Origin of the sequence: Streptomyces pinistramenti (genome assembly GCF_020564935.1) — a bacterium.
In the GTDB taxonomy this organism is placed as follows: domain Bacteria; phylum Actinomycetota; class Actinomycetes; order Streptomycetales; family Streptomycetaceae; genus Streptomyces; species Streptomyces pinistramenti.
Genome location: NZ_JAJCXB010000055.1, coordinates 1 through 47,296 on the forward strand (window position 1 = coordinate 1; position 47,296 = coordinate 47,296).

The following is a 47,296-nucleotide window of genomic DNA, read 5'->3' on the forward strand; positions in this document are numbered from 1 at the left end:
GGCCCGGCGGGACGGCAGACGGCCCCGGGCGGTTCAGAGCCGGGACAGGGACGCGGTCGCGAAGAGCACGTCCCGGATGGCCTCGCGCTCGCCGTGCTGGCCCGCCGCGGCCTCCTCCGGAGAGATGTGCCCCGCCGCCAGTTGGCAGAACTCGGCGCCGTCCAGTGCGATATGGGCGACGGTGCGGTCCGGCGTGCCCAGCGCTGCGGGGGAGTCCAGCGCTATGTACCAGTGCCCGCCGCCGTCACCCTCGACCTCCAGATGGAGCGTGCGGCCCGGGGCGCCCGCCTCGACCAGCCGCTGCGGCGGCGCCGCGAGACCGGCGCGCCGGCGGTCGGCCAGCGCGCTGGGCAGCAGCCGGGCCGCGAGATCGACGAGGTCGTGCAGGTGCCCGGCGGCCGGGACGCGGTACGGATAGTCCACCGCCTCCGCGATGTCGCCCGCGTGCACCCAGCACTCGAAGGCCCGGTCCAGGAACGCGTCCCGCAGCGGGAGCCCGAACTCGCCGTAGGAGACGGCCAGTTCGCTCGTCCTGCGGCCGGCGAAGGACGCCGTTCTGATCAGGGCGTGGCTCTGCTCGCGCCAGGGTTCGCGGGTGTCCTGCGGGGCGGGGTGCCCGTCCACCGTCCGCCAGAAGGCGTGGGTGCGGTCGGTGGGCCCCACCCGGCCCGGAGAGACGGCGGCGCCGAGCGGGTCGGCGAGACCGAGCGCCGTGGCGACCAGGCCGTCGACCGCCATCAGATGCCCGATCACCCCGGCGACCGTGGTCTTACGGTTCACCGGCCGTTCGCCGTCGAACCAGCGCAGCCGCACCGGCGCCCGCCACTCGGCCTCGCCCATGTCCCGCAGCAGCGCGTCGAGTTTGGCGGTCTCCGCGTCGTACGGAGCCGCCCACTCGGGGACGGGTATACGGGCCGGGCGGCGGCCCAGGCAGCCTTCCAGGACCCGCGAGCGCAGCAGCGGATCGAGGTCGAGGTTGTCGGCGGGATGCAGCAGGCCGACGGCGTTGCGCAGCCGCAGTGCCTCGTCGGCGCAGGAGGCGCAGTCCGTGAGGTGCGCCTCGACCGCCGTGGTCTCCTCGGTCGAGCATGCGGCCAGCGCCCAGGCCCCGAGCAGTGATTTCAGTACCCGGTGCGGCAATTCGGACTCCACGGGCGCAGTGTCGGCCTCTCGCGGGTGCCCGGCCCCGGCCGCATCGGTCTGCGGGCGGGCGGCATCACCGGGCGGCCGGGGGGTGTCGCCCTGCGGTCCGGCGGTCCCGGGCTGCGCCGCCGCTTCGGGGGCCCCGGGAGCGGGGCCGGACGGGGGCGGCAGGTCGGGCAGCGGGCCGTGGTCCTCGGCGGCCGTGCGGGGTGCCGGTATCCGCGGCCGGGCGGCAGGACCCGGTGCGCCGCGGCCACCGGACGGGTACGGGCCGTCGCCGGGGCGGCCCGGTGTGCCGGGCCACTGCGGGGCGTGCGTCTCGCGGCCGCCGTGCGTCTCGTGGTCATCGCCGGTGTCCCGGGCGTCCTCGCGCGCCTCGCCTGGATGCGTACGGTCCGATTCCTCCTGGCCGTAGCCGTCGCACTCCTCCGGGCCGTTCACAGTGACCGTCCAGGGCCTGAGCCGGGCGGCGGGGTGCTGCCGGGACCGGGGTGCGGTGCCGTGCGGGGCGGGCACGGGGTGGCGTGGGGGTGCGGCGGCCGGGACGGGCGGGACGACGGTGCGGGCAGGGCGGCGCGCGGCGGTCCCGGCGGGAGTGCCTGGTGGTTGTGGGCCGTCGACAGCAGCTGCAGGCCGAGCCGGAGCCTGCGCCGCGCCTCGTCCTCCGTGACGCCGAGATCGGCCGCGGTCTGGCGGTAGTTACGGCGCTGGAAGTAGGCCAGCTCCAGGGCGTCGCGCAGCGGCGCGGGCATGGACGTGACGATGTAGTCGGCGCGGGCGGCCGTGGAGGCTTCGCGGATCTTCTGCTCTATCTCTGCTGGTTCGGGGGCGTCGGCGCCGCCGCCACGGGCCGTCTCGGCCTCGGCCTGGCGCAGCCGGAGTACGGCCTGGTGCTGGGTGAGCGTGGCGACCCAGGAGCGCAGCGAGCCCTGCTTGGGGTCGTAGGAGTCGGGGTTCTCCCAGATGTAGCCGAAGACCTCGCGGGTGATGCGGTCGGCGGCGTCCTCGTCGGCCAGGACGCGGTGGGCGAGGCTGTGCACCAGAGAGGCGAAGCGGTCGTACAGCTCGCCCAGCGCGGCCGCCTCACCGCGAGCGAGCCGCTGTTGCATCCGCTTGTCCCAGCGCGGCGGTGCGTCCTTTCCCATCGGACCCCCTCCCTGTCGGTCACCGCTGTTGCCGCCGTCACACGGCCGACTCCGCACCCGCGGGGTCAGCCGTGCCCCGGCCGTGCCATCGAATGTAGTCCGAGGGTCCGACAACGCATGCTCCTTTACGGCAAACCCCTCCGGTGGGCGGGCGCTGATGGTAAGGGAGTCGTCACTTTGCGGTGGTAATGCCCGTTCCTGGGAGATCGATGCGGATCGTTCCTGTCGCAATTGAGCAATGCGTTATCCGGGTGTGACCGAATTCTGGCAAAGGGCGACCTGGCCCTGGGCATAGCCTTATGGGAGATCGGCCCAGTGCGCCCAGCATCCGCGGTGTTTCAGGGGAGAGAGGCCGGGCAGTCGAGCCGGGGAAGGGTGAGTTCCGGGTATCTCCGGGGGCATCCGGTCCGAAAGCGAGCGAAAGGCTTCGAGCGCGTGTCGTTGAAGGTCGCAGAAGACGAACAGGGCCGGTGGGCCGTACTCCAGGTGTCCGGCGAAATGGACCTGGTCACCTCGCCCGCGGTGCGCCAGCACGTGCACGACGCGGTGGCCGACGGCCGGCGCAGTCTCGTGCTCGACCTCTCCGACGTGCGGTTCTGCGACTCCAGCGGGGTCGGCGTACTGATCGCCGCGCGCCGCCTGATGCGGTCGTGCCAGGGCCGGCTGCGGCTGATCCTCCCCGCCCAGGGTGCCGTCGACGGCTCCCACGTCAACCGCGTGCTCGCGGCGCTCGGCGTCCGCCGGCTCTTCGAGGTCTACCCCGACCTGCACACCGCCGTGGACGAGGCCGCCGCGCCGCTCTCCGCCTGACCCGCCCGGACACCCCGCCGCCGGATTCACCCCGTCCCGTACGGGAATTCCGCCCGTACGACGAAGCCGCCATCGGACGTGTGCCGCGTCTCCAGCGTCCCGCCGAGGCTCTGGGCCCGTTCGCGCAGCCCCACCAGGCCGTGCCCGCCCCCGGGCAGCGCGGGCGCCGTCGCCTTCTCGTCCGGCGGCCCGTTACGGATCTCCACCCGCAGACCGCCCGGCCCCGGATCGCCCGCCGTATCCGCCTCCACCGGGCCCGCGTCCTCCACCGGGTCCACCCGCACCCGCACCCGCGCCCCCGGCGCGTGCTTGCGGACGTTCGTCAGCGCCTCCTGGACCGTACGGAACGCCGCCCGCTCCACGGTCTTCGCGCCGCGCGCACCACCCGAACCCGCCACCACACCGCCCTCGTACGTCACCTCAAGCCCGCTCATCTCGATCAGCCGCGGCAGTTCGGCCAGATCGGGCTGCGGCGCCGGCCCGCCGGACTCCTCCGTACCGCCGGCCGCCCGCAGCACCCCTACCATGTGCCGCAGCTCCTCCAGGGTGCGCACGGACAGTTCCCGTATCGTCCTGGCGCCCGCGCGGGCCGCCTCGTCGCCGGTGCTGACCTGCACGGCGCCCGCCTGGAGGCTGATCAGGCTGACCTGGTGGGCCACCACGTCGTGCATCTCACGGGCCAGTCTGGCGCGTTCGGTGGCCTGTACCCGGTCGGCCAGCAGCCGGTCCTCGCGGCGCAGGCTGCGGGTCAGGTCTTCGACGCGTACGGCCAGCTCACGGCGGGTGCGGACCAGCAGCCCCAGCGCGATCGGCGCCGCGCAGGTGACACAGGCGTCGATCAGCACCAGCGTGTTCTCGCGGTACGCGGTCGGTTCGAGGTCCGACATCGGATACGGGAAGAAGTGCGCCGCGATCAGCAGCGCCGCGCACACGCCGAGCCGCGCCCGGCCCGGCCGTCGCGCGGCGAGCGTGTAGAGCGCGATCATCGGCGCGAACCAGATGTAGCCGATGTAGAGCCCGGGGAGCGTGAAGAGGAAAACCAGCAGCGGGAAGCGGCGGCGCAGCAGCAGCGCGGTGGCGGCGACCAGCGACACGGCCAGTTCCAGGAGGAGTTCGAGACCGTTGACGAGCAGCGCATCGACGACGGCGAGCAGCACCGGGACCGCCACCGGGCCGGCCCGCCGCAGCCACCGCCCCGCGCGGCCGGTGCCGAGTATCCGCGGCCAGGGCGCGGCCTCCGGAGCCCCCGGGCCGGCCATCGTCAGCACGTCCCTCGGGGTATCCCGGAGACCAGCCCGGCACGGTCGGCGACGATCGCGGCCTGGATGCGGTTGATCCCGCCCAACTTCGCCAGCAGTGCACGGACATGGTCCTTGACGGTGCTGGACGCCAGCCCGATCCGGTCCGCGATCTGGGCGTTGCCGAGCCCCTCGCCGAGCAGCGCGAGCACCTCCGACTCCCGTGGCGTCAGGCCGCGTACGGCCTGCGCGGCGGCCGCCTGGTCCTCGGCCGTCAGATAGCCGCCGATCACCGCCCGGGTGACACCGGGGTCCAGCACGCTGCCGCCCGCCGCCAGAGTGCGCACGGCGCGTACGAGCTGCTCCGGGTCGGAGTCCTTGAGCAGGAAACCGGCCGCACCCTCGCGCAGCGCCGCGGTCAGGTACTCCTGGGCGTCGAAGGTGGTCAGCATCGCGACGGCCGGCGGTGCATCGGCCGCGCGCAGCCGGCGCAGCACGGTCAGGCCGTCCACGTCCGGCATCCGGATGTCGAGCAGGACGACATCGGCCCCGCTGCTGCGCACCGTCCCGACGGCGTCGGCGCCGCTGCAGTCCGCGACCATCTCGATGTCCGGGGCGGTCCCCAGAATCATCCGCAGCCCGGACCTGACGAGCCGCTCATCGTCCACCACAGCGACACGGATCACCGGCCGCCCCCTTCTCATCGCACCGTTCCGGGGCGAGCGGAGCCACCCTGCCCCGCCCGCCTCCGCCCGCCTCCCGGGGCCGGCCCGCCCTCCGGCGGCCCCGCACCCCCGCCGACCGGCGGGGGTGCGCCCGCGACCTGCGGACGATGCCCCCCGGTGACACTCACGGGCAGAGTGCCTCTCATGCTGCACCACTGACGAGGCCACAAGCCCCCTACGCGTTGCAGTTCACAGTGACGGCCGCCGCGACCCCCACACGCGACGGCCGTCACTGGCGTGTGCGCACGGGGCCGGCGGGCCGCTCACCGGCTGCCGAAGCGCCCCGTGGCCGCGGCCCGGAGCGCCTCGCCCCGGGCGCCGCCGTACGGCCCGCACCGCCCGGTGGACAGCACCACCACCGACGTCATCGCCGCCAGGCCGTACGCCGTCGTCGCCAGCGACAGCGCGCCCGTCGTCGTCTCCAGCGACCGGTTGAAGAAATCCGTCACCGCCAGCCCCACCACGTCCCGCACCGTCAGATAGAGCTGCACCGCGGCGAACAGCAGCAGGGCGCCCCGCACATCCCGGCGTCCCCGGTAGGCGAGCGCCCCGAGCACCAGCAGGGCGAGCACCGTGCCCGGGGTGGTGAACTCGATGGTGGCGGCGATGTGCAGGGCGCCGAAGGCCGAGGCGTCGACCGTTCCGCGCAGATACCGGCCCGGTTCCGTGGTGGGCGGCAGCAGGCCCTGCACCAGCCACGCCAGCTGGGCGAGCCCCAGCACCAGGAACAGCACGCCGCAGATCCGCGAAGGCCGACGCCGCCACATGCCGGGGCCCTCGTCCGTGACCGGCCCGAGGCCGTCGTCCGATCCGGGGCCCCCGTCCACGTAGTCGCAGACGGGCGGCGGGGCGTCGGCGGGGCGTCCGCGGCGCCCGCCTGCCGGGAGCAGCGCGCCCAGGACGACCAGCGCCGTCAGCAGGCCGATACCGCGGGTCGCCAGCAGCCAGCCGCCGAGCGGATCGGAGCCGCACTGGTGGCGGTAGTCGGCGTCGAACAGGCCCACACCCTCACGCAACGCGATTGCCAGCAGCACGAACGCGAGCAGCATCGCGGCGGACCTGGCCATCCGCCGCTGGGCCAGCATGAGCCCGGCGACGGCCAGGAACGCGACGGCGAGCGCCCATTCGTACGGGCCGAGCATCGGCACCTGGCCGGCCCCGCGCGGGTTGAACAGCTCCTCGACGAAATCCCAGACGCTGCCGTCCCCTTGGACGAAGTCGCTCAGTGTCCAGGCCGTCAGCGTGAGGCCGTACAGGGCCAGGCTCAGGCCGGCCGCGAGATAGCCGCCGCGGTGTTCGGGGGCCGCGCGTCCCGCGTCGGGCCCCGGGCGGACGTCCACCGCACCACCGTCCTGCATCACCATGACCGCGACCCCCGCTCTGCCCGCACCGGCCGGGTACCGGACCGTCCCGTACCGCAGCATCACTGTGTCAAGGACGGTAGGAGTGGCGGTGGAGGTTCCCTCCCGTGTGTCGTCCGCGACCGGAACGGGACACAAGCGGGACGGCGGTGGGACGCGAGCGGGGCGCGGCGGGACGTGAACGGGACGCCGCAGGGCGGGAAGTGGGAGGCAGCGGCGCGGAAACGGAACGGAAGGGGACGGGCTCGGAACGGTGGCGGGAGGGCGCGGAACGGCGCTGGGACGGGAGTGGAACGGTGGTGGGGCGCGAGCGGGACGGGGAACGGGTGCGGGGTGCGGGTGCGGGGTGCGGCCAACCCGGGTCACGGCAGGAGCTGGTGGGGCAAGATGGCTGTATGGGGAGCTTCGGGGGTGAGGGCCGGCTGATCGCGGGCCGCTACCGCCTGGCCCAGCGGCTGGGGCGCGGCGGCATGGGCACGGTGTGGCGCGCGGCCGATGAACTGCTCGGCCGTCAAGTGGCCGTGAAAGAGCTGCACTTGGACGACGGGGTGAGCGATCCGGAGGCGCAGGTGCAGCGGGACCGGGCGATGCGCGAGGCCCGTACGGTCGCCGGGATCAAGCACCCCAACGTGGTGGTCGTGCACGACGTCGTCGAGCAGGACGGCCGGCCGTGGATCGTCATGGAGCTGGTGGAAGGCCCCTCGCTGGCCGACCGGCTGTCCGCAGGCGGGCCCGTGGCGCCGCGCGAGGCGGCCAGGATCGGCGTCGCCCTGCTGGGCGCGCTGCGCACCGCCCACTCCCGCGGCGTGCTGCACCGCGACGTCAAACCCGCCAACGTCCTGGTGGAGTCCGGCACCGGACGGATCGTGCTCACCGACTTCGGCATCGCCCAGGTGCCCGGGGTGACGACGCTGACCGAGGCGGGCGGCTTCGTCGGCTCGCCGGAATACACCGCACCCGAGCGGATGGCGGGCCACGGCACGGGCCCCGAAGCGGACCTGTGGTCGCTCGGCGTCCTGCTGTGCGCCGCCCTCAGCGGCGAATCCCCGTTCCGCCGCGACTCGTTGGGCGGCGTCCTGCACGCCGTCGTCCACGACGAGATCGACATCCCCGAGGCGGCCCGCCCGCTGCTCGCCGTCGTCCGCGGCCTGCTGGAACGCGACCCCGCACAGCGCCTCGACGCAGCCGAGACCGACCGCCTGCTCCGCGGCTACCTGCACTCGGGCCGGGCCCCGGAACGCGGACATGGCCACGGCCACGGCCACGGCCTCGGGGTTTTATGGGGGCACGGCCCCGGCACCCCAGGCCCGGGAGCGGCCGCCGCGGCGAGCGCGAGCCCACCGGGCGGACCCGGAAATCCCGGCGGCCCCCATGGCGGGGCCACCTCCGGCCGAAGCTCCGATGACGACGACGCCCCGGCCCCGGCCACCTCCCCCGGCCCGGCCGGCACGCACCCCGACGCCCCGGCCGCAGGCCCCGGCTCGCACAGCCCGTTGCACGACGGCCCGTACGACAGCCTGCCGAGCGGCCATCCGCCCAGCGAGGAAACGCCGAGCGGCCGCACCCCGGCGAGTGCCCGCCCCCTGGTGGGCGGCCCGCCCTTCACCCCGCCCCCGCCCGGCCACGCACCCCCGGGCAGCACCCCGCCGGACGGCGAGTACGCCACCCGCCGCCGCGCCCTCTCCAGGCGCTCCGGAGGCCGAACAGGGCGCCGCGCACCAGGAGTTCCGCTCCCCGGCACCCTCGCCGACCGCGCGCTGGCCGCCGCGGCCCGCCCGCACACCGGCCGTACCCGCACCGTCCTGCTCGTGGCGCTCGCGGCGGTCGTGCTCTTCGGTTCGGTGACCGGCATCGTCGCCCTCCTCGTGAACATCGACGACGCCGGGCACTCCCCGTCGGCGCCCGGCACCCGCCCGGCATCGACCCCCGGCGGCCCGCCCCGCCCCACCGTCAGGGCGCCCGATGGCTACAGCATCGTCAGCGACCCGCAGGGTTTCGCCCTCGCCGTACCCGAAGGCTTCACCCGCTCCTACGAGAAGCCGCGGGTCTCCTACTGCTCCGCCGGACGACGCTTCCGGCTCGGCATCCAGGCCCGGAAGCAGAAGGCGGACGGCCCGCTCGGACAGCTGCGGACCGCCGACGCGCACGGCCCCGCCCACTACCCCGGCTACCGCGCGGGCGAGGTCACCGAGACCACGCACAACGGATTCCCCGCCGCACTCTGGGAGTTCGTCTGGGACGGCGGCCCGAAGGACGGCGGTCCGCGGCACACCTACGACCTCAGCTGGGACGAGGACGGCAAAATGTACGACGTCTCGATCTCCGCCCCGGTCGGCCAACGCGCCGCGGCCAAACGTCACTTCGACACCGCGATCGACACCTTCCAACGCCTCGCCCCGGGCGGCGGCAGCGGGCGGCGCTGAGCCGTCATCCGGGGCTGGCATGATGCGGCCATGACGCATTCGGGGGAGGGGAGCAGGCCGGGCCGCCACGGCCGCCGCACCCGCCTGACCCGCCGTGGACGCCTCGTCGTGGCGGCCCTGGGCGGCATGGTGGCGGCGGCCGCGGCGGGGGCGCTGCTCGGGCTCGCGGGCCCGTTCGCGGCGCAGCCACGGCAGGCCGCCCCCGGGACCTCGCACCGGCCGGCGCCGCCCACCGGTACCGAAACCGGCCCCGGCACGCCGACTCCGGACGCCCCGATGGTCCTCGACTGGAAGGTCCGCCACGAGCGGAAGCTGAAGGCGCGGCTGGCCGTCCCGACCGCGTACCGCACCGTCGTGCACGACGACCAGGACGCCGTCTACCGCCGCCGCGGCAGCCGGATCGTCGAGTACGTCGTGCCGGGCGAGGACACCAACCGGCTGCGCCTGACCTCGTACGCGGCGCGCCCGCGGCGGCTCTCCGCGTGGGCGGCACGGCATACCGCGAAGCTGAAGGGCTACTGGCCGGACGCAGAGGTGCACGCCGCCAGGACCCGGTTCCACGGCCATGGAGCGGTGCTGCTGGACACCACGTACACCTCCGATTCGCAGAGCCGCACCAAGACCCGGCGGCGGCAACTGCTCATCGCCACCCGGGGTGGCTCCTACGACCTGTACGTGGAGATGCCGAAGAGGGCGGTGGCCGAACGCGACGGCCTCGCGGTGTTCCGTGGCGCGCGCGAGAGCCTGCGCCTCGACGGGGTGCGCACGGCCCGCTGATCCGCCGTCGGCGTGCGCCTCCCGCCGCTTCCTGACCGCCGCCGATCCGGCCGGTATCGTCGCTGACGAGGGGCGATGTGGCCAGCAAACGCTGGCGCGAACTGCCCCGTGGGCCAAAACCTGTTACCGCCGGGTACACAAAGTGCCCGGGGAGGAATACCCTCGCCGACATGACGGACTCGCAGGACACCGGAACAGCCGCATCCCCCGCCGCCGAAACGCCCGCCGACGCCCCCGGAGCCTCCATAGCCACGGCGCCCGCCGAGCCCCCGGTGGCGCCTGCCGACGGCAACCCGGTCATGCCCGCCGCGCCCGGCACCCGTACCGCGGCCGACGTGGTCACCCCCGAGGTGGCGGCCCGCCTCACCCGTGGTGTGGTCGGCAGCGGCCGCACCGCCAACCACGCGCCGTTCACCGGCGAGAAGCTGGCGGACCTGCCCGAGTCCACGCCCGAGGACGTCGCCACCGCCTTCGAGCGGGCCCGCGCCGCGCAGGAGCGCTGGGCGAAGGTCCCGGTCAAGCAGCGGGCCGCGGTCCTGCTCCGCTTCCACGACCTGGTGCTGCGCCGCCAGGCCGAGGTCCTCGACCTCATCCAGCTGGAGACCGGCAAGGCCAGGCTGCACGCCCACGAAGAGGTGCAGGCCGTCGCCGTCGCCGCCCGTCACTACGGACGCAAGGGCCCCGCCTACCTCAGGCCCAAGGGCCACACCGGCGTCGTGCCGACCCTGACCAAGGTCACCGAACTCCGCCAGCCCCGCGGAGTGGTGGGCCAGATCGCCCCGTGGAACTACCCGTTCGAACTGTCCGTCGGCGATGCCCTGCCGGCCTTCGTCGCGGGCAACGCGCTGGTCATGAAGCCCGACACGGAGACCGCGCTGACCGCGCTGTGGGCCCGTGAGCAGCTGATCGAGGCCGGGCTTCCGGAGGACGTCTGGCAGGTCGTGATCGGCGAGGGCCCGGTCGTCGGCCCCGCCGTCGTCCAGCACGCCGACTACGTCTCCTTCACCGGCTCGACCCGCACCGGACGCGAGGTCGCCCAGGGCGCGGCGGCCCGGCTCGTCGGCGTCTCGCTCGAACTCGGCGGCAAGAACGCCATGGTGGTGCTGCACGACGCCGACGTGGAGAAGGCCGCGTCCGGAGCCGTCCGCGGCTGCTACTCCTCCGCGGGCCAGCTGTGCATCGCCATCGAGCGGCTCTACGTCCACGAGTCCGTCGCCGATGACTTCGTCCAGCGCTTCGCCGCCCGCACCAAGGCCATGCGGCTCGGCAACTCCCTTGCCTACGGCGCCGACATGGGCTCGCTGGCCGGCGCCCGCCAGCTGGCGGCCGTCAGCCGGCACGTCGACGATGCCGTCGCCAAGGGCGCCGAAGTGGTCGCGGGCGGGCGCGCGCGCCCCGACATCGGCCCCTACTTCTACGAGCCGACCATCCTCGACGGCGTCCAGGCCCCGATGTCGGTCTGCGCCGAGGAGACCTTCGGCCCCGTCGTCTCCCTCTACCGCTTCAGCGACGAGGACGAAGCGGTCGCCCTCGCCAACGCCACGCCCTACGGCCTGAACGCGAGCGTCTGGACCAAGGACGGCCGCCGCGGCCGCGCCCTCGCCGCCCGGCTGCGCACCGGCACGGTCAACGTCAACGAGTCCTACGCCGCCGGGTACGGCAGCGCCCAGTCGCCGATGGGCGGCATGGGCGAATCGGGCCTCGGCCGCCGCCACGGTTCGGAGGGCATCCTCAAGTACACCGAGGCGCAGACCGTCGCCCACCAGCGGCTGATGCCGCTCGCCCCGTCCTTCGGCATGACCGACGAGAAGTACGCCCGGTTCATGAACCGCAGCCTGCGCGCGATGAAGGCTTTCCGGCTGCGCTGACCGGCGGCGCCGAGAGGCCGGGGACCGAGCCCACCGAGAACTCAGGAGAGCCAGTGCCGCAGGAGAACTCTGCCCGAAACCAGGCCCCGGAGCAGCGAAGGGACCACGACGAGAACCGCGCCTACGACTACGACGTCCTGATCGTCGGCTCCGGCTTCGGCGGTGCGGTCTCCGCCCTGCGGCTGTCCGAAAAGGGCTACCGCGTCGGCGTGCTCGAAGCCGGCCGCCGCTTCACCCGGCAGACGCTGCCGAAGAACTCCTGGGACCTCCGCAACTACCTGTGGGCGCCGGCCCTCGGCTGCTACGGCATCCAGCGCGTCCATCTGCTCGGCAACGTCATGGTCCTCGCGGGCGCCGGCGTCGGCGGCGGCTCCCTCAACTACGCCAACACCCTCTACGTGCCCCCGCAAGCCTTCTTCGACGACCCGCAGTGGGGCCACATCACCGACTGGCACGCGGAGTTGACGCCCTACTACGACCAGGCCAGGCGCATGCTGGGAGTCCGGCTCAACCCGACGATGACGCCGTCCGACATCCACCTCAAGGCCGCCGCCGAGAAGATGGGCGTCGGCGACTCCTTCCACCGCGCGCCGGTCGGCGTCTTCTTCGGCGACGGACGGGACGCCGTCGCCGGGGACGAGCAGAACGGGAGCGCGAAGGCGGCGCCGGGCGGCGAGGTCCCCGACCCGTACTTCGGCGGCAGGGGCCCGGCCCGTACGGCGTGCACGGAGTGCGGCGAGTGCATGACCGGCTGCCGGCACGGCGCCAAGAACACCCTCAACGAGAACTACCTCCACCTCGCCGAGCAGGCCGGCGCCGTCATCCACCCGATGACCTCGGTCGTCACCGTCACCGATGACTCCCGTGGCGGCTTCGCCCTCGCCACCCTCCCCACCGACAACAAGCGCAAGGGCAGGGCCCGCACCTTCACCGCCCGCAAGGTCGTCATCGCCGCCGGTACCTACGGCACCCAGACGCTGCTGCACAGGATGAAGGACAGCGGACTGCTGTCCGGCATCTCGGCGAAGCTCGGCGAGCTGACCCGCACCAACTCCGAGGCGCTGGTGGGCGCGCAGACCAGCGACCGGCGCTACCGCAAGAAGTACGGCACCAAGGCCGACTTCACCCGCGGCGTCGCCATCACCTCGTCGATCCACCCCAACGCCAACACCCATATCGAACCGGTGCGTTACGGCAAGGGCTCCAACGCGATGGGGTCCATGTCGATCCTCCAGGTACCGCTCGCCGCCCGCCGCGGCAGGCGCGCCCTGGCCTGGGCGAGGCGGTGCGCGCGGCACCCGGTCCAGCTGGCCCGCTCGGTCTCCAACCACCGCTGGTCCGAGAAGACCATCATCGGCCTCGTCATGCAGTCGCTCGACAACTCCCTGACGACGTACCGGAAACCGGGCGGCGTGGGCAAGGGCCTGCTCACCGCCCGGCAGGGCCACGGCGCACCCAACCCCGAGCAGATCCCGGAGGCGTACGAAGCGGCCACGGTCATCGCCGGCGAGATCAACGGTTTCCCCGGCAGCAACGTCGGCGAGCTGATGGGCACCCCGCTGACCGCGCACTTCCTGGGCGGCTGCCCGATCGGCGAGGACGCGGCACACGGCGTCATCGACCCTTACCACCGCCTCTACGGGTACCCGGGCATCTCGGTCGTCGACGGCGCCGCGGTCTCCGCCAACCTGGGCGTCAACCCGTCCCTGACGATCACGGCGCAGGCCGAGCGCGCGATGTCGTTCTGGCCGAACAAGGGCGAGACGGACCCACGGCCGCCCCAGGGAGCGGCATACCAGCGGCTCACCCCGGTCCGGCCGGTCAGCCCCGCCGTCCCCCAGGAGGCATTCGGCGCGCTGAACCTGCCGTTCCTGCCCGTACCTGCGGTCCCGCCCAAGGACGAGCCGACGAGCGGATCCTGACCCGGCCCTCGTCGTGCCCCGGACAGAGCGAAGGGCCCCGGTACGCCGTCCGCGAGGGGGGGGTGCGGACGGCCACGGGGCCCTTGGCTTTCGGTGCCGGCGTCAGGGCAGCGCCGGCACCGAGGGGCGGCGCTGGGGGGGGGGTAGCGCCGCTGGCTTGGGGTGCGCGTCGCACTCGTACGAAGCGCGCGGGTCGAGCAGGGTGTGCGGGACGAGTCGACGGGGCCAGTGGTGGAGCCCATGGCAGTGGCGATGCCCACACCGGACGGGCTGGATGCTTCGTCAAGCATCGTGCTGGATGCGCCTCGTGCGGCGCAACCGTTTCGACGGATGCGGTCGGTCCCGGGCGTCCCCAGGACCGACCACCCCATCGGATGCGACCGGGCTGCTGTCCCCTGCTGACCGGTCACAGCACCGGGGCGAGGTCCCACGACGCGTGCCGCGGCAAGCGGCCGGCGTCTCATCGCTCCGGCAGTCCGCCCGTGGGGCGGCGTCTACGCGTAGTCCTGCAGGCCGCGCCTGGCTGGCGTGGCACCGGGAACAACGAAGCCGTTCAGCGGCCGGTCACGCGCCGTACGGGTGAGAGGCCACCCGAACTCAGATCCGGCCGCTGCGCCCGGCGCGTGCGGCCGCTGCGCGCCCCGCCGCCGCGCTGTTCCGCCGCCCCCGCGAGGACCGTCCCAGGGGCGGTGCGAGGACGGTCAGATCTGTCCGCGGGACAGCTCCAGGAGCGTCATCGCCAGCGCGGTGCCGGGCTTGCCCAGCTGGCCGCGGTAGTGGTCGAGGATCTCCATCTCGCGGGAGAGGCTCACCCGGCGCCCGCCGGACTCGATGCGCTCGCGCTGGATGACGGCCGATACGGCCATCCGTTCCTGCACGAGGCCGATGATCCGGCCGTCGAGGTCGTCGATCCGGCCGCGGGCGTCGGTGATCACGCCGACCGCCTCGGGGGTGCGGGCGCCGGTCTCGGCCGCCGGGACGACGGTGCCGGGGGTGGTGGTGACGGTGCCGATGTCCGTGCTCATTGCGTATCTCCTGGGGTGTGCGGACCCCGGAGCCGATCGCCGGCCCGGACAACGCAGGCGCCCCGGGCCTGGTCGGCCCGGGGCGCCTGGGAAGTCGCTTGTCAGTGGTGGATCAAGCAGCACGTCCATGGCAGCCGGCCGGGCCGGTGCCATAGGTAAAGACGAAGGTCAGCTGCTTGGACATGGCGCTCAGTATGAGCCCGTTAGAATCGAAAGTCCAACCCCTGCTCCACACCGCCGGAAGGCCGCCGAAGTGCCATCAGCACCCCCTGCCGCCGCCCCGGACGTCGTCCTCGTAGTCGACTTCGGCGCGCAGTACGCCCAGCTCATCGCCCGCCGCGTCCGCGAGGCCCGGGTCTACAGCGAGGTCGTCCCGTCCACCATGCCGGTGGCCGAGATGCTCGCGAAGAACCCCGCGGCGATCATCCTCTCCGGCGGCCCCTCGTCGGTCTACGCCGAAGGCGCCCCCAGCGTCGACCGTGCCCTGTTCGAGGCCGGTGTCCCGGTCTTCGGCATGTGCTATGGCTTCCAGCTGATGGCCACCACCCTCGGCGGCACCGTCGACAACACCGGCGCACGCGAGTACGGCGGCACCCCGCTGACCGTCTCCCGCCCCGCCTCCACCCTCTTCGAGGGCACCCCCGCCGAGCAGTCGGTGTGGATGTCGCACGGCGACGCCTGCTCCGCCGCCCCCGAGGGCTTCTCCGTCACCGCGTCCACGGACGTCGTGCCGGTCGCCGCCTTCGAGAACGACGAGAAGAAGCTCTACGGCGTCCAGTACCACCCCGAGGTCATGCACTCCACGCACGGCCAGCAGGTCCTGGAGCACTTCCTCTACCGCGGCGCCGGCATCGAGCCGAACTGGACCACCCGCAGCGTCGTCGAGGAGCAGGTCGCCGCGATCCGTGCGCAGGTCGGCACCAAGCGGGCGATCTGCGGGCTGTCCGGCGGCGTGGACTCCGCGGTCGCCGCCGCCCTCGTGCAGAAGGCCATCGGCGACCAGCTGACCTGCGTCTACGTCGACCACGGGCTGATGCGCAAGGGGGAGTCCGAGCAGGTCGAGAAGGACTTCGTGGCCGCGACCGGCGTGCAGCTGAAGGTCGTCGACGCCGAGGCCCGCTTCCTGTCCGCGCTCGCCGGGGTCAGCGAACCCGAGGAGAAGCGGAAGATCATCGGGCGCGAGTTCATCCGCGTCTTCGAGCAGGCCCAGGCCGAGCTGGTCGCCGAGGCCGGTGCCGAGGGCGAGGAAGTCGCGTTCCTGGTCCAGGGCACGCTCTACCCGGACATCGTCGAGTCCGGCGGCGGCACGGGCACCGCGAACATCAAGTCGCACCACAACGTCGGCGGCCTGCCGGACGACATCGAGTTCGAGCTGGTCGAGCCGCTGCGGCAGCTCTTCAAGGACGAGGTGCGGATGGTCGGCTCCGAGCTGGGGCTGCCCGACGCCATCGTCCAGCGCCAGCCGTTCCCCGGCCCCGGCCTGGGCATCCGGATCGTCGGCGAGGTCACCAAGGAGCGGCTCGACCTGCTGCGCGAGGCCGACGCCATCGCCCGCGATGAGCTGACCGCGGCCGGTCTCGACCGCGAGATCTGGCAGTGCCCCGTCGTGCTGCTCGCCGACGTCCGCTCGGTCGGCGTCCAGGGCGACGGCCGCACCTACGGCCACCCGATCGTGCTGCGCCCGGTCTCGTCCGAGGACGCGATGACCGCGGACTGGACGCGGATGCCGTACGACGTGCTGGCGCGGATCTCCACCCGCATCACCAACGAGGTCGCCGACGTCAACCGCGTCGTCCTCGACGTCACGAGCAAGCCGCCGGGCACCATCGAGTGGGAGTGACCCGCTGAACCGGCCCGCCGATCCGCCGGTCCTCCCCACAGCCTGACGCCGACGCCGTCGCTCTTCCCGGAGCGGCGGCGTCGGTGCGTTCGGAGGGAAGAGCGACGGTGCGTTCCCGTGGGTGGCGGGCGGCGATTGACGGGAGGGGTGTCGCGTCGCATGATGACCCTGGATGGCGGATTCCGCATGATGGCATTATGAATCCACTATTCGGAAGGAATGGTGAAGATTCTTCGCGGCGAGTGAGGAGTGGCGCGGCATGAGCACGATCGGATTCATCGGCCTCGGCATCATGGGCGGCCCGATGGCGGTGAACCTCGCCAGGGCCGGGCATGACGTGCGCGGCTGGAACCGCAGCCCAGGGCGGGCGGACGCGCTGGTCGCGGCGGGCGGCCGGGCAGCGGACTCGATCGCCGACGCGGTGCGCGGAGCGGACGTCGTGATCACCATGGTTCCGGCATCCCCGCAGGTCGAGGCCGTGGCGTACGGACCGGACGGCATCCTGGAGAACGCCGGCGCGGGCGCGCTGCTGATCGACCACTCCTCGATCACGCCGCAGACCTCCGTCGAGCTGGCGAAGGCCGCGGCGGGCAGGGGCGTACGGGTGCTGGACGCGCCGGTGTCGGGCGGTGAGGCGGGTGCCGTCGAAGGGGTGCTGTCGATCATGGTCGGCGGCGAGCGGGCCGATTTCGATGCCGCGCGGCCGCTCTTCGACGCGGTCGGTACGACGGTGGTGCACTGCGGTCCGCACGGCGCGGGCCAGACCGTCAAGGCCGCCAACCAGCTGATCGTCGCGGTCAACCTCCAGGCCGTCGCCGAAGCCGTGGTCTTCCTGGAGAAGTCCGGCGTCGACCTGGAGGCGGCACTGGACGTCCTGGGCGGCGGGCTGGCCGGCTCCGCGGTGCTGGCCCGCAAGAAGGACAACTTCCGCCACCGGGAGTTCACCCCCGGCTTCAAGCTGGAGCTGCACCACAAGGACATGGGCATCGTCACCGACGCCGCCCGCGCGGCCGGCGTCCCGCTGCCCGCCGGTGCGCTCGCGGCCCAGCTGATCGCCTCGGCGGTGGCCCGCGGAGACGGCGCCCTGGACCACTCGGCGCTGCTGCGCGGCGTGGAACTGCTCAGCGGCGGGAGCGAGCGGGGGTAGGCGGGGCGGGTACGGCCTCGGGCCAGTCATCTGATGGCGGGGCCGATCACCGGTCTGGCTGCGGGTCTGGCTGCGGGTCTGGTTGCTGTCGATGCAGGGCTAATTGCGGGCGAGGAACGCGCGGGCGGCGGTCACGAAGTCGGCGCGCGCGGCCGTATAGGCGCTCCAGGCGGCGTCCGGCACCTCGTTCAGCCGGTGGAACGCGCGCAGGTGCTCCATCAGCGCCCTGGCCTGTTCGACGGGGCCCACGCCCTCGACGTCGACCACGTTGAACGCGGCCTGGGTCGCGGCGTACGAGTCCCGCGTCGCGGCCAGTGCCGCCTCCTTGTCGTCGTAACGGCCTTCCAGGCGGCGCCAGATCACCGCGCCTTCGGCGTCGCTCGCGGTGAGGAAGGCTGCGTACGCGTCGCGGCGCGCGAGGTACATCAGCGGATCTTTCGTCAACTCGGCCACCTCCACCGTGCAGGGGTCAGGAGTCAGCGGTCACCGGTTGGCGGCCAGGGGGACGAAGTATCGGGTGTGGCGGGCGAGTGTTGAAGCCCTTGGGGCGTGGAGGTTCGGACGCGGTGGGGGAGTTGGGGTGAGCCGGGGGCGCGTCGGCGCGGGGGCGGGGCTCTGACCTGGGGCGGAGTCGGGGCGTCAAGGCCCCGGTGTGCGCCGTCGCCGCCCACCAGCTGGACGTTCGACGGTGCGCCCCGGTTTCTGCGGCACAATTCCCCTTCGGAGAAAAGAAGTTGACGACGGTGCCACTGCCGAGGCCCGGTGCCGGGGAGCGCCGCCGCGGACGCGGATGCGATGCCCCGGTGGGGCCGGTGAGGGCGTCGGCGCGAGTGTCGTGGCGAGTGTGGCGGGCGGTAGTGAAGTGGCGGTTGATGCGGCGGGCGGGGTGGCGGGTGCGCTCGGTGGTGAGCCGCCGGGCGGGCCGGAGGACGAGGGGGCCGGGTGCCGGTGCGGGCGGTGCCCGCAGGGGGCCCGCGCCGGGCACCGCCATGCGGTCGCCGCGTTCGTGGCGCTGCGCGAGGAGTTCGCCGCCGGCCGCGGGGTGCCGGCCGGGCTCGCCCGCTCGGCGGGAGCCGCCCGGCAGTGGGTGTCCGACGAACTGTCCCTGTCCGCACAGGCGCTGGCCGAACGGAGCGCCGGGACGGAGACCGGCTGGCTGGTGTCGGTGCGTCGCGGCACCCTGGCCGTGGTGTGGGGCGGCGTCGCCGCACTGCTGCTGGGGCAGGCGCTGACGGCCATCGGGACGGGCTGGACCGTGCACCGTACGGCGGGGCTGATCGCCGCCGTCGTGGCGGCACTCGGCCTGACGGCGACGGCCTGGCGGCACCGCGCGCACGGCGGCGTGCTGGCGCCGCTCGTGGGGGAGGACCGGCGGCTGTCCACGTCACGGACGGTGGCGGCGGGGTGGCTGGGGATCGTGGTCTATGCGGTGCTGGTGGCGGGGGTGCGGGTGTTGCTGGAGGGGGCGGGGGGTGGTGCCGGTGCGCGGGTAGGCGCCGGTGCTGGGTTCGGGGGCGGTGGGTGGTCGGTGGGCCGGGGCGCGTCCTCCGGGCAGGAACTGCTGCTCGCCGTACCGGCATTGCTCGTGCCGGCCGTCGTGTACGGGGTCGCGGTGACGGCGCGCGTCGTGGTCGGCGCGCGGGTCCGCACCGGGCGGCTGCAGAAGCCCGCCGCCGCCTGCCCCCGTGCCGTGGACCTGCTGGCCGACGACGCGGGACGGGGCAGCTTGGCCGATGCTCAGTACCTGGTGGTGAACGCGGCGGTGGCCGCGTTCGCGCTGGTCTCCCTGGCCGCCGCCCCCGAGGCCCTGCTGCTGTCGTGGGGCCCGGTCCTCCTGGTGGCCGTGTCCGCCGCCGGCTACCTGGCGGGCAAGTGCACCGAGGGCGGCCGGCCGGTCATCCTGTCCGTCGTCCGCGCACGGGAGCTGGGCGATCTCGCCGCACCGGTCCGCACCGGCGACGACATCGAGATCCGCGGCGCCGGCTTCCTCCCGCCAGGCGCCCGGACCCCGGACCGACTGGCCCAAGTCGTCGTACGGATCGGGGCGGTGCATGTGCCGGTCCCCTTGGTGCCGGTGCCCGGAGGCTTCGTCAATCCGGCGGACGGAACGCTGACCGTCCCGGTACCGGCCGACGTCGAACCGGGCCGGGCGGAGGTCCGGGTCATCACGGCGGCCGGTGTGGAGACGGATGCGTATGTCATTGAGGTGCAGGAGTGATGCCGGGTGGTGGGTGTGGCGTGCCTGTCGGCAAGGTGTGTCCGTGCCCGGTGTCACCTCCCTGACGGGCCCGGCGCGTGTGGGCGGCCCGCGGCAGGGGAACGGGCGGCGGTCTGCGGCGGCCTTCGGTGTTCTGATGCGGCGGGTCCGCGGCACGGCAGCTCCACCGCGGTGGGCGGGCGGATGCTCAGGAGTCCGGTGGGCTTCGGTTACGCCTTCTGCGTCGCCGAGTTGACGGGCGGCAGTGCGTCGGGATCCTCGTCGGCCTGCCGCCGCGACTCGTGGCTCGCGGAGCCCGGCTGCGCCCTGATCCCGATGGCGTTGTGGCTCACCGTGGGCCGGCCGGGGCCGCCACAGCCGCCCCGCTCTACGGCCGGCCGCTCGTGTGTCTTCGGCGGGCGATGGCCCAGGCGGCGGCGGTGATGCCGGAGGCCAGGAGTCCGGCGGGGATGGCGAGGAAGAGCCAGGGGCCGGGGGCGTGCCAGAGGCCGACGGCGTCGAGACCGTATGCGGTGCCGACGGCCGTGGCGGTCAGGCCGACGATCAGATGGGCCGGCTCGAACGGATGGCGCTTCACGGGTGACCTCCCTGCTGGGCCGGGGTGGCCGAGCCGGGGTGCGGTCCGGACGGCACGGTGGCGGACGGTATGCCGGCGTTGGACGCCGACGGGGGGGCGAGGCCGGGAGCGGCCGCCGGGTGTGCGGCGGGTGCCGGGGGTGTGCGGCGGACATCCACCTGGCCGACGCCGACCCGGAGCTCCAGGACGAGGGAACCGCGCGGCCTCTCGCCCTTCTTGAGGCCGTTGGCGGGCAGGGTGACCGTCAGGTCCCGCGCACCGGCCGAGATGTGGACGTCGTCGGCCGCCTCGCCCGGCAGCCGGACGTCGCCGAACCCCAGCGAGATGCGCACGGTTGCCGCCACCTGCGGGGGGAGCCTGACCTCCAGGCGGCCCGCACCCACCTCCGCGCCGGTACGGACCGTGCGGCCGTCCTTGACGGGCAGAGCGCTGAGGTCCAACCTGCCTTCTCCGGAGCCGAGTTCGTAATGCCGCTGGACGGCGGAGATGCTGGTGGGGGTCCAATGACGGTTCTGCCAGTCGGGGCTGATGGTGTCGGGCAGCGCCGTCGACACCGCCAGGAGGACGGACGTCAGCACGACCATGAACACCGTGCCGCCTCCGGTGCGCCCCACCCAGGCACTCAGCACCAGGGCCAGCCCGAACACGACGAGCGAGCACGCCAGCCCGGCCTGCAGCGCCTGGGCGAAGTGGTCGTGCCGCGCGACCGCGAGGGCGGTGCCGGTACCGGCGAGCAGGGCCGTCAGGAACGTCCAGCCACCGATCCGGCGGCCCGCCCGTGGCCTGCGCCGCGGCGCATCGGAGCGCCCGGCGGGGCCGCGGTCCCCAGGCCCGGGGACGCGCTGCCCGGCGGCTTTGGCGCCGGAGCCGTGCTCGGATTCGTAGGTGATGTCGATGCCGGGGTGCTCGGGCCCCCAGAGATAGTCCACGCCGACCGGCGTCCCCTTGAGGCGCGCATCGCGCCACCAGGACGGGGCGTTCGGCGTGGGCGGTGCCTTCGTCTCGGGCGGTGCGTCGGCGACGGCCTGGGCGCTCGCCGCGTCCATCGACTCCGGGCTCTCGCCCTCCGCGTGGCGCTTGCGCGACCAGTAGGCGGAGCCGGCCACCGCCAGCGTCAGCATGATGGCGAAGGACATGACGCTGCCCTTGCCGACCGTCGTCATGAACAGGCCGCAGCCGGCCAGCGCGCACAGCAGCGCGGTCAGCGCCGATCCCTCGACGCGGCCGGAGAGCAGCCTGCGGCCCTCGTTCTCGTCCTCGCCGTCGAGCGGGATGAGCAGCCAGGCGAAGCCGTAGACGATCAGCCCGAGGCCGCCCGCGACGGAGAGCACGGCCAGCACGATCCGGAAGATGACCGGGTCGAGATCCCACTGCCGGCCGAGGCCGCCGCAGACCCCGGCGACCACCTTGTGCCGCCGGCTGCGGCGCAGCGGCGCCGGCGGCTGGGTGGTGCCGTCGGCGCCGGGCGGTGCCGGATCCTCGGCGGGGGCTGCATCGTTCATGGACCCATGGTGACAAGAGCGGTGGAACTCCGGCATCCGTGGGAACCCTGGCAGATCCCTGAGATCGGCCCTGAGTACCCCCGATATCACCCGAGCGTTCTCATATCCACCCCGGTGAGCCCCGTGACCATGCCAACCCGTGCCCTGGGGCGACGGGCGGAGATCGACAAGCCGAGCCCGGAGACTATCGTTGCGCCCTGGATACGTACGGGTTTCCGAAGGGGCGTGCGGTGACGGAGGCGGCGTCGGTGGACGAGGGGCGACTGGTCGCCGGGCGGTACCGCCTGGTCGAGCGGATAGGCCAGGGCGGTATGGGCACCGTCTGGCGCTCCCGGGATGAGCTCCTGGGGCGTCAGGTCGCCGTCAAGCGTCTGCACGTCTCGCCCCAGCTGGGAGCGGACGAACTGGCCATGCGCCACGAGCGCACCACCCGTGAGGCGCAGGCCGCGGCGCGCATCAATCACCCCAACGTGGTGGGCGTGCACGACGTCGTCCACGACGAGGGGCTGCCGTGCATCGTCATGGAGTACGTGCCGTCGTCGACGCTCGGCGACGTCATCAAGGAGGCGGCCCGGGAGGACAGTTCGGTCTCGCCCCGGGAAGCCGCCCGCATCGGCCGCGGCATGATCGCCGCGCTGCGGGCCGCCCACTCGGCAGGCGTGCTGCACCGGGACGTCAAACCGGGCAACGTCCTGCTCGGCGAGGACGGCCGGGTCGTGCTCACCGACTTCGGGATCGCCGTCGCCAGCGGCACCTCCACCCTCACCAAGACCGGCGAGCTGGTGGGATCCATCGACTACTTGGCGCCCGAACGGGTCAAGGGCGGCACTCCGGGGCCGGCTTCGGACCTGTGGGCGCTGGGGGCGACGCTCTATCAGGCGGTCGAGGGAAGGCCGCCGTTCCGGAAGACCACCGCTGTCGAGACGGCCTACTCCATCGCCGTCGACCCGTTGGACCCGCCGCGCAACGCCGGGCCGCTGGCGCCGCTGATCGAGGCGCTGCTCGCGAAGGAGCCCGGCGACCGGCCGACGTCCGAGGCCGCCGAACAGGCCCTGCGGGCGGCCGAGGAGGAAGCGGAGACGGCGCCGATCAGCTGGCCGACGCTGGCCCTGGGCACGGTCAGCCGTGGCGCGGCCGACCAGGCCACCGGGTCCGAGGCCCTCACCCACCCGGTCACCCCGGCGGACACCGGCAGCGGGTCCGTGGCCAGGGGGACGGGCGCCGGCACGGGGGCGTACTCCGGTGCGGTCCCGGGTGCCGGAACGGGGACGGGGACCGTCACGGGGACGGGCGCCCCCATGGGCGCCGGCGCGCCGGGCACTGGGACGCCGGGCGTCGGCACGACAGGTACCGGCCCGGCAACGGGCTTCGGCCCTGCGGCGGTTGGCCCCGCGGCGGTGGGCGGGGCAGGCGCCGCGGGCGGGCTGCCCGATAACGACCGTACGGGCGTCGTGGCCGTGACGCGGCCGCCCCGTAAGCGCCGCGGTCGCGTCGTGGTCTGGAGCGCCGTCGGCGTGCTGGTGGCCGGCGGCGGCGCGGGCGGCGCCTGGTACGCGCTGCACCACAACGACGGCTCCTCGCAGGCAGAAGGGAACACCGCCCCGGTGCAGCCCGGCACACCGGCAAGCAGCATCGGGCCGCCGCCACCCCTCCCCGAGGGGATGCACCGCGTCAAGGAGAAGGATCTCGGCGTCTCGTTCCCGGTACCCGACGGCTGGAAGCGTCAGGTCAAGGACGGCGGTCGGCAGATCGTCTACATCTCGCAGGCCGAACTCGCCCAGCTGACGGTCAGCGTCCTGGACTTCTCATCGGGCGACCAGGTGCAGCACTTCAAGGACGTCGAGGCGGACCTCAAGAAGCTCTACCCGATCTACGTGCGCAAGCGGCTTCAGGACACCGTTTTCCAGAGCGATCCTGCCGCGATCTGGGAGTTCACCTTCCAGGGGCGGGCGCGCGAATACCACGGCATCGACCTCGGGTTCGGCCGCGAGGGCAACAAGGAGTACGCGATCTACGTCTCCGCGCCGAGCGCCGACTGGGAGAAGTACCGGGAAGTCTTCTCCCAGGTGAAGGACGGCTTCCGCAAGACCGATCCGGCGAGTTGACCCGGCGATCGACCCGGCGATCGACCCGACGGGCCGTTCCGACGGACTGACCTGCCGGGCCGACCGCTGAGCTGACCGCCGGGCCGGACGCCGGCGAAGGGGCAGGGCTCAGGGATCCTCAGGAAACCTCAGGGGTCGCTTCAGGGTCGACCCTGATGTCGTCGGCGCCCGCCGCGTGTGACGATCGGTGACATGACCACAGCCCCGCCGCGCGCCGGGACGAGCTACGCTCCGGCGCCCGACCCCGAGCCGCCCGTGCGCAAGCTCTACCGCAGCGCCGACGGGCGGATGCTCGGCGGTGTCGCGCGCGGTCTTGCCGGGCACCTCGGGCTGCCGGTCTCCTGGGTTCGGGTCGTCTTCGTCGCCCTCTTCCTGACCGAGGGCATCGGCGCGCTCCTCTACGCCGCCTTCTGGTTCTTCGTCCCGCTCGGTGTCGGCGGCGTGGAGGAGCGCCGGCCGGCGGCAGGGGAACCGCGCAGGCTGCTGTCCCGCAAGCCGGACAAGGGCCAGGTCTTCGCGCTGATCGCACTCCTGGCGGGCGCCCTGGTCGTCGCCTCCAGATTCCAACTGGGCCGGGGGAACGGCTATCTCTGGCCGGTCCTGCTGATCGCCGCCGGCGTCGCCCTCGTCTGGCGCCAGGCCGACAACGCCCGCCGCGCGCAATGGCTGGAGCTGGGCCGCCGCAAGGGTGTGCTGCCGGCGCTGCGCGGAGCGGCCGGGGTGGTGCTGGTCTGTGTCGGAGTGACCGGCATCGTCGTGCTCCAGGGCTCGGTGGCGCACCTCGGCTCGATCCTGCAGGCCGCGCTCGCCGTGGTCGTCGGCATCGCGCTGCTGGCCGGCCCCTATCTCGTGCGGCTGATGCAGGACCTCTCCGAGGAACGGCTGATGCGCATCCGAGCCCAGGAGCGAGCCGAGGTCGCCGCGCACGTCCACGACTCCGTGCTGCACACCCTCACCCTGATCCAGCGCAACGCCGACGAACCCCGCGAGGTCGCCAGGCTGGCCCGCGCCCAGGAACGCGAACTCCGCGCCTGGCTGTACAAGCCCGAGGGCCGCGGCAAGGAGGAGGCCGAGGAGCCGGCCACCCTGGCCGAGGCGGTGCGTACAACGGCGGCCGAGGTCGAGGACCACCACGGCGTCCCGATCGACGTCGTGGTGGTCGGCGACTGCCCCTTGGACGAGGCGCTGGGCGCCCAGATGCAGGCCGCACGCGAGGCGATGGTCAACGCCGCCAAATACGGCGGCGAAGGAGGCGCGGTGCAGGTGTTCGCCGAAGTGGAGGGCCGCACGGTCTTCGTCTCGGTGCGCGACCGCGGGCCCGGCTTCGATCTGGACGCGGTCCCCGAGGACCGGATGGGCGTCCGCGAATCCATCATCGGCCGGATGGAACGCAACGGCGGCACCGCCCGGCTGCGGTCGGTCCCCGGAGGCGGCACCGAAGTCGAACTGGAAATGGAGCGCGCCGAATGACCACCACACCGCGCGGCCCCACCCGCCCCGGACCCGGTGGCCCAGCGCGCTCCCGGCCCGGTGGCCCGTCGTGCCGCCGTATCGCCGTACGGCAGGAACCGTGCGGGGGCACGGGCCGAGAACGACACGGCGGCCCGCGCCGCGCGATGATGACCAGGCAGACCCCGACGGACGGACGGACGAGATGAACAGCGACGGCGCACAGCAGGGCGCGAACAGCGACGGCGCTCCCCAGGGCGAGGCGGCAGGGCCCGCAGGACCGGCGGCGCTCGGCGAGCCGGCCGGCGGCGGGGCGGCCGAGGGCCGGACCGTGCGGGTCGTCCTGGTCGACGACCACCGGATGTTCCGTACGGGCGTGCAGGCCGAGATCGGCGAGACCGACCGCACGGGTGTCGAGGTCGTCGGCGAGGCCGCCGACGTCGACCAGGCCGTCACGGTCATCACCGCCACCCGCCCCGAGGTCGTCCTCCTGGACGTGCACCTCCCCGGTGGCGGCGGCGTCGAGGTGCTGCGCCGCAGCGCCGCCATGATGGCCGACGCCGACCGCCCGGTCCGTTTCCTGGCCCTGTCGGTCTCCGACGCGGCCGAGGACGTCATCGGCGTCATCCGTGGCGGGGCCCGCGGCTACGTCACCAAGACCATCACCGGCAAGGACCTGGTCGACGCGATCTTCCGGGTCTCCGACGGCGACGCGGTCTTCTCCCCGCGGCTGGCCGGCTTCGTCCTCGACGCCTTCGCCTCCACGGACGCCCCGCCCGTGGACGAGGACATGGACCGCCTCACCCAGCGCGAGCGCGAGGTGCTGCGCCTGATCGCCCGTGGCTACGCCTACAAGGAGATCGCCAAGCAGCTCTTCATCTCCGTGAAGACCGTCGAGTCCCACGTCTCCGCGGTGCTGCGCAAGCTCCAGCTCTCCAACCGGCACGAACTGACCCGGTGGGCCACCGCCCGCCGCCTGGTCTAGGGCCTCTCGACAGCAGGGCCGGGTGCGGACGGTCCGCAGGCGGCGCCCCGGCCGACCGGAACGCCGCCTGGAACGCCCGGAACGTCCGCCGGACCGACCCCCGAGTGCGCCGGATCACCTCACCCGCGGAAAGAAGGGCTCGAAGAGGGGCAACCAGGACGTCGCCGTTCGCCATCTAAAGGCGCGGAGAGGCCCGCTGCCGACGCCGGGGCCGGAACCACGCCCCCGTCGCCGCGTACATGTCCTGGAAGCGAGATCCCGATGAGCCTGACGGGCACGCCCTTCTTTCTCACCTCGATCGTGCTGCTGCTGATCGCCGTCGCGCTGCCGCTGGCACTGTGGGGACGGATACCGGGCCCGCGCCTGGCGCGCGGTGCCCTGCGCCTGGTCATGCTGCTGTTCGCCCAGGTCACGGCCATCACGCTGGTATTCGTCCTGGTCAACAACGCGAACAATCTCTACGACACCTGGGACGACCTGCTGGGCACCGGCAGCCATGTGGAGGCCGCCCACGACCTCGGCCCTGACGGGCTGGGCGGCCGGCAGATCAAGAACGAGCCCCGCCAGGTCCAGCCGTTCCGTCCCGCCGACGACCCGATACTGGGCGCCGGGGTCCAGATGACCGACCTCAAGGGCCGGATCTCCGGGGTCAGCGGCGAGGTGTACGTATGGCTGCCGCCGCAGTACCACGACCCCGCCTACCGCAACACGAAGTTCCCGGTCGTCGAGGTGCTGCCCGGCTACCCCGGATCGGCGAAAGCCTGGTTCGGCTCTCTCAAGGCCGACGAACAGCTCCGTCCGATGATGATGAACGGCGAGGTCAAGCCGTTCATCCTGGTCGCCCCGCGCACCAACCTCGTCACCGGTTCCGACACCGGATGCGTCAACATCCCGGGGAAGGTCAACGCCGACAGCTGGCTGACCGTCGACGTGCGCCAGATGGTCATCGACACCTTCCGGGCCTCCGGCCACGCCCGCTCCTGGGCCCTGGCCGGCTACTCGGCGGGCGCCCACTGCGCCGCCAAGCTCGCCCTGTCGCACCCGGACCGCTACCACGCGGCGGTCGCCATGTCCGGCTACAACGACCCGGCGATGGAGGCCAGTTCGCTCGCGGGCAAGGACCCGAAGCTGCGCATCGAGTCGAACCCGCTGCACATCCTGAAGTCGGCCAACGCGGCCGGAAAGCCGCCGCGTACCGCGCTGTACGTCTCCGGCGCATCGGGCGACGGATACCAGGCAGGCGTCGGGCTGCGGCAGCTGGCGCAGCGGCCGACGACGGTGACCGTGCAGCAGATTCCCGCGGACGCCGGCGGGCACACGAGCGCGGTCTGGCGGCAGCAGATCCCCGAGATCTTCCGCTGGCTGACGCGCCACGTCACCGCGTGAGACGGGCGGACGCGGCAGCGCAGCTCGTGCCGCGTCCCCGTTCGCTGCGGGTCACCGCGGGCGGACCGCCGCCGTGACCGGCGCGCGCAACTCCCAGCCCAGCGCCTCGTAGAGGGCGCGGCCTTCGGGGCTGGCGACCAGGACGCCCTGCGTGGCGCCCGCCGCGGCCGCGCGGGCGGCGAGGGCCGCCATCACCAGCCGGCCAAGACCCCTGCGGCGGTGTCCTGCCGCCGTGCCGATCATGTCGAAGACGGCGGACCGCGGTCCGGGCACGGCGCCGGACGCCCCGCCGGTGAGCGCGGCCAGGCCACTGGCGGCCGGGGGTATTTCCGGGCCCATTTCCGGGTCGGCCTCCGGGCCCGCCTCCGGGCTTCCCGTACGGACCGGACGAGGCGTAGGGGCCGGATGAGGCGTACGGGAAGTGCGGGCCCCAGGGTCCGTGCCGTCCAGGACGATGCGGGCCTCGATGAGGCCGCCGTCCGCGTCGTGGCGGACGGTGAGGCGGTAGCCGGGCGGCGGCGTGAGGTCGCCGGGCGGTTCCAGCGGGGCCGTCATCAGGTATTGGGGCTCGCTGAACTGCCAGCCGGGAGGCAGCAGCGGCTCGATCCGCTCGCGCGGCGCGCAGACCTTGAGCCACAGGCCGGGCGCGTCGATGCCGCGGACCAGCTCGCGCAGCACGTCGGGGTCGGCTGCCGGAAGGACGTAACGGGCGACGTGGCGCGGCTGCCCGACCTCGATCCGGAAACCGCCGGGCACCGCCAACGGCACGGCGGTCCGCCGGGCCCGCGCCCAGCCGTCGGCCCAGACGCCGACGAGCCGCGCGAGTTCGGACGGCGGGGCGGGCGGGGGAGCCATGGCGGGATCCATGGGGCAGAGCGTAGGCCGCGCCCGTGATCTACTTCAGCCGGATTTTCCGGGCCGGAACGGGCGCACGGTACGGCCCCTGCGGGCTCCCGCTGCCGGGCCGCCGGCCGGCGGCCGCGAGAGCACACAGGCGTGCGGAACGGTGCAGCGCCCTGCCCGATGGGTCGTGTTTTGGGCGGGCTACGATCCAGCACTATGGACGTAGTAATCAACATCTTCGTCGGCCTGCACATCATCGGTATCGCCTCCCTCCTGGGCGGCTTTCTGACCCAGATGAAGGCGATGAGCGCGGGCACGGCGCGCTTCGTGCCCGCCATGCTGCACGGCGCGCTGACGATGCTCGTCACCGGCATCGTGCTGGTCGGCCTGAACCAGGCCCAGGGCAGCCCGGTCGACAACATCAAGATCGGCATCAAGCTGGCCGTCCTGGTGGTGATCCTGGGCCTTGTCTACGTCAAGCGTGACGAGGAGAAGATCGCCAAGCCGCTCTTCGGCACCGTCGGCCTGCTCACGATGGTCAACATCTTCATTGCGGTGCTCTGGACCTGAGCCCGCCGGGCCGGGCCCGCCCAGGATGCCGCACGGTGAACCGCGCGGCCCTCGCGTCGTCGGTCGTTCCGACCGTCCGGGGGCCGCGCGGTTCCGTGCTGCGGGGGGGGGGCCTGGGGTGCTGTGGGTGTTCCTGGGGTGCCTCGGGGGCGCTAGGCCGGCCGGATGCTCCCGTAGACCGGCATGTAGTAGATCGACTCCACCCGCACGCTGGCGCCCGGCTTCGGGGCGTGGATCATCTTGCCGCCGCCTATGTACATCCCGACGTGGCTGATGTCCTTGAAGAAGAACACCAGGTCGCCCGGTTGCAGGTCCTTGGTCGCCACCCGCTCGCCGGTCTTCACCTGGTCCCACGTCGTACGCGGCAGGCTCACACCGGCCGCCTTCCAGGCCGCCTGCGTCAGCCCTGAGCAGTCGTACGAGTTGGGGCCGGTCGCGCCCCAGACGTACGGCTTGCCCATCTGGGCGCGGGCGAAGGCGAGCGCCTTCTTGGCCTTCGTGAGGGACGTGCCGTCGCCGGATCCGCCGGCCGATCCGTCCGTCGAGCCGTCACCGGACCCGCCGTTCCCCTCCGGGTTCCCTTTGTGCTCCTTCTCGGCCTGCCGGCGCGCCATCTCATCGGCCTTGCGCTGGGCCGCCTCCTCCTTCTTGCGGTCCAGCTCGGCCAGGCGCGCCTTCTCCTGGGCGGTCAGCCGGGACAGCAGCTGCCGGGCCTCGGTCAGCTTGGCCTGCACCGTCCGCTTGGACTCCTGGAGGGCGGTCTGGGACTCCTGGAGCTGCTCCAGGCTGTGGACGGCCTCGGCACGTTCGTGCGCGGCCGCTGCCTGCTGCTCCTGGTAGTCCGCGACCGCCTGCTGCTGACGTCCGGTCAGCCGCTCCATGAGGTGGCTGCGGTCGGCGAACTGCTGCGGATCCTTGGCGAGGATCAGCTGCGCCGTCGGGCTCATGCCACCGGTGCGGTACTGCGCGGCGGCGTACGTGCCCAGCTCCCGCCGGGACGCGTTGAGCTTGTCGGTGCGGTGCGCCGCGGAGTCCTGGAGCTGGTTCACCTTGTCGCGCCGCTGCTCGGCGCGTTCCTTGACGGCGTTGTACTTCTGGGTCGCGACCTCGGCCTGGCGGTAGAGGTCGTCGACGTTCTTCTTGACCTCTTCGACGGTCGGCCTGGGGCTGCTGGGCGCCGCTTCGGCGGACTGCGACAGCAGCGTGACCGAGGCGAGGGCTGCGGTGGTGATCCCGACCGCCGTGCGGCGGCTTCCGGGTGAGGCGAGGACGCGGGTGCGCGGCTTGCGATGCGACGCCAAGGCCGGCGACTCCTTCCGTGGACCGCCTACCGGGTTAGCTGTCGGGTTCGGGCGGTGTCGCAGACGGAAGGCTTGCCCTACGGTCCGTACGTCCGCGCGCGGCGGCCGTACCGATCGATTCACCCCGGTGGTGCTGGTGGGTTCCCGGCTCCGGGTGCCGTGGGGCAGGCCGGACTCGGCGGGAGCGGCCCGTGCGCACGCTGTCGTACGCGGGGATGCGGGCTGCCCGAGCGAGCACGGTAGCCAACTCGTGTGGCTCCTGTGAAGGCTGATGTTCGAATTGCCCGAAACCTTTTTGTGACCTGAAGGTGAGGCGATGGTGATTGCGCGGGATGTCGGTTTCGGGCAGTGCCGGGACGTCCCCGGACGGCTCGTAGGAAACCGGCCCCGGGCGGCCGCGTGAAGACGCCCCGGTACGGCGTCCCCGGTGTCTCTGTGCGATACCACCGGACGGCTCCTGTGAAGACGGCTCCACGTCTCCGGGACGGTTCCTGCACGCCCGGGACGCTTCACGTCAGGCCGTTCCCGGACTTCGGGACCGGATGTCAGTGGGGCCGCCTAGACTCGGTGGGCGATGAGCAGCCTCTTTGACGACAGCTTCCTGGCGGATCTCGGCCCGAAGGGCGAGCACCCCCCGCCCCCTCCCGAGGACGAGCACGGCCCGGCCCCGGAGGAGGTCCCGCACGACCTCTTCGACGGGAAGTTCGACGCACCCGTGCCCCGGGAGGCGTACTACCGCGACGGCGCCGCCCGCCCGGCGGTCGACCCTGCCGCCCTCCTGGAGGGGCTCAACGACGCCCAGAAGGCGGCCGTGGTGCACACCGGCAGCCCGCTGCTGATCGTCGCGGGCGCCGGATCCGGCAAGACCCGGGTACTCACCCACCGCATCGCGCACCTGCTCGGCGCGCGCGGCGTGCACCCCGGCCAGATCCTCGCGATCACCTTCACCAACAAGGCCGCGGGCGAGATGAAGGAGCGCGTCGAAGAACTGGTCGGCCCGCGGGCGAACGCCATGTGGGTCTCCACCTTCCACAGCGCCTGCGTCCGCATCCTGCGCCGCGAGTCCAAGCAGCTCGGCTTCACCTCGTCGTTCTCGATCTACGACGCCGCCGACTCGAAGCGCCTGATGGCCCTGGTCTGCCGCGATCTGGACCTCGACCCCAAGCGCTTCCCGCCCAAGTCCTTCAGCGCCAAGGTCTCCAACCTCAAGAACGAGCTCATCGACGAGGAGACCTTCGCGGGGACGGCTGCCGACGGGTTCGAGAAGACCCTGGCCGAGGCGTACGCGATGTACCAGGCGCGGCTGCGCGAGGCCAACGCCCTGGACTTCGACGACATCATCATGACGACCGTCAACCTCCTCCAGGCGTTCCCCGACGTCGCGGCGCACTACCGCCGCCGCTTCCGGCACGTCATGGTCGACGAGTACCAGGACACCAACCACGCGCAGTACACCCTCGTACGCGAACTGGTCGGCCCGCCCGAGTCCGCCGCCGAGCTGTGCGTCGTCGGCGACGCCGATCAGTCGATCTACGCCTTCCGCGGTGCCACGATCCGCAACATCCTCCAGTTCGAGGAGGACTATCCCAACGCCACGACGATCCTCCTGGAGCAGAACTACCGCTCCACGCAGACGATCCTCAGCGCCGCCAACGCCGTCATCGAACGCAATGAGAACCGCCGCCCCAAGAACCTCTGGACGCAAGCCGGCGAGGGGCCCCGGATCACCGGCTACGTCGCCGACACCGAGCACGACGAAGCACAGTTCGTCGCCGACGAGATCGACCGGCTGACGGACGCGGGCGACGCCAGGGCCGGCGACGTCGCCGTCTTCTACCGCACCAACGCCCAGTCCCGTGTCTTCGAAGAGATCCTCATCCGGGTCGGGCTGCCCTACAAGGTCGTCGGCGGCGTCCGCTTCTACGAGCGCAAGGAGGTCCGCGACGTCCTCGCGTACCTGCGCGTGCTCTCCAACCCCGAGGACACCGTCCCGCTGCGCCGGATCCTCAACGTCCCCAAGCGCGGCATCGGCGACCGCGCCGAGGCGATGATCGACGCCCTGTCGCTGCGCGAGAAGATCAGCTTCCCGCAGGCCCTGCGCCGGGTCGACGAGGCGTACGGTATGGCCGCCCGCTCGGCCAACGCCGTCCGGCGCTTCAACACGCTGATGGAAGAGCTGCGCACGATCGTCGAATCCGGCGCGGGCCCGGCCACCGTCCTGGAAGCGGTCCTGGAGCGCACCGGCTACCTCGCCGAACTCCAGACCTCCACCGACCCGCAGGACGAGACCCGGATCGAGAACCTCCAGGAACTCGCCGCCGTGGCCCTGGAGTTCGAGCAGGACCGCGGCGAGGACGATCCGGGCACGCTCGCCGACTTCCTGGAGCAGGTCGCGCTGGTCGCCGACTCCGACCAGATCCCCGACGAGGAGGAGGACGGCAGCGGCGTCATCACCCTGATGACCCTGCACACCGCCAAGGGCCTGGAGTTCCCCGTCGTCTTCCTGACCGGCATGGAGGACGGCGTCTTCCCGCACATGCGCTCGCTGGGCCAGACCAAGGAGCTGGAGGAGGAGCGCCGGCTGGCGTATGTGGGCATCACCCGCGCCCGCGAGCGGCTCTACCTCACCCGCTCGACGATGCGCAGCGCCTGGGGCCAGCCCTCGTACAACCCGCCCTCGCGGTTCCTGGAGGAGATCCCGGAGGCGTACGTCGACTGGAAGCGCCTCGGGCCCGCGACACCGTCCGCCACGATGGGCGGGCTGTCATCCGGCGGCGGCATCGGCTCCGGGATCGGCTCCGGCTTCTCGTCGTCGCGTGCCAAGGGCCCGAGCGGATTCGCGACCCGACGCTCCTCCGACCGGCAGGTCGTCGCGCTGGCCGTCGGCGACCGCGTCACCCACGACAGCTTCGGCCTCGGCACGGTCGTGGGTGTCAAGGGCAGCGGCGACAACGCCGAGGCGACGATCGACTTCGGCGGCGAGAAGCCGAAGCGGCTGCTGCTGCGGTACGCGCCGGTGCAGAAGCTCTAGGGCGCTTGGCGACGGTCCCGCCGTCCCGCCGCCGTCAGGGCGTCGGGCCGTGCGGGGCCGGTCAGTTCGGGTTGAGGCCGTGGCTGTGCAGCCAGGGCAGCGGGTCGATCGGCGAACCGCCCCCGGGGCGCACCTCGAAGTGCATGTGCGGTCCGGTGGAGTTGCCGGAGCTGCCGGAGTACGCGATCTGATCGCCGGCCTTGACCGACCCGGAGCGGACCTTGGTGCTGCTGAGGTGGCAGTACCAGGTCTCGGTGCCGTCGGGCGCCGTCACGATCGCCATGTTGCCGTACGCGGAGTTCCACTGCGTGCGCACGGTGCCGTCGGTCGCGGCCATGACGGGGGTGCCGTAGCTGACCGGGAAGTCGATGCCGGTGTGCACGGACATCCAGTTGACACCGGCCTGGCCGTAGAGAGCGCTGAGCCCGTGCTGCTTGACCGGCAGCAGGAACTTCGGGCGTTCGGCCTCCTTGCGCTTCGCCTCCTTCACCTTGCGTTCCTTCTCGGCGGCCTGCCGCTCCTTGAGGTCGATCCGCTCCTGGGTGCGGCTCGCCCGGTCGGCGAAGTCGTCGGCGCCCGCGCTGAGTCCGGCGAGCTGGGTGTCGAGCTTGTTGTTCGCCGCGGACGGTTTGACACTGCCGGCATCCGGCGCGCCCTGGGTGGCCGCCTCGTCCTTCTCGTCCCCGCCGAAACCGCCGACGGCAGCCGCGGCGACGGCGCAGACACCCATCGCGGCGACCGACGGCACGGCGACGGTCAGCAGCGCCGACCGCTTGGCCGTGCGGCGGCGGCCCCGGCCGCGGACGGCCTTGGGGCCCTCAGGAGTGTCCGCCGCGACTGCGGTGACGACCGGAGTGGCCTGGGTCAACGCCTCGGCCATCGCGGCCGATCCGCCGCGCGGGCGCCCGGCGGGCGCGGGCGGTCCGGAGTCGGCCTGCGGCGGGCCCGCCTGGGCCGGGATGGTCGCGGTCGGCGCCTGGTCCACCGTCGGCCACACCGCGGTGGCGTCATGGCCGACGGCCTCCTGGACGGCGGTGGCCTCGTAGCCGCCGGTTCCGTAGGCGGTGCCGTGGTCGTAGCGGACCTCGTCGGCGCCCGGCGTGCCGTACGCGCCGGTGCCGAGGTCGTCGTCGCCGTAGGCGCCGGTGTCGTAGGCGCCCGTGTCGTACGTCCCGGTGCCGTATGCCGCAGGGCCGGTGGCGGCCTGATAGGCGCCGGTTTCCTGGCCGTTGGGGTGGTAGCCCGGTGCCGCGTAGCCGTGGGTGTCGTGGCCCGGTGCCTCGTAGGCGGTGTGGGCGTACGGGTCGTAGCCGCCCGGCTGCGCGCCGTACGCGTCGTTGCCGTAGGCACCGGTGTCGTAGGCGCCCGTGCCGTACGTCCCGGTGTCGTAGGACGTGGCGGGGAACGAGCCGGTGTCGTACGCGCCCGCCGGGTAGCCGCCGGTGGCGTCGGATCCGTAGGGGGCCGTTCCCGGGCCGACGCCGTGCTGAGCCGTGCCGTACGAGCCGGTGGCGTACGGGTCGGCGCCGTACTGGCCGGTGTCGTACGCGCCGGGGAGGGAGCCGAAGAGCGGGTCGCCGCCGCCGTATTCGGCGCAGCCGTTCGCGGCAACGGTGTGCTGCTGTCCGTAGGAGTCGTAGGCCGGATAGTGCGCATACGAGGCGTCCGGAGCGGGACCGGTCGGAAGGGGAGTCTCCGACGGGTGACGGTCGTTCACCACCAGCTTCTCTTTCGCCTCGGCAGCAGGAGAATTAGCGGCGACTGTACCCGGCGGTACACGACGGCGACAATCTTCCACGGGTTTCGGGCTCGGCGAGACCGGGCATTTGGCTGCCTTTCGGAGGTGCGGGCGCCCGCTCTTGGCGTCGCGTTCGAGGCTCGTTCGACGTCAACGCCGCATCAGGCCACCGAAAGGCCGTCGATAGGCCGCCAACAGGTCACCGGCAGGCTGCCTTTGCCTGCCGAAGGGCATCTGATTCAGGCCACCGAAATGACATCTATGGCGTGATCGGGCTCTTCTCTTACGGTCAAAGCCTCATGTATTCCGGCAGTCACCCCGGCATTGACCGGTAGCGCGAGATGTCCGACACCGGAGATCTGCACGTTGTACGCGATCAAATCCGGGTGATCGATTCGCGCCGTGGCGGGCGGCACCATGATCTGGTCCTGATCACTCCAAAACGCAACGAATTGGGTCGGGCAATTCGGCGCCGGAAGCGCCAACTCCGTGATCACCGTGGAATCCGGGCGCAACTGACGTACGAGGGGGTGCGCCGACATCAGCGGCGCGACGCGGGTGCCGGAGTGCGGGGTGCCGAGGGTGACGACGGTGCGCACGCGGGCGGCGCCGCCCAGGCGCTGCACGTAATACCGGGCGATCAGCCCGCCGAGACTGTGCCCCACGATGTCCACCCGCGGCTGCCCGGTCCGAGCGCAGACCTCTTCCACGTGCCGGCCCAGCAGCTCGGCCGCCTTGCGCAGATCCCGGGTCAGCGGCGAGTAGTTCAGCGCTTCGACGTGCCGTGGGCCCCGGCGGCGCAGCGAGCGGCGCAGGAGAACGAAGACGGAGCGGTTGTCGATGAAGCCGTGGAGGAGGAGAACGGGCGGGGGAGCGTGTGCGGGGGGTGCCGGTGAGGAGGGCGTGGGGTGCTCCTGGGTGAGGCCGGTGGGGTAGAGGGCCAGGTGGCCGGCGAGGACCACCAGTTCCGTCAGCGCGCTGCGCAGTGAGAGGGCGTGCGGACGGAGCAGACGGCAGAGATCCGGTGTGGTGAGAAAAGGCGTGGCAGCCATGGCCGACCTCCCGAACGGCAGGGGAGGCTGCGTGCCCCCGTATGCCCTTGTGGGAAGCCGCGTGTGAAGTGGTGAGCCTGTGGTGCGTGTGCCCTGGCGGGTGCGCGTGCCCGGTGGTGCGACCGCGCGGCTCGGCGGCGCGGAGGCGGAACGGTGCGGAGGCTCGGCTGCGACTTCCCTTGCGCCGCCCCGCGAGGGCTCCGCCGCCCGGCCCCGGCGTGAAGTCCCGCGGAACACGGCGCGTGGCGAACGTGTCCCGTGTGTGATTTCCCCCTCCCTGCATGTCACGAAACGGCGGGGTACGGGATGCTGGCGATAACGTTCGTTCACTCGTGGCCGCCGGATCGGGCGGCCACGCGATCGATTGTCGGCTCGGCGGCACCGCCCAACGGGTGCCGTGCATGGCTTGGAGGCAGTTATGGGTGTGGCGCGGCATGACGGAACGCAAGCGGGCGGCCAGGGCTCGGCCGGTACGGCGGGGCCGATCCGTGTCGTGGTGGCCAAGCCGGGTCTCGACGGTCACGACCGGGGCGCCAAGGTCATCGCACGGGCCCTGCGGGACGCCGGCATGGAGGTCATCTACACCGGCCTGCACCAGACTCCGGAGCAGATCGTCGACACCGCGATCCAGGAGGACGCGGACGCCATCGGCCTGTCGATCCTGTCCGGCGCCCACAACACGCTCTTCGCCAAGGTCATCGAGCTGCTCAAGGAGCGCGATGCGGACGACATCAAGGTCTTCGGCGGCGGCATCATCCCCGAGGCGGACATCGCCCCGCTGAAGGAGCTGGGCGTCGCGGAGATCTTCACCCCCGGCGCCACGACGGCCTCGATCGTCGAGTGGGTGACCGCGAACGTCCGCTCGCTCGCGGTGTGAGACCCGGGCAGCCCGCCACGCCGGCGGCCGGTGCCCGACGGGCGCCCGCCGGCCTGCCGCTGCCCCTGCCCGCCAACGGGCGGCCACCTTCGGCCTCCTCATCGGCCGCTACCCGGCCGCGCCGGTGGCCGCGCCCGACAGGCGGTCGGCCCCGGACGGAGCCACGAGGCGGGCGGAGGCGGCCAGTTCGGCGTGCATGGTGGCGCGCAGGCGCAGGGTGCCGACCAGGCGCTGGAACGCCTCGGACCAGTAGCCGCCGGAGCCCGGTGAGGCGCCTTCCGGCTCGTCCGTGACCGCCGTGAGCATCTCCAGCCGGTCCGCGGCCGCCGGATCGAGGCAGCGCTCGGCCAGCCCCATCACTCCGCTGAAACTCCACGGGTAACTGCCCGCATCCCGAGCGATGTCCAGCGCGTCGACGACCGCTCCGCCCAGCGGCTCGGCCCAGGGGACGGCACAGACACCGAGCATCCGGAACGCGTCGGCCAGGCCGTGTGCCGCGATGAACTCCGCCACCCACTGCGCCCGTTCCGGCTCCGGGAGCACGGCCAGCAGCTTCGCCGGATCACGCGACGAGCCGCCTGCTCCGGTTTCGGCGCCCTGGAGCGGGGCGGCGGGGGTGCCCAGCAGCGCCCGCGCCCACGGGGCGTCCCGCTGGCGCACCGCCGCCCGGCACCAGGCGTCGTGCAGCTCGGTGCGTCGGCCGTCGGCCACCGGCAGGGCGGTGATCGCCGCCGGCTCCCGGCCCCCGAACCGCTCGGCCCACCCGCCCAGCGGCGCCGCTTCCACCAACTGCCCGAACCACCAGGACCGTTCACCGCGCCCGGACGGCGCTTTGGCCACGACGCCGTCGCGCTGCATCCCCGCGTCGCACTCGTGCGGCGCCTCGACGACGATCGTTGGTGTGGAGGGGGCCGCCGGGGCGTCGGATGCCGACGGGGTGGCCGTGCGGTCCAGGGCGACGCAGCTGCGGGCGCGGACGGCCATCCTGGTGGCGAGCGCGGAGCCGGGCAGCGCGGACAGCAGTTCGGCGGCCGTGGCACGGACATTGCGGCTGCGGTCGGACAGCGCCTGCTCCAGGAACGCCTCGTCGGCCGGGGACAGCCCCTGGCGCAGCGCGTCGAGGAACATCAGCCGGTCCTCCGCACGCTCGGCCTGCCAGGTGCGGGACAGCAGCTCCCGGCCCGCGTCCGGAGTACGGCGGCGGAGCGCCGCCAGGACGGCGATCCGTTCCGCGAACAGGCCCTCATCCCAGAGGCGTTGGAGGGCCTCGGGATTTTCGGCAGTGTCCGCGCCGGCCGCTCCCGGGTCGCCGCCGATGCCTCGCAGGGCGAACTTCCAGTCGTCGTTGAGCCGCGCCAGCCACCGGGCGCGCGGGCCCGCCAGCGCGAGCGCGGCGGGCCGCAGGTCGGTACGGCCCCGAGCCGCGTCGAGCAGCGCGGGCAGCAGTGCCTCGGGGGCCCGGTAGCCGTGCTCGCCGGCTGCCGTCAGCCATTGGGGGAGCAGTTCCGTGAGGTCGGGGGCGGTGCCGCGGCGGCTGCCTCCGGTACCGCCGCGGTCGGCCAGCAGCAGCGACAGGCGGCGGCGGGCGGCCGGTGGCAGCGGGGGCCGGGGGTCGTCGGGGGCCCGCCGGGGGCGCTCACCGGCCGGTGCGGGGCGCAGGGCGGCGCGGCGGCGGACGGTGCTCAGCGCGGCCGCGTCCAGCAGCCCGGCCGCCCCGGTTGGGCCGCCCCGCCCTGCTGTGGGCGGCGTCCGGCGCTCGGCTCCCAGCAGGGCGGCGCTCACCAGCTCGGGCCAGGGAGGCGTGTCGGCCGGCGGGGGCGTGCTCGCGGGAGGGGCCGTGCCGGTGGTCAAGGGGTCGGTGGTCAACGTGTCGGCTGTGGTGGGGGGTTCGGTGGGTTTCATGGCGGTCCTCCGGGGTGGTGAGAGGGGCCGGGGCGGCACAGGGTGGGCCGGAGCGGGACGGGGCGGTCGGCGGGGTGAAGGTGGGCGTCCTGGGGGCTGGGGGTGACAAGTTGGGGGATGCGGCAGCGCTGGCGCGGTGGTTCGTGGGGTTACAGGGACACCGGGGACGGATCCCAGACGGTCAGTGGGAGGAAGCCGCGGTGGCCGCATTCGCCGAATACCGTTATGGGGGCGCCGCCCGATATCGCGGCCAGCTGCCACCGGCCCGGACGGTCGAGGCACCGCGGATCGAGGGGCAGCGCCGACTCGCCGTCCGCGTCGGCAAGTTGCCACCCTTCGCCGTCCACGCCGGGTATCGGAGTGACGTCCGTCAGGACCACGGGCCAGGAGTCGAGCCAGGGGTCGTGGCGCAGCGCGTCTCCGTAGGCGGCCAGGGCGGCGTCGATGCCGCAGCCCGGCGGGACGGGGCCGGGGGCCGCCGGGGCGTGCCGCTTGCCGAGAGCGGCGCGCAAGGGGCGGGCGCCCGGGTAGTAGGCCAGCTCGGCGTCGAGTACCAGGCCGGGCGGCAGGGCCGGCTCCAGGGGGCGGTGGGCGCCGCCGTAGGAGAGGTGCAGGGCCATCCTTCCGGTCCTGTCGCCCCGCAGATAGATCCGGCGGCTGGCCAACCTGCCGTCATCGCTGTCGTGTTGGGCCAGCACCAGCCAGCGGTCCCGTACCGGCGTGGCGTCCAGCCCGGTCAGGAGGGCGGCGGGCTCGGTCGTCAGGCCGACGCGGGTACGTACCGTCGCGGCGAGCGGCGCCGGGAGGTGGTCGATGCCGAGGAAGCCCTGGTCGAGAAGGTGCAGCAGGGCGCACTCCTCCAGGAGGCGGGCGGGCCAGTCGGGTCCGGAGGCGACGATCGAGCCCAACTCGCGTACCCGGGCGGCAAGTCCGGGGGCCTGGGCGTCGACCATGCGGGCGGCCGTTTCGTCCCAGGAGCCGTAGCCGGCGCCGTCCGTCGAGGCGAGCCCGGAATGGAGCAGATCCTCCAGGCGCTGTTCCAGCTCCGTTGCTCCGGCGCGGATCCGCTGCGTCCGCCGCTCGGCGCGGCGCCCGGCGGCCTCCGGTTCGGCGGGTGCGGGCGACGGCGTGCTGCCGGCCGCGTCCCGCCCGTCCCGCTGCTGCCGGGCGGCCAGCCACTCCGCCGCCCACTGCGGCGGCTCGCCTGCCGCCACCGCGTCCCCGCCGCCCGCCCAGAGCAGCAGCAGCCCCAACGCGTGCTTGCACGGGAATTTCCGGCTGGGGCAACTACAGCTGAAGGCAGGCCCCTTCGTGTCGATCACCGCCTGATACGGGGTCTTGCCGCGGCCCGTGCACCGCCCCCACACCGCACCGTCGCCCGCGCCCGCATCCGACCACGGTCCGGGCCCGGCGAGCTTGCCTCCGGCCGTGCGTGATGCCTCGTCAGGTGCGAGCGCGAGCACCTGATCCGTCGTCCAGCGTTCCCCCTGCGAATTCATGCTCACGACGCTACGGCCCACCACTGACAATCGCCCGGAGAGAGCGGTTAAGTCGCAGGTCAGGGGCGGTTTTTGGAGGCGTTGTCAGTGGTGTGGTGCAGGGTGGGAACCGCAAGCGAACGGCGACATGCGAGGCGCCGGACGCACACCTTGCGATGAGGGGGAGCCATGTCGGAAAACACGGTGCGGGCGGCGGGCGGCGAGGCGCGGGAGACGGTCGGCGCCGAGCCGCTGCGGCCGCACGCGGAAGAGACGTTCGCGGCGGAGCTGGCGGCCCTCGCGGCGGCCGACGACCGGCCGCGGCCGGAGCGCTGGCGGCTCTCGCCGTGGGCGGTGGCGACGTATCTGCTGGGCGGCACCCTCGCGGACGGCACGGTCATCACCCCCAAGTACGTCGGCCCGCGCCGGACCGTCGAGGTCGCGGTGACGACCCTCGCGACGGACCGGGCGCTGCTGCTGCTCGGGGTGCCGGGCACGGCCAAGACCTGGGTGTCCGAGCATCTGGCCGCCGCGGTCAGCGGTGACTCCACCTTGCTCGTACAGGGCACCGCAGGAACGCCGGAGGAGGCGATCCGGTACGGCTGGAACTACGCCCAGCTGCTGGCGAACGGCCCCAGCCGGGAGGCGCTGGTGCCCAGTCCGGTCATGCGGGCGATGGCGCAGGGCATGACCGCGCGGGTCGAGGAGCTGACCCGCATTCCGGCCGACGTCCAGGACACGCTCATCACCGTCCTGTCGGAAAAGACCCTGCCCATACCGGAGTTGGGGCAAGAGGTGCAGGCGGTACGCGGCTTCAACCTGATCGCCACGGCCAACGACCGCGACCGGGGCGTCAACGAACTCTCCAGCGCGCTGCGCCGCCGCTTCAACACCGTCGTCCTGCCCCTGCCGCAGACACCGGACGCCGAGGTGGACATCGTCTCCCGCCGGGTCGAGCAGATCGGCAGGTCGCTGGGCCTGCCGGCCGCGCCCGAGGGACTGGACGAGATCCGCCGGGTCGTCACGGTCTTCCGCGAGCTGCGCGGCGGCGTCACCGCCGACGGGCGGACGAAGGTCAAATCGCCGTCCGGGACGCTCTCCACGGCCGAGGCCATCTCGGTGGTGACCAACGGCCTGGCGCTGGCCACGCACTTCGGGGACGGCGTGCTGCGCCCGGGGGACGTGGCGGCCGGGATCCTGGGCGCCGTCGTGCGCGACCCGGCCGCCGACCGCGTCGTCTGGCAGGAGTACGTGGAGACGGTCGTCCGCGAGCGCGACGGCTGGAAGGACTTCTACCGCGCCTGCCGGGAGGTGAGCGCATGAACGGGACGGAGCCGGTGCTGCTCGGGGTGCGCCATCACGGCCCCGGGTCCGCGCGGGCGGTGCGGGCCGCTCTGGAGCAGTGCGCGCCCGCCGCGGTGCTGATCGAGGGCCCGCCGGAGGCGGACGCGCTGGCTCCGCTGGCCGGACGGCCGGACATGCGGCCCCCCGTCGCCCTGCTGGCCCATGTACGGGACGACCCGGGTCGCGCCGCGTTCTGGCCGCTGGCCGAGTTCTCCCCGGAGTGGGTGGCGCTGCGCTGGGCCCTGGAGCACGACGTCCCGGTCCGCTTCATCGACCTGCCGGCGGCGCACTCCCTGGCCTGGGCGGAGCCCGAACCGGCCACCGGACGCGGCCCGGCCGCGGATGTCGCCCCCGGCCCGGCCGCCGATGCCGTGCCCGGGAGCCCTTCTCCCTCCGGGCTGCACGTCGACCCGATCGGTGTGCTGGCCGAAGCGGCGGGCTACGACGATGCCGAGCGCTGGTGGGAGGACGTCGTCGAGCACCGGTCCGCGGACGGCACGGCGGCGGACGCGCTGGCGCCGTTCGCGGCGCTGGCCGAGGCGATGGCCGCGCTGCGCGAGACGTACGGCGACGGCGGGCACGACCGCGATCCCGTGCGCGAGGCCCATATGCGCCTCCGACTGCGGGCGGCCCGGCGGGAGTTCGGGGACGGTGTCGCCGTGGTGTGCGGCGCCTGGCACGTTCCGGCGCTGACCCGCAGGACCACCGTGACGGCCGACCGGCAGCTGCTGAAGGGCCTGCCCAAGGTGAAGGCCGATCTGACCTGGGTGCCGTGGACGCACCGTCGGCTTTCCCGGAGCAGCGGATACGGTGCGGGAATCGCCTCACCGGGCTGGTACGGCCACCTCTTCGGCGCCCCCGACCGGCCCGTCGAACGCTGGATGACCAGGGCCGCCGGGCTGCTGCGGGCCGAGGACTACGCGGTCTCCCCGGCGCACGTCATCGAGGCGGTACGCCTGGCCGAAGGGCTCGCCACGGTGCGCGGACGCCCGCTGGCAGGGCTGGCCGAGACCATGGACGCGATCCGGGCCGTCATGGGCGACGGATCCGACGCGCCGTCCGCGCTGATCCACGACCGGCTGGTCGTGGGGGACGCCCTGGGCGAGGTGCCCGACGAGGCCCCCGCGGTCCCGCTCCAGCGCGACATCGCCCGTACTCGGCGCACGCTGCGGCTCACACCGGAGGCGTCGGCACGGGAGGTCGAACTGGACCTGCGCAAGGAGACGGACGCCGGGCGGAGCCGGCTGCTGCACCGGCTGCGGCTGCTGGGCGTCCCCTGGGGCGAGCCCGTGCATGCCCGCGGCAGTACGGGGACGTTCCGGGAGACCTGGCGGCTGTGCTGGGAACCGGAACTCTCCGTACGCGTCGCCGAGGCCGGCATCTGGGGCACGACCGTGCTCTCCGCCGCCACCGCCAAGGCGGTGGCCGACGCCAATGCCGCCACCGCGCTCGCCGACGTGACCGTACGCGCCGAGAACTGCCTGCTCGCCGGCCTCCCGGACGCGCTGCCCGAGGTGATGCGCGCCCTGGCGGACCGCGCCGCGCTGGACACGGACGTCGGCCGGCTGGCCCAGGCGCTGCCCGCCCTCGTACGGTCCGTGCGCTACGGCGATGTGCGCGGCACGGACGGCGCGGCGCTCCGCGAGGTGGCGACGGGCCTGGCCGAGCGGATCTTCGTCGGGCTGCCGCCGGCCTGCGCGGGTCTTGACGCGGACGGTGCGGCCGCGATGCGCCGCCATCTCGACGCCACCCAGCAGGCCGTGGCGCTCCTGGGACAGCCGGAGAACGCCGCGGCGACCGGCCGCGGCGACCGCACCGTCCCGGGTGACGGGCTGCGGGACCGGTGGGCGCAGGTGCTGCGGACGGTGGCGGAGCGGGACGGTCTGCCGGGGCTGCTGCGGGGCCGGGCGGCGCGGCTGCTGCTGGACGACGGCCGGCTGGGGGAGGGCGGGGTCGAGCGGCTGATGGGGCTCGCCCTGTCGCCGGGCGCCGAGCCCGCCGAAGCGGCGGGCTGGATCGAGGGCTTCGCCGGCGGCGGGGACGGCGGCGGCATCCTGCTGGTGCACGACGAGCGGCTGCTCGCGCTGGTCGACGGCTGGCTGACCCGGGTACCCGCCGCGGCCTTCACGGACGTACTGCCGCTGCTGCGGCGAACGTTCGCCGACTATGACGAGGGCGTACGCCGCACCCTCGGCGAACTCGTCCGCCGCGGCCCCGCGGCCGGCGGGCCAGGACCTGCGGGCAGCGGGCCCGACGACGAGGTGCCGATACCCGGCTTCGGCCCCGGCCTGGACCGGGACCGTGCCGCCGCGGTGCTGCCCACCCTGCACCTGCTGCTCGGAATGGGCCGGGAGGGATGCGATTGCGGACGTGGCCACGGATGTGACCACAGACGTGACCGGGTTCAGGGCCGGGATCGGGGTGGTGACGAGGCGGGCGGGGCAGCGGCCGTGGGTGCCGGGCAACGGAGCAACGAACCTGTGGGGGCGGGGAGATGACGGGGATGACGACGAGCGGGACGGCGGTGGACGGGATGGCGGCGGGCCAGGAGGCCGCCGCGGCCGGGGTGGGCCAGGCTCCGGTCTGCGGAGCGGTCGGCGGCGTGAGTGGTGCGGAGCGGTTGCGGCGCTGGCGGATGGTGCTCGGCGGGGCCGGGGCGGACGGCACCGGGTGCGTGTTGCAGGGGCGGGACGCGGCGATGGACGGTGCGCTCGCCGCGCTCTACGGGCAGGACGGCGGACGGCGGGGGGACGGCGGCGGGGGCCGCACGGCCGGGCTGGGAGCGTCGGCACCCCATGTCGCCCGCTGGCTCGGCGACATCCGTACGTACTTCCCCGCGTCCGTCGTGCAGGTCATGCAGCGGGACGCCATCGACCGGCTCGGCCTGGCCACGCTGTTGCTGGAGCCGGAGATGCTGGAGGCGGTGGAGGCGGACGTGCATCTGGTCGGAACCCTGCTCTCCCTCAACAAGGTGATGCCGGAGACGACCAAGGAGACCGCGCGGGCCGTGGTCCGCAAGGTTGTGGAGCAACTGGAGAAGCGGCTGGCGACCCGGGCCCGCGCCACCCTCGCAGGGGCGCTGGACCGTTCGGCCCGGATCAGCAGGCCGCGCCACCGCGACATCGACTGGGACCGTACGATCCGGGCGAACCTCAAGAACTACCTCCCCGAATACCGCACCGTCGTGCCCGAGCGGCTGGTCGGCCACGGCAGGGCCGCGCAGTCGGTGAAGAAGGAAGTGGTGCTGTGCATCGACCAGTCGGGGTCGATGGCCGCTTCCGTCGTCCACGCCTCGGTGTTCGGCGCGGTACTGGCCTCGATGCGGGCCATCGACACCCGCCTGGTCGTCTTCGACACCGCGGTGGTCGATCTGACCGACCGCATCGAGGACCCGGTCGATGTGCTCTTCGGCACCCAACTGGGCGGCGGCACGGACATCAACCGCGCGCTCGCCTACTGCCAGTCCCGGATCACCCGGCCCGCCGAGACCGTCGTCGTCCTGATCAGCGACCTGTACGAGGGCGGCATCCGGGACGGAATGCTCAAACGGGTCGCCGCGATGAAGGCGTCCGGCGTGCAGTTCGTGTCGCTGCTCGCGCTCTCCGATGAGGGCGCACCGGCCTACGACCGCGAGCACGCCGCGGCCCTCGCGGCCCTGGGAGCACCGGCGTTCGCCTGCACACCCGATCTGTTTCCTGACGTCATGGCGGCCGCAATCGAAAAGCGCCCCCTCGCCATACCGGACATGGCGGAGCAACGGTGACAGGAATGCCGAGAGGTCTTGCGGGCCACCTGACCTGTTGTGCAAGGATCGGCGCATCGCTCGATCACCCGTGACGTGAGCGACACCGCGGCCCTGTGCCGCAGGTGTCCCGTCCCGCTGGGAAGGTCATCCGCCGTGTCTGCTGCGTTCGTCACGCCTGCCGCTGTGCGCCCCGTGCGCGCGGTGAGCGGGGTGCCGGGACGGCGGGCGCCGCTCGCGGGGACTTTCACCGAAGGTCCGTCAACGTGCGTGCGAAGCAACCGAGTTGACGTGGCGGGGCACCGTAGACCGGCCGCCGATGGCGTGCACACCAGACGGTGTGCCGGAGATCGTCAACTTCCCTTCTGAGACGGCGCGTTCTGCGCGTGCGTCAGGACCTGCCGCTGCGGGGGCGGGACAGGTCCGCCCAACCTCGATGCGAAGGATTCTCACCCTCATGCGTCACACCATGCGCCGTTCCCTAGCGGTGGCCGCCGCTGCCGCCGGTCTGCTGGCCCTCGGCGGGACCGCCGCCCAGGCCGCCGGCCACCCCGTCTCCCACCGCTCCGTAGCAGCCGCCGCGGACGGTGAGACCGGCCGGACACCCGTCGAGCCGCCGGTCTCCCGTGACGGCGGTGAAATCGGCCGGACTCCTGTCGAGCCGCCGGTTTCCCGCACCGCGGCCGTCGGCGGCGACGGGCTCGGCACCCCGACGCCCGCCACTCCGGCGCTCCCGGCTCACAAGCTCCCCGGTGGTCCCGCCAGTGACGACGGAACCATCCCGCGGATTCCGTCCCTTCCGACCCTTCCGCGCGTGCCGTCCGTGCCCGGTGTGCCGTCTGTGCCGTCTGTGCCGTCCGTGCCCGGGGTTCCAAGTGTCCCGTCCGTGCCGGGTGTTCCGGCTGTTCCGGGTGTGCCGTCCGTGCACGGACAGGGCGTCTGAGGGAGAGCAACAACGTAACGGTGACGGAGGGTTCGATGCCGGCGCAGACGCGGGATGTGTCCCGCAGGTGACGCCGCGTCCTTCGTTCCGCCGGGGTGGCTGAGTGCCGCCGTCCCGGACAGTCGGGTGGTCCTATGGACAGCCGGGCGGCCCTCTGTGGGGGAGGGGCGCCCGGCCTCGGCGTTTCCGGGGGAGGGGAGTCCAGGCGTCGTGCGTGGCCAGGTGCGCCGCCGGGCTTGGTGGGGGGAACCGAGCGGAAACGAAACGTCTCCGCGTCCCATACCGGACATGGCGGAGGAACGGTGACAGGAGGGCCGGGGGGACTTGCGGGTCACCTGGCCTGTCGTGCAAGGATCAGGGCATCGCTTGAGCACCCGTGACGCGAGTGACACCGAGGCCGTGTGCCCGGGTGTCCCCGTCCTTCTGGGAAGGTCTCCTCTTGTCTGCTGTGTCCGTCGTGCCTGCCGCCGTGCGCCTTCCGCGCACCGTGGCCGCGCGGCGTGCACTGCTCGCGGGGTTCTTCCTGATCGGCTTCGTGGCCCTCGGCTTCGCCTTCGGCCCCGGCGCCCACGCGGACGACCGTACGCAGGGCCTGACCGGGGCCCTCGCCCCGGCTCAGGCCGTGACGGCGCCGCAGGGCGGCCACCGGGCGGGCGCCATTGACGCGGCGTCGCCTGTTGCGGTGTCAGCCGAGGACGCGGCGTCTTCCGACCAGCCGTCGCCGAAGGTCCGGGCAACGCCCGCGGGCCGGGCGTCGGCGCCGACCGTCCCGGCTCCGGCCGAGGCGACGGCACCGGTCCGGGCCGCCACCCGGGCCGGGACGCCGGTG

General features: G+C 73.4%; 33 protein-coding genes, 2 pseudogenes and 1 riboswitch. Of the genes and pseudogenes, 19 read left to right on the forward strand and 16 right to left on the reverse strand.

Annotated features, from left to right (window positions below; translation table 11 throughout):
* Positions 1-33 precede the first annotated feature (33 nt).
* Both LIU39_RS28055 and LIU39_RS28060 read right to left on the reverse strand, forming a co-directional pair.
* A complete protein-coding gene (locus LIU39_RS28055; protein WP_227049737.1) occupies positions 34-1,362 on the reverse strand; it encodes a zf-HC2 domain-containing protein in 1,329 nt (442 codons plus the stop codon).
* Between the two features lie 353 nt (positions 1,363-1,715).
* Positions 1,716-2,288 (reverse strand): annotated as a pseudogene (locus LIU39_RS28060) (sigma-70 family RNA polymerase sigma factor); the annotation flags it as partial.
* Positions 2,289-2,723: 435 nt separating this feature from the next.
* Here LIU39_RS28060 and LIU39_RS28065 point away from each other — a divergent pair.
* Entirely contained in the window at positions 2,724-3,098 is a 375-nt protein-coding gene (locus tag LIU39_RS28065; protein WP_227049709.1) for an STAS domain-containing protein, read from the forward strand.
* A 26-nt stretch (positions 3,099-3,124) separates the two neighbouring features.
* On the opposite strand, the gene LIU39_RS28070 is transcribed toward LIU39_RS28065, so the two are convergent.
* The 3 genes from LIU39_RS28070 to LIU39_RS28080 form a co-directional block, all read right to left on the reverse strand.
* A complete protein-coding gene (locus LIU39_RS28070) occupies positions 3,125-4,357 on the reverse strand; it encodes a sensor histidine kinase (RefSeq protein ID WP_227049738.1) in 1,233 nt (410 codons plus the stop codon).
* Positions 4,358-4,359: 2 nt separating this feature from the next.
* On the reverse strand, positions 4,360-5,022 hold the full coding sequence (locus tag LIU39_RS28075) for a response regulator (protein ID WP_227049710.1): 663 nt from the start codon (positions 5,020-5,022) through the stop codon (positions 4,360-4,362).
* A 302-nt stretch (positions 5,023-5,324) separates the two neighbouring features.
* Positions 5,325-6,485: a hypothetical protein gene (locus tag LIU39_RS28080; RefSeq protein WP_227049711.1), complete on the reverse strand. Its 1,161-nt coding sequence runs from the start codon at positions 6,483-6,485 to the stop codon at positions 5,325-5,327.
* A 332-nt stretch (positions 6,486-6,817) separates the two neighbouring features.
* Here LIU39_RS28080 and LIU39_RS28085 point away from each other — a divergent pair, with 332 nt between their 5' ends.
* From LIU39_RS28085 to LIU39_RS28100, 4 genes are all read left to right on the forward strand, one after another.
* A complete protein-coding gene (locus tag LIU39_RS28085; RefSeq protein ID WP_227049712.1) occupies positions 6,818-8,845 on the forward strand; it encodes a serine/threonine-protein kinase in 2,028 nt (675 codons plus the stop codon).
* A gap of 30 nt (positions 8,846-8,875) precedes the next feature.
* Positions 8,876-9,622 carry a hypothetical protein gene (locus LIU39_RS28090; RefSeq protein WP_227049713.1) on the forward strand — a complete coding sequence of 249 codons (747 nt, stop codon included), beginning with the start codon at positions 8,876-8,878 and terminating at the stop codon, positions 9,620-9,622.
* Between the two features lie 170 nt (positions 9,623-9,792).
* A complete protein-coding gene (locus tag LIU39_RS28095) occupies positions 9,793-11,490 on the forward strand; it encodes a succinic semialdehyde dehydrogenase (RefSeq protein WP_227049714.1) in 1,698 nt (565 codons plus the stop codon).
* Between the two features lie 53 nt (positions 11,491-11,543).
* Positions 11,544-13,412, forward strand: a complete 1,869-nt coding sequence (locus LIU39_RS28100; protein ID WP_372464072.1) for a GMC family oxidoreductase N-terminal domain-containing protein — start codon at positions 11,544-11,546, stop codon at positions 13,410-13,412.
* A gap of 701 nt (positions 13,413-14,113) precedes the next feature.
* Here LIU39_RS28100 and LIU39_RS28105 read toward each other — a convergent pair.
* Positions 14,114-14,437, reverse strand: a complete 324-nt coding sequence (locus LIU39_RS28105; RefSeq protein WP_227049715.1) for a chorismate mutase — start codon at positions 14,435-14,437, stop codon at positions 14,114-14,116.
* A gap of 253 nt (positions 14,438-14,690) precedes the next feature.
* Here LIU39_RS28105 and guaA point away from each other — a divergent pair, with 253 nt between their 5' ends.
* Positions 14,691-16,277, forward strand: coding sequence for a glutamine-hydrolyzing GMP synthase (guaA, locus tag LIU39_RS28110; protein WP_227049716.1), 1,587 nt, complete (start codon positions 14,691-14,693; stop codon positions 16,275-16,277).
* A gap of 259 nt (positions 16,278-16,536) precedes the next feature.
* Positions 16,537-17,424, forward strand: coding sequence for a 2-hydroxy-3-oxopropionate reductase (locus LIU39_RS28115; protein WP_227049717.1), 888 nt, complete (start codon positions 16,537-16,539; stop codon positions 17,422-17,424).
* A 99-nt stretch (positions 17,425-17,523) separates the two neighbouring features.
* On the opposite strand, the gene LIU39_RS28120 is transcribed toward LIU39_RS28115, so the two are convergent.
* Entirely contained in the window at positions 17,524-17,868 is a 345-nt protein-coding gene (locus LIU39_RS28120; RefSeq protein WP_227049718.1) for a hypothetical protein, read from the reverse strand.
* Between the two features lie 442 nt (positions 17,869-18,310).
* Here LIU39_RS28120 and LIU39_RS28125 point away from each other — a divergent pair, with 442 nt between their 5' ends.
* Positions 18,311-19,642: a hypothetical protein gene (locus LIU39_RS28125; RefSeq protein ID WP_227049740.1), complete on the forward strand. Its 1,332-nt coding sequence runs from the start codon at positions 18,311-18,313 to the stop codon at positions 19,640-19,642.
* A 367-nt stretch (positions 19,643-20,009) separates the two neighbouring features.
* Here LIU39_RS28125 and LIU39_RS28130 read toward each other — a convergent pair whose 3' ends face one another.
* Both LIU39_RS28130 and LIU39_RS28135 read right to left on the reverse strand, forming a co-directional pair.
* Positions 20,010-20,219, reverse strand: a complete 210-nt coding sequence (locus tag LIU39_RS28130; protein ID WP_227049719.1) for a hypothetical protein — start codon at positions 20,217-20,219, stop codon at positions 20,010-20,012.
* Positions 20,216-21,721: a PspC domain-containing protein gene (locus LIU39_RS28135; protein ID WP_227049720.1), complete on the reverse strand. Its 1,506-nt coding sequence runs from the start codon at positions 21,719-21,721 to the stop codon at positions 20,216-20,218. Before LIU39_RS28135 ends, LIU39_RS28130 begins: the two co-directional genes overlap by 4 nt.
* A gap of 230 nt (positions 21,722-21,951) precedes the next feature.
* On the opposite strand from LIU39_RS28135, the gene LIU39_RS28140 reads away from it, so the two are divergent.
* The 4 genes from LIU39_RS28140 (at position 21,952) to LIU39_RS28155 (ending at position 27,646) form a co-directional block, all read left to right on the forward strand.
* Positions 21,952-23,826: a serine/threonine-protein kinase gene (locus tag LIU39_RS28140; protein ID WP_227049721.1), complete on the forward strand. Its 1,875-nt coding sequence runs from the start codon at positions 21,952-21,954 to the stop codon at positions 23,824-23,826.
* A gap of 192 nt (positions 23,827-24,018) precedes the next feature.
* On the forward strand, positions 24,019-25,296 hold the full coding sequence (locus tag LIU39_RS28145; protein ID WP_227049722.1) for an ATP-binding protein: 1,278 nt from the start codon (positions 24,019-24,021) through the stop codon (positions 25,294-25,296).
* Positions 25,297-25,480: 184 nt separating this feature from the next.
* A complete protein-coding gene (locus tag LIU39_RS28150) occupies positions 25,481-26,260 on the forward strand; it encodes a LuxR C-terminal-related transcriptional regulator (RefSeq protein ID WP_227049723.1) in 780 nt (259 codons plus the stop codon).
* Positions 26,261-26,521: 261 nt separating this feature from the next.
* Positions 26,522-27,646, forward strand: a complete 1,125-nt coding sequence (locus LIU39_RS28155) for an alpha/beta hydrolase (RefSeq protein WP_227049724.1) — start codon at positions 26,522-26,524, stop codon at positions 27,644-27,646.
* 51 nt (positions 27,647-27,697) lie between these two features.
* Here LIU39_RS28155 and LIU39_RS28160 read toward each other — a convergent pair whose 3' ends face one another.
* Entirely contained in the window at positions 27,698-28,513 is an 816-nt protein-coding gene (locus tag LIU39_RS28160) for a GNAT family N-acetyltransferase (RefSeq protein WP_227049725.1), read from the reverse strand.
* A 192-nt stretch (positions 28,514-28,705) separates the two neighbouring features.
* Here LIU39_RS28160 and LIU39_RS28165 point away from each other — a divergent pair, with 192 nt between their 5' ends.
* Positions 28,706-29,059: a hypothetical protein gene (locus LIU39_RS28165; protein WP_227049726.1), complete on the forward strand. Its 354-nt coding sequence runs from the start codon at positions 28,706-28,708 to the stop codon at positions 29,057-29,059.
* A gap of 152 nt (positions 29,060-29,211) precedes the next feature.
* Here the strand turns inward: LIU39_RS28165 and LIU39_RS28170 are convergent, their stop codons facing one another.
* Positions 29,212-30,360 carry a C40 family peptidase gene (locus LIU39_RS28170; RefSeq protein ID WP_227049727.1) on the reverse strand — a complete coding sequence of 383 codons (1,149 nt, stop codon included), beginning with the start codon at positions 30,358-30,360 and terminating at the stop codon, positions 29,212-29,214.
* A gap of 8 nt (positions 30,361-30,368) precedes the next feature.
* A riboswitch (cyclic di-AMP (ydaO/yuaA leader) is annotated at positions 30,369-30,551 on the reverse strand.
* A 383-nt stretch (positions 30,552-30,934) separates the two neighbouring features.
* Here LIU39_RS28170 and pcrA point away from each other — a divergent pair.
* Positions 30,935-33,391, forward strand: coding sequence for a DNA helicase PcrA (gene pcrA / locus LIU39_RS28175; protein ID WP_227049728.1), 2,457 nt, complete (start codon positions 30,935-30,937; stop codon positions 33,389-33,391).
* Between the two features lie 61 nt (positions 33,392-33,452).
* Here the strand turns inward: pcrA and LIU39_RS28180 are convergent, their stop codons facing one another.
* Both LIU39_RS28180 and LIU39_RS28185 read right to left on the reverse strand, forming a co-directional pair.
* The gene (locus LIU39_RS28180; protein ID WP_227049729.1) at positions 33,453-35,108 is read right to left on the reverse strand and encodes a M23 family metallopeptidase; all 1,656 of its coding nucleotides are present in this window, start codon (positions 35,106-35,108) and stop codon (positions 33,453-33,455) included.
* A 260-nt stretch (positions 35,109-35,368) separates the two neighbouring features.
* The gene (locus tag LIU39_RS28185) at positions 35,369-36,181 is read right to left on the reverse strand and encodes an alpha/beta fold hydrolase (protein ID WP_227049730.1); all 813 of its coding nucleotides are present in this window, start codon (positions 36,179-36,181) and stop codon (positions 35,369-35,371) included.
* Between the two features lie 418 nt (positions 36,182-36,599).
* Between LIU39_RS28185 and LIU39_RS28190 the strand changes: the two genes are divergently transcribed.
* Positions 36,600-37,058, forward strand: a complete 459-nt coding sequence (locus tag LIU39_RS28190) for a cobalamin B12-binding domain-containing protein (RefSeq protein ID WP_227049731.1) — start codon at positions 36,600-36,602, stop codon at positions 37,056-37,058.
* A gap of 108 nt (positions 37,059-37,166) precedes the next feature.
* Here LIU39_RS28190 and LIU39_RS28195 read toward each other — a convergent pair whose 3' ends face one another.
* Both LIU39_RS28195 and LIU39_RS28200 read right to left on the reverse strand, forming a co-directional pair.
* Positions 37,167-38,960, reverse strand: coding sequence for a DUF5691 domain-containing protein (locus tag LIU39_RS28195; protein ID WP_227049732.1), 1,794 nt, complete (start codon positions 38,958-38,960; stop codon positions 37,167-37,169).
* Between the two features lie 149 nt (positions 38,961-39,109).
* Positions 39,110-40,459, reverse strand: a complete 1,350-nt coding sequence (locus tag LIU39_RS28200) for an SWIM zinc finger family protein (protein ID WP_227049733.1) — start codon at positions 40,457-40,459, stop codon at positions 39,110-39,112.
* A 168-nt stretch (positions 40,460-40,627) separates the two neighbouring features.
* Between LIU39_RS28200 and LIU39_RS28205 the strand changes: the two genes are divergently transcribed.
* The 3 genes from LIU39_RS28205 to LIU39_RS28215 all read left to right on the forward strand — a co-directional run bounded on the left by LIU39_RS28205 (position 40,628) and on the right by LIU39_RS28215 (position 45,545).
* Positions 40,628-41,761, forward strand: a complete 1,134-nt coding sequence (locus LIU39_RS28205; protein WP_227049734.1) for an ATP-binding protein — start codon at positions 40,628-40,630, stop codon at positions 41,759-41,761.
* Positions 41,758-44,280 (forward strand): DUF5682 family protein, encoded by a 2,523-nt coding sequence (locus LIU39_RS28210; RefSeq protein ID WP_227049735.1) that lies wholly within the window; start codon positions 41,758-41,760, stop codon positions 44,278-44,280. Before LIU39_RS28205 ends, LIU39_RS28210 begins: the two co-directional genes overlap by 4 nt.
* Positions 44,281-44,417: 137 nt before the next feature.
* Entirely contained in the window at positions 44,418-45,545 is a 1,128-nt protein-coding gene (locus LIU39_RS28215; RefSeq protein ID WP_227049741.1) for a VWA domain-containing protein, read from the forward strand.
* 460 nt (positions 45,546-46,005) lie between these two features.
* Here the strand turns inward: LIU39_RS28215 and LIU39_RS28220 are convergent, their stop codons facing one another.
* Complete coding sequence (locus LIU39_RS28220) at positions 46,006-46,266, reverse strand: hypothetical protein (protein ID WP_227049736.1); 261 nt, start codon at positions 46,264-46,266, stop codon at positions 46,006-46,008.
* 640 nt (positions 46,267-46,906) lie between these two features.
* Between LIU39_RS28220 and LIU39_RS28225 the strand changes: the two are divergent.
* Positions 46,907-47,296, forward strand: a pseudogene (locus LIU39_RS28225) (hypothetical protein); the annotation flags it as partial.

Excerpts from the sequence above, each read along its gene's own strand:
- LIU39_RS28070 (WP_227049738.1), bottom strand. The coding sequence starts at position 4,357 with ATGGCCGGCCCGGGGGCTCCGGAGGCCGCGCCCTGGCCGCGGATACTC.
- LIU39_RS28080 (WP_227049711.1), bottom strand. The coding sequence starts at position 6,485 with ATGCTGCGGTACGGGACGGTCCGGTACCCGGCCGGTGCGGGCAGAGCG.
- LIU39_RS28085 (WP_227049712.1), top strand. The coding sequence starts at position 6,818 with ATGGGGAGCTTCGGGGGTGAGGGCCGGCTGATCGCGGGCCGCTACCGC.
- LIU39_RS28090 (WP_227049713.1), top strand. The coding sequence starts at position 8,876 with ATGACGCATTCGGGGGAGGGGAGCAGGCCGGGCCGCCACGGCCGCCGC.
- LIU39_RS28095 (WP_227049714.1), top strand. The coding sequence starts at position 9,793 with ATGACGGACTCGCAGGACACCGGAACAGCCGCATCCCCCGCCGCCGAA.
- LIU39_RS28105 (WP_227049715.1), bottom strand. The coding sequence starts at position 14,437 with ATGAGCACGGACATCGGCACCGTCACCACCACCCCCGGCACCGTCGTC.
- LIU39_RS28115 (WP_227049717.1), top strand. The coding sequence starts at position 16,537 with ATGAGCACGATCGGATTCATCGGCCTCGGCATCATGGGCGGCCCGATG.
- LIU39_RS28135 (WP_227049720.1), bottom strand. The coding sequence starts at position 21,721 with ATGAACGATGCAGCCCCCGCCGAGGATCCGGCACCGCCCGGCGCCGAC.
- LIU39_RS28145 (WP_227049722.1), top strand. The coding sequence starts at position 24,019 with ATGACCACAGCCCCGCCGCGCGCCGGGACGAGCTACGCTCCGGCGCCC.
- LIU39_RS28150 (WP_227049723.1), top strand. The coding sequence starts at position 25,481 with ATGAACAGCGACGGCGCACAGCAGGGCGCGAACAGCGACGGCGCTCCC.
- LIU39_RS28155 (WP_227049724.1), top strand. The coding sequence starts at position 26,522 with ATGAGCCTGACGGGCACGCCCTTCTTTCTCACCTCGATCGTGCTGCTG.
- LIU39_RS28160 (WP_227049725.1), bottom strand. The coding sequence starts at position 28,513 with ATGGATCCCGCCATGGCTCCCCCGCCCGCCCCGCCGTCCGAACTCGCG.
- LIU39_RS28165 (WP_227049726.1), top strand. The coding sequence starts at position 28,706 with ATGGACGTAGTAATCAACATCTTCGTCGGCCTGCACATCATCGGTATC.
- pcrA (WP_227049728.1), top strand. The coding sequence starts at position 30,935 with ATGAGCAGCCTCTTTGACGACAGCTTCCTGGCGGATCTCGGCCCGAAG.
- LIU39_RS28185 (WP_227049730.1), bottom strand. The coding sequence starts at position 36,181 with ATGGCTGCCACGCCTTTTCTCACCACACCGGATCTCTGCCGTCTGCTC.
- LIU39_RS28190 (WP_227049731.1), top strand. The coding sequence starts at position 36,600 with ATGGGTGTGGCGCGGCATGACGGAACGCAAGCGGGCGGCCAGGGCTCG.
- LIU39_RS28195 (WP_227049732.1), bottom strand. The coding sequence starts at position 38,960 with ATGAAACCCACCGAACCCCCCACCACAGCCGACACGTTGACCACCGAC.
- LIU39_RS28200 (WP_227049733.1), bottom strand. The coding sequence starts at position 40,459 with ATGAATTCGCAGGGGGAACGCTGGACGACGGATCAGGTGCTCGCGCTC.
- LIU39_RS28205 (WP_227049734.1), top strand. The coding sequence starts at position 40,628 with ATGTCGGAAAACACGGTGCGGGCGGCGGGCGGCGAGGCGCGGGAGACG.
- LIU39_RS28210 (WP_227049735.1), top strand. The coding sequence starts at position 41,758 with ATGAACGGGACGGAGCCGGTGCTGCTCGGGGTGCGCCATCACGGCCCC.
- LIU39_RS28215 (WP_227049741.1), top strand. The coding sequence starts at position 44,418 with ATGGTGCTCGGCGGGGCCGGGGCGGACGGCACCGGGTGCGTGTTGCAG.